Origin of the sequence: Mycolicibacterium parafortuitum (assembly GCF_002086815.1) — a bacterium.
Lineage (GTDB): Bacteria > Actinomycetota > Actinomycetes > Mycobacteriales > Mycobacteriaceae > Mycobacterium > Mycobacterium parafortuitum.
The window spans coordinates 227,751-285,085 of record NZ_MVID01000003.1 but is presented as its reverse complement, the minus strand read 5'-3'; the positions used below and the strand labels follow the sequence as shown (position 1 = coordinate 285,085).

The 57,335-nt window shown below is 68.4% G+C and carries 54 protein-coding genes and 1 tRNA gene (2 of these 55 cut by a window edge); 32 read left to right on the top strand and 23 right to left on the bottom strand.

Annotated elements, in window-relative coordinates; translation table 11 throughout:
- The 3 genes from cysD to BST38_RS06160 form a co-directional block, all read right to left on the bottom strand.
- A protein-coding gene (cysD, locus tag BST38_RS06170; RefSeq protein ID WP_181791988.1) for a sulfate adenylyltransferase subunit CysD crosses the window boundary here: on the bottom strand, positions 1-20 show its 5' portion. The gene continues 913 nt to the left of window position 1, outside the view; only the first 20 of its 933 coding nucleotides appear in the window; the start codon lies at positions 18-20; its stop codon lies beyond the left edge, outside the window.
- On the bottom strand, positions 17-820 hold the full coding sequence (gene stf0 / locus BST38_RS06165; RefSeq protein WP_083142363.1) for a trehalose 2-sulfotransferase: 804 nt from the start codon (positions 818-820) through the stop codon (positions 17-19). Before stf0 ends, cysD begins: the two co-directional genes overlap by 4 nt.
- Positions 821-886: 66 nt before the next feature.
- The gene (locus tag BST38_RS06160) at positions 887-2,260 is read right to left on the bottom strand and encodes a sulfatase family protein (protein ID WP_083142362.1); all 1,374 of its coding nucleotides are present in this window, start codon (positions 2,258-2,260) and stop codon (positions 887-889) included.
- Positions 2,261-2,399: 139 nt separating this feature from the next.
- Here BST38_RS06160 and BST38_RS06155 point away from each other — a divergent pair, with 139 nt between their 5' ends.
- Positions 2,400-3,947 (top strand): HNH endonuclease signature motif containing protein, encoded by a 1,548-nt coding sequence (locus BST38_RS06155; protein WP_083142361.1) that lies wholly within the window; start codon positions 2,400-2,402, stop codon positions 3,945-3,947.
- A gap of 6 nt (positions 3,948-3,953) precedes the next feature.
- On the opposite strand, the gene BST38_RS06150 is transcribed toward BST38_RS06155, so the two are convergent.
- Positions 3,954-4,436, bottom strand: coding sequence for a hypothetical protein (locus BST38_RS06150; protein WP_083142360.1), 483 nt, complete (start codon positions 4,434-4,436; stop codon positions 3,954-3,956).
- A 14-nt stretch (positions 4,437-4,450) separates the two neighbouring features.
- Positions 4,451-4,933, bottom strand: a complete 483-nt coding sequence (locus BST38_RS06145) for a hypothetical protein (protein WP_083142359.1) — start codon at positions 4,931-4,933, stop codon at positions 4,451-4,453.
- Between the two features lie 60 nt (positions 4,934-4,993).
- Between BST38_RS06145 and BST38_RS06140 the strand changes: the two genes are divergently transcribed.
- Positions 4,994-5,665, top strand: a complete 672-nt coding sequence (locus tag BST38_RS06140) for a phosphatase PAP2 family protein (protein WP_083142358.1) — start codon at positions 4,994-4,996, stop codon at positions 5,663-5,665.
- Here BST38_RS06140 and BST38_RS06135 read toward each other — a convergent pair.
- Complete coding sequence (locus BST38_RS06135) at positions 5,619-7,112, bottom strand: bifunctional phosphatase PAP2/diacylglycerol kinase family protein (RefSeq protein WP_083142357.1); 1,494 nt, start codon at positions 7,110-7,112, stop codon at positions 5,619-5,621. The two genes, BST38_RS06140 and BST38_RS06135, sit on opposite strands and share 47 nt — an antisense overlap.
- Positions 7,113-7,168: 56 nt before the next feature.
- Between BST38_RS06135 and BST38_RS06130 the strand changes: the two genes are divergently transcribed.
- Entirely contained in the window at positions 7,169-7,828 is a 660-nt protein-coding gene (locus tag BST38_RS06130) for a L,D-transpeptidase family protein (protein ID WP_110781538.1), read from the top strand.
- A gap of 3 nt (positions 7,829-7,831) precedes the next feature.
- On the opposite strand, the gene BST38_RS06125 is transcribed toward BST38_RS06130, so the two are convergent.
- The gene (locus BST38_RS06125; RefSeq protein WP_083142449.1) at positions 7,832-8,290 is read right to left on the bottom strand and encodes a nuclear transport factor 2 family protein; all 459 of its coding nucleotides are present in this window, start codon (positions 8,288-8,290) and stop codon (positions 7,832-7,834) included.
- Positions 8,291-8,370: 80 nt separating this feature from the next.
- Between BST38_RS06125 and BST38_RS06120 the strand changes: the two genes are divergently transcribed.
- The gene (locus tag BST38_RS06120) at positions 8,371-10,188 is read left to right on the top strand and encodes an Hsp70 family protein (protein WP_083142356.1); all 1,818 of its coding nucleotides are present in this window, start codon (positions 8,371-8,373) and stop codon (positions 10,186-10,188) included.
- 135 nt (positions 10,189-10,323) lie between these two features.
- On the opposite strand, the gene BST38_RS06115 is transcribed toward BST38_RS06120, so the two are convergent.
- Genes BST38_RS06115 through BST38_RS06095 form a run of 5 tightly spaced genes read right to left on the bottom strand, consistent with a single transcriptional unit; the run spans position 10,324 to position 15,945 of the window.
- Positions 10,324-11,304, bottom strand: coding sequence for an ABC transporter ATP-binding protein (locus BST38_RS06115; protein ID WP_083142355.1), 981 nt, complete (start codon positions 11,302-11,304; stop codon positions 10,324-10,326).
- Entirely contained in the window at positions 11,301-12,320 is a 1,020-nt protein-coding gene (locus BST38_RS06110) for an ABC transporter ATP-binding protein (protein ID WP_083142354.1), read from the bottom strand. Before BST38_RS06110 ends, BST38_RS06115 begins: the two co-directional genes overlap by 4 nt.
- Positions 12,317-13,279, bottom strand: a complete 963-nt coding sequence (locus BST38_RS06105; protein WP_083142353.1) for an ABC transporter permease — start codon at positions 13,277-13,279, stop codon at positions 12,317-12,319. Before BST38_RS06105 ends, BST38_RS06110 begins: the two co-directional genes overlap by 4 nt.
- Complete coding sequence (locus tag BST38_RS06100; protein ID WP_083142352.1) at positions 13,280-14,290, bottom strand: ABC transporter permease; 1,011 nt, start codon at positions 14,288-14,290, stop codon at positions 13,280-13,282.
- Positions 14,290-15,945, bottom strand: a complete 1,656-nt coding sequence (locus tag BST38_RS06095) for an ABC transporter substrate-binding protein (RefSeq protein ID WP_083142351.1) — start codon at positions 15,943-15,945, stop codon at positions 14,290-14,292. Before BST38_RS06095 ends, BST38_RS06100 begins: the two co-directional genes overlap by 1 nt.
- 181 nt (positions 15,946-16,126) lie before the next feature.
- Between BST38_RS06095 and BST38_RS06090 the strand changes: the two genes are divergently transcribed.
- A complete protein-coding gene (locus BST38_RS06090; RefSeq protein WP_083142350.1) occupies positions 16,127-17,080 on the top strand; it encodes an L-lactate dehydrogenase in 954 nt (317 codons plus the stop codon).
- On the opposite strand, the gene BST38_RS06085 is transcribed toward BST38_RS06090, so the two are convergent.
- From BST38_RS06085 to BST38_RS06075, 3 genes are read right to left on the bottom strand one after another with little or no spacing between them, the layout of a single operon-like run.
- The gene (locus BST38_RS06085) at positions 17,069-17,791 is read right to left on the bottom strand and encodes a hypothetical protein (protein ID WP_083142448.1); all 723 of its coding nucleotides are present in this window, start codon (positions 17,789-17,791) and stop codon (positions 17,069-17,071) included. The two genes, BST38_RS06090 and BST38_RS06085, sit on opposite strands and share 12 nt — an antisense overlap.
- A gap of 38 nt (positions 17,792-17,829) precedes the next feature.
- Positions 17,830-18,606, bottom strand: coding sequence for an SDR family NAD(P)-dependent oxidoreductase (locus BST38_RS06080; protein ID WP_083142349.1), 777 nt, complete (start codon positions 18,604-18,606; stop codon positions 17,830-17,832).
- Positions 18,607-18,617: 11 nt separating this feature from the next.
- Positions 18,618-19,844: an FAD-dependent oxidoreductase gene (locus tag BST38_RS06075; protein WP_181791989.1), complete on the bottom strand. Its 1,227-nt coding sequence runs from the start codon at positions 19,842-19,844 to the stop codon at positions 18,618-18,620.
- Positions 19,845-19,940: 96 nt separating this feature from the next.
- On the opposite strand from BST38_RS06075, the gene BST38_RS06070 reads away from it, so the two are divergent.
- Genes BST38_RS06070 through BST38_RS06060 form a run of 3 tightly spaced genes read left to right on the top strand, consistent with a single transcriptional unit; the run spans position 19,941 to position 22,307 of the window.
- Entirely contained in the window at positions 19,941-20,438 is a 498-nt protein-coding gene (locus BST38_RS06070; protein ID WP_083142347.1) for a peroxynitrite isomerase, read from the top strand.
- Positions 20,439-20,449: 11 nt separating this feature from the next.
- Positions 20,450-21,910 (top strand): MFS transporter, encoded by a 1,461-nt coding sequence (locus BST38_RS06065; protein WP_181791990.1) that lies wholly within the window; start codon positions 20,450-20,452, stop codon positions 21,908-21,910.
- Between the two features lie 49 nt (positions 21,911-21,959).
- Complete coding sequence (locus BST38_RS06060; protein WP_083142345.1) at positions 21,960-22,307, top strand: hypothetical protein; 348 nt, start codon at positions 21,960-21,962, stop codon at positions 22,305-22,307.
- On the opposite strand, the gene BST38_RS06055 is transcribed toward BST38_RS06060, so the two are convergent.
- A complete protein-coding gene (locus tag BST38_RS06055) occupies positions 22,304-24,172 on the bottom strand; it encodes a lipocalin family protein (RefSeq protein ID WP_083142344.1) in 1,869 nt (622 codons plus the stop codon). The genes BST38_RS06060 and BST38_RS06055 overlap by 4 nt on opposite strands.
- Before the next feature lie 274 nt (positions 24,173-24,446).
- Between BST38_RS06055 and BST38_RS06050 the strand changes: the two genes are divergently transcribed.
- The 4 genes from BST38_RS06050 to BST38_RS06035 all read left to right on the top strand — a co-directional run bounded on the left by BST38_RS06050 (position 24,447) and on the right by BST38_RS06035 (position 29,175).
- Positions 24,447-25,301: a glycoside hydrolase family 16 protein gene (locus BST38_RS06050; RefSeq protein ID WP_083142447.1), complete on the top strand. Its 855-nt coding sequence runs from the start codon at positions 24,447-24,449 to the stop codon at positions 25,299-25,301.
- A 135-nt stretch (positions 25,302-25,436) separates the two neighbouring features.
- Positions 25,437-27,773 (top strand): nitric-oxide reductase large subunit, encoded by a 2,337-nt coding sequence (locus BST38_RS06045; protein ID WP_083142343.1) that lies wholly within the window; start codon positions 25,437-25,439, stop codon positions 27,771-27,773.
- Positions 27,770-28,399, top strand: coding sequence for a hypothetical protein (locus BST38_RS06040; protein ID WP_083142342.1), 630 nt, complete (start codon positions 27,770-27,772; stop codon positions 28,397-28,399). The genes BST38_RS06045 and BST38_RS06040 overlap by 4 nt, the downstream gene beginning before the upstream one ends.
- Entirely contained in the window at positions 28,396-29,175 is a 780-nt protein-coding gene (locus BST38_RS06035) for a slipin family protein (protein WP_083142341.1), read from the top strand. Before BST38_RS06040 ends, BST38_RS06035 begins: the two co-directional genes overlap by 4 nt.
- Before the next feature lie 69 nt (positions 29,176-29,244).
- Here BST38_RS06035 and BST38_RS06030 read toward each other — a convergent pair whose 3' ends face one another.
- Together BST38_RS06030 and BST38_RS06025 are read right to left on the bottom strand one after the other, a co-directional pair.
- Positions 29,245-30,618, bottom strand: a complete 1,374-nt coding sequence (locus tag BST38_RS06030; protein ID WP_083142340.1) for a hypothetical protein — start codon at positions 30,616-30,618, stop codon at positions 29,245-29,247.
- 571 nt (positions 30,619-31,189) lie between these two features.
- Positions 31,190-32,404 (bottom strand): cytochrome P450, encoded by a 1,215-nt coding sequence (locus BST38_RS06025; RefSeq protein WP_083142446.1) that lies wholly within the window; start codon positions 32,402-32,404, stop codon positions 31,190-31,192.
- A 192-nt stretch (positions 32,405-32,596) separates the two neighbouring features.
- Here BST38_RS06025 and BST38_RS06020 point away from each other — a divergent pair, with 192 nt between their 5' ends.
- Positions 32,597-33,142 carry a TetR/AcrR family transcriptional regulator gene (locus BST38_RS06020; protein WP_083142339.1) on the top strand — a complete coding sequence of 182 codons (546 nt, stop codon included), beginning with the start codon at positions 32,597-32,599 and terminating at the stop codon, positions 33,140-33,142.
- On the opposite strand, the gene BST38_RS29615 is transcribed toward BST38_RS06020, so the two are convergent.
- Entirely contained in the window at positions 33,139-34,191 is a 1,053-nt protein-coding gene (locus BST38_RS29615) for an ABC transporter substrate-binding protein (protein WP_237160679.1), read from the bottom strand. The genes BST38_RS06020 and BST38_RS29615 overlap by 4 nt on opposite strands.
- Positions 34,192-34,261: 70 nt before the next feature.
- Positions 34,262-34,335 (bottom strand) — tRNA-Gly (locus BST38_RS06005).
- Between the two features lie 127 nt (positions 34,336-34,462).
- On the opposite strand from BST38_RS06005, the gene dcd reads away from it, so the two are divergent.
- The 9 genes from dcd (at position 34,463) to BST38_RS05960 (ending at position 43,674) form a co-directional block, all read left to right on the top strand.
- Positions 34,463-35,035, top strand: a complete 573-nt coding sequence (gene dcd / locus BST38_RS06000; protein ID WP_083142338.1) for a dCTP deaminase — start codon at positions 34,463-34,465, stop codon at positions 35,033-35,035.
- A 225-nt stretch (positions 35,036-35,260) separates the two neighbouring features.
- Positions 35,261-36,913: a DUF7159 family protein gene (locus BST38_RS29325; RefSeq protein ID WP_165761559.1), complete on the top strand. Its 1,653-nt coding sequence runs from the start codon at positions 35,261-35,263 to the stop codon at positions 36,911-36,913.
- Between the two features lie 77 nt (positions 36,914-36,990).
- Complete coding sequence (locus BST38_RS05990; RefSeq protein WP_083142336.1) at positions 36,991-38,334, top strand: UDP-glucose dehydrogenase family protein; 1,344 nt, start codon at positions 36,991-36,993, stop codon at positions 38,332-38,334.
- A 9-nt stretch (positions 38,335-38,343) separates the two neighbouring features.
- On the top strand, positions 38,344-38,667 hold the full coding sequence (locus BST38_RS05985) for a DUF1330 domain-containing protein (RefSeq protein WP_083142335.1): 324 nt from the start codon (positions 38,344-38,346) through the stop codon (positions 38,665-38,667).
- A complete protein-coding gene (locus BST38_RS05980; protein ID WP_083142334.1) occupies positions 38,667-40,001 on the top strand; it encodes a cytochrome P450 in 1,335 nt (444 codons plus the stop codon). Before BST38_RS05985 ends, BST38_RS05980 begins: the two co-directional genes overlap by 1 nt.
- 2 nt (positions 40,002-40,003) lie before the next feature.
- Positions 40,004-40,750 (top strand): maleylpyruvate isomerase family mycothiol-dependent enzyme, encoded by a 747-nt coding sequence (locus BST38_RS05975; protein WP_083142333.1) that lies wholly within the window; start codon positions 40,004-40,006, stop codon positions 40,748-40,750.
- Positions 40,751-40,775: 25 nt separating this feature from the next.
- The gene (locus tag BST38_RS05970; RefSeq protein ID WP_083142332.1) at positions 40,776-41,144 is read left to right on the top strand and encodes a nuclear transport factor 2 family protein; all 369 of its coding nucleotides are present in this window, start codon (positions 40,776-40,778) and stop codon (positions 41,142-41,144) included.
- Positions 41,144-42,007 (top strand): glucose-1-phosphate thymidylyltransferase RfbA, encoded by an 864-nt coding sequence (gene rfbA / locus BST38_RS05965; protein ID WP_083142331.1) that lies wholly within the window; start codon positions 41,144-41,146, stop codon positions 42,005-42,007. The genes BST38_RS05970 and rfbA overlap by 1 nt, the downstream gene beginning before the upstream one ends.
- Positions 42,008-42,156: 149 nt before the next feature.
- Positions 42,157-43,674 carry an APC family permease gene (locus tag BST38_RS05960; RefSeq protein WP_083142330.1) on the top strand — a complete coding sequence of 506 codons (1,518 nt, stop codon included), beginning with the start codon at positions 42,157-42,159 and terminating at the stop codon, positions 43,672-43,674.
- A gap of 23 nt (positions 43,675-43,697) precedes the next feature.
- On the opposite strand, the gene BST38_RS05955 is transcribed toward BST38_RS05960, so the two are convergent.
- The gene (locus BST38_RS05955; RefSeq protein WP_083142329.1) at positions 43,698-44,435 is read right to left on the bottom strand and encodes a FadR/GntR family transcriptional regulator; all 738 of its coding nucleotides are present in this window, start codon (positions 44,433-44,435) and stop codon (positions 43,698-43,700) included.
- A gap of 210 nt (positions 44,436-44,645) precedes the next feature.
- Here BST38_RS05955 and BST38_RS05950 point away from each other — a divergent pair, with 210 nt between their 5' ends.
- The 10 genes from BST38_RS05950 (at position 44,646) to BST38_RS05905 (ending at position 55,214) form a co-directional block, all read left to right on the top strand.
- Complete coding sequence (locus BST38_RS05950; RefSeq protein WP_083142328.1) at positions 44,646-45,377, top strand: SDR family NAD(P)-dependent oxidoreductase; 732 nt, start codon at positions 44,646-44,648, stop codon at positions 45,375-45,377.
- Complete coding sequence (locus BST38_RS05945; protein ID WP_083142327.1) at positions 45,371-46,657, top strand: YlbE family protein; 1,287 nt, start codon at positions 45,371-45,373, stop codon at positions 46,655-46,657. Before BST38_RS05950 ends, BST38_RS05945 begins: the two co-directional genes overlap by 7 nt.
- Positions 46,654-47,427, top strand: a complete 774-nt coding sequence (locus tag BST38_RS05940; RefSeq protein WP_083142326.1) for an SDR family NAD(P)-dependent oxidoreductase — start codon at positions 46,654-46,656, stop codon at positions 47,425-47,427. The genes BST38_RS05945 and BST38_RS05940 overlap by 4 nt, the downstream gene beginning before the upstream one ends.
- Positions 47,424-48,482 (top strand): hypothetical protein, encoded by a 1,059-nt coding sequence (locus BST38_RS05935; protein ID WP_083142325.1) that lies wholly within the window; start codon positions 47,424-47,426, stop codon positions 48,480-48,482. Before BST38_RS05940 ends, BST38_RS05935 begins: the two co-directional genes overlap by 4 nt.
- On the top strand, positions 48,482-49,753 hold the full coding sequence (locus tag BST38_RS05930) for a glutamine synthetase family protein (RefSeq protein ID WP_083142324.1): 1,272 nt from the start codon (positions 48,482-48,484) through the stop codon (positions 49,751-49,753). Before BST38_RS05935 ends, BST38_RS05930 begins: the two co-directional genes overlap by 1 nt.
- Entirely contained in the window at positions 49,750-51,126 is a 1,377-nt protein-coding gene (locus BST38_RS05925) for a glutamine synthetase family protein (protein ID WP_083142323.1), read from the top strand. The genes BST38_RS05930 and BST38_RS05925 overlap by 4 nt, the downstream gene beginning before the upstream one ends.
- 44 nt (positions 51,127-51,170) lie before the next feature.
- The gene (locus BST38_RS05920) at positions 51,171-52,109 is read left to right on the top strand and encodes an alpha/beta hydrolase (RefSeq protein WP_083142322.1); all 939 of its coding nucleotides are present in this window, start codon (positions 51,171-51,173) and stop codon (positions 52,107-52,109) included.
- A complete protein-coding gene (locus BST38_RS05915) occupies positions 52,106-52,834 on the top strand; it encodes an SDR family NAD(P)-dependent oxidoreductase (RefSeq protein ID WP_083142321.1) in 729 nt (242 codons plus the stop codon). The genes BST38_RS05920 and BST38_RS05915 overlap by 4 nt, the downstream gene beginning before the upstream one ends.
- Positions 52,835-52,946: 112 nt before the next feature.
- On the top strand, positions 52,947-54,413 hold the full coding sequence (locus tag BST38_RS05910; protein ID WP_083142320.1) for a flavin-containing monooxygenase: 1,467 nt from the start codon (positions 52,947-52,949) through the stop codon (positions 54,411-54,413).
- 24 nt (positions 54,414-54,437) lie between these two features.
- Entirely contained in the window at positions 54,438-55,214 is a 777-nt protein-coding gene (locus BST38_RS05905) for a gamma-glutamyl-gamma-aminobutyrate hydrolase family protein (RefSeq protein ID WP_083142319.1), read from the top strand.
- Here the strand turns inward: BST38_RS05905 and BST38_RS05900 are convergent.
- Together BST38_RS05900 and BST38_RS05895 are read right to left on the bottom strand one after the other, a co-directional pair.
- Positions 55,109-57,244 (bottom strand): xanthine dehydrogenase family protein molybdopterin-binding subunit, encoded by a 2,136-nt coding sequence (locus BST38_RS05900; RefSeq protein ID WP_083142318.1) that lies wholly within the window; start codon positions 57,242-57,244, stop codon positions 55,109-55,111. The two genes, BST38_RS05905 and BST38_RS05900, sit on opposite strands and share 106 nt — an antisense overlap.
- Positions 57,241-57,335 carry the end of an FAD binding domain-containing protein gene (locus tag BST38_RS05895; RefSeq protein WP_083142317.1) on the bottom strand. 898 nt of this gene lie beyond the right edge of the window, so 95 of the gene's 993 nt are visible here — the last part of the coding sequence; its start codon lies off the right edge, out of view — the gene reads right to left on this strand; its stop codon occupies positions 57,241-57,243. Before BST38_RS05895 ends, BST38_RS05900 begins: the two co-directional genes overlap by 4 nt.

Genomic DNA, 57,335 nt, shown 5'->3' with positions numbered 1-57,335 from the left:
TCACGCACTTCGGTGCTCACGTCGGCAGCCCCTCCCGCTCGGCGTCGGCCCGGTAGCGGTCTACCCATGCGTCGGACCGATGATCGGCCTGGCGCTCCAGCACCGGCGCGGGAGCCAGCCGCGGATCCTGACCGATCTGCTCGAGCACGGATGCGACGACGTCGGTCAGGTTGCGCCACAACACCGGATACGGGACGTCCATCGGTTCGACGTCCTCCTCGGCGAACCAGTTCCGCCAGCCCTCTTCCTGAGCGCGCAGCATCGAGACCACATGGGCGATCGCACCGGCGTGGTACTCGGCGCGGGCGTCGCGCACCGGGTCGGGCCGGCCGCGCCACACCCGGGTCTGCACCGCGCGCCAGAACGAAACCGCCTGCGACACAACGTCAGGACGGTAGACGTGGATCAGCAATGGATCGCTGCCCACGACATCGCGGATCGCCGACAGCAGCCCGGTGCCCGAGCGGTCGGGTAGCCCCTCGGCCCGCTGCAGCAGCAGCGGGGTCTGGTTCCACATCAGCTTGCCGCCCCAGATGCCGTTCGGGGTACGCCCGACGGTGCGGATGTAGTCCCGCCAGATCTCCGGAGGCGCCAGATCGGGCTTGCCCTCGTCAAGCGGGTCGAGCAGCCGCAGGATGGATTCGTCGTCGACGCCCTCGAACCACTGCCTAGGCTGCGGCGACTGGCTGGTGCTCGGCAGGTACTGGAAGAACTCTCCGGGCTCGCCGGCGACGCCGGTGGCCCGCAGGGATTCCACCAGCAACGTGCTGCCGCTTCGCTGGGAAGCGATCACCAGATACGCCGTCGGAGTGGCAGACATGCGCGAGAGCTTAACCGCAAGTTCCCGGGCCGGCACCCCTTGGAATTACGATCAGGGTGAGCAGAACTATTGTGTTCCGCCACGCTCCTCGGTGATGCCGCGGCGAGTGGCTTTCGCTGAGCGACTTGGCAACTCGATTCCGAGGATGCGTCGGTAGGTCTCGGTGTAGCGGTCCGCGATCCGGGTTCCGGCGAACTCCGACGGGATCACGTCGTTGGTCTTCTGACGCCACTCGTCGAGCAGCAGCGACAGCTCCGTGGCGACCTTCTCGGCGGTATCGGAGATGCTGTCGGTCAGCAAATTGTGCGACTCGGTCGGGTCGGCGACGAGGTCGTACAACTCGCGCTCCGGCCTCGGCCCGGCCGCCAGCGGCGCGACGATACGTCCGGGGGCGCTGTCGGCGATGTCCCACGGCAGGTCGAGCACCGGGCGATGGGCATAGTTCTCGATGTAGCTGTACTGCTTGGTCCGCACGGCGCGGATCGGGTCGAACGAATCGTGGTACGTCTTCATCGTGTAGACCGCGTCGCGCACCGCGGCGGTCTCGGCGACCACCAATTGTGTTGCGTGGGAGAGTCCTTCGATGTCAGCGGGGATGTCGACGCCGAGCAGTCCGAGCAGGGTCGGGACCAGGTCGACGCCGCTGAACAGCTCGTCGTAGCGCTTCGGGGCGATGCCGCGGCTCTTCGGCGGGCGGATGATCAGCGCGATTCCGGTGCCCGCGTCGTACAGGGTGGATTTCGCACGGGGCAGCGCAGGCCCATGGTCGGTGGCGAAGACCACCCAGGTGTTCTCGTCGAGGCCGGTGGATTCGAGGGTGTCGAGCAGTTGCCCGACGGCGGCGTCGGCGACGGCGATGGAACCGTAGAAGTCGGCGAGATCCTGCCGGACGTCACCGGTGTCGGGTAGGTAATCCGGGAGCGTGACGGCGTCGGCGTCGGCGGGCTCGTACCGGTCGTGCGGGTAGGGCCGGTGCGTCTCGAAGAATCCGGCGGTCAGGAAGAACGGGGTCTCGGGCGCGTCGGTGAGCCATCGCGTGGTCTGTTCGACGACGTACTCGCAGTAGGAGTTGGACACGTCGAACTCGTCGAAGCCGAGCTTGGCCGGGTACGAGGTCTCGTGCTGCATACCGAAAAGCGCGGTGTACCAGCCATTCTCGGACAGCAGTTGGGGGAGGGTGCGCACACCGGCGTGGTACTCCCAGCCGTGGTGGGCCAACCCGACCAGACCGTTGCTCTGCGGGTAGCGTCCGGTGAACAGTGACCCGCGCGACGGTGAGCACAGCGGTGCGGTGGCATGCGCGGCGGTCAGCAGGATGCCTTCGGAAGCCAGTTGATCCATCCGAGGGCTGTGTACATCGGCGTGGCCGTAGGCCCCGAGATAGCGGCCGAGATCGTGCCAGTGCACGAACAAGACGTTGTCCCGGTGCGGTGTGCTCACAGTGGTCCCTTCTTCCTGACAGGCAACCTATCGCCCGCCGTGCGCTCTGTTCGTCGGAGGTTATCCCCAGATCCGAATTCATCCACAGCTGAGGGATTTCCACTGGTCGCCGCGTCGGGCCGAAACTAGTGTCGTATGTATGTTCGATGAGTTGGTGGAGGCGGCGAACCGGGCCCGGGGCTCGGCGACGATCGGCGGGTGGGCGCGCGTGGAGAACGCCGCGGCGTCGCGCCGGCTGTCGGCCATGGCCGATCTTCTCGCGAGCAAGCTCGGCGACAAGGACAGTGCCGAGCGCGACCAGTGGTGCCTGGACAACTGGGACGCGGTGTCGGCGGAGGTGGCCGCATGGCAACGGGTCTCGATCGGCGCGGCATCGAACGAACTCCTCGACGCGTGGATGCTGCGAGAGCGGTTGCCGCGGGTCGCCGAGGTGTTCGCCTCGGGCGCGGTCAACTATCGCCTGGTCCGATCGGTGGTGAAGCGCACCCGGCTGGTGTCCGATCGCGAGGCGATGGCGAAGATCGACATCGAGATCGCGGCGCAGCTCACGGACTGGGGTCCGCTGGCCAAGGCCAAGCAGGACGTAGCGATCGACTATTGGGTCGATCGCTACGATCCCGCTGCCGTCGTGAACACCGAGGCCGCTGCCCGCTCCCGGCACGTCGACGTGACGCCGGCCGCCGACGGGTCGGGGACGTGCTTCGTGGAGGCGGTCCTGCACGGGCATGACGGCGAGGTGTTGGACCGGCGGCTCGACGAGATCGCCCAGAGTGTGTGCGAGGCGGATCCGCGCACGCTCGATCAGCGGCGCGCGGACGCGATGCGGGCGATGGCCGAGAAGTGGGATCGACTGCCATGCCTGTGCGGTGCCGACGAGTGCGCGGCGAGACCGCGGCCGAAGAGTTCGATCGTCGTGCATGTGATCGCCGAGGAGGCGAGCCTGACCGACCAGACGCCGGTGGCACTGCACGGTGAGCGACCCGCGCCCGCGGGTGAGCGTGAGCCCGGCAAGCCCGGCGCCACGGCGCTGCTCGCACCGCCGCCGGCGACGGGTCCGGCGCTGACGAAGCCTGCGATGATCCTCGGCGGGGGCTTGGTGCCGGGGCCGGTGGTGGCCGCGACGCTCGCGCAGACCGCGACGATCAGGCCGCTGATTCACCCCGGGGAGTCACCGCCGGAGCCGCGGTACGTGCCGTCGGCGAAACTGGCGGACTTTGTGCGATGCCGGGACATGACCTGCCGGTTCCCGGGCTGTGACGTGCCGGCCTACGCCTGCGACCTCGACCATACGATCCCGTATCCGGTGGGTCCGACGCAGGCCTCGAACCTGGCATGTCTGTGTCGAAAACACCACTTGCTCAAGACTTTTTGGGGCTGGCGAGACGTCCAGTCACCGGACGGCACCGTGGTGTGGACGGCGCCGGGCGGGCAGACGTTCACGACCCATCCCGGCAGCCGGATCCTGTTCCCGGCGCTGTGCCGGCCCACCGCGCCGGTCGTGGTCCCGCCGAGCCGGCGGGTGGCGGCGACGGACACGCCGCGAGGGCTGGGGCCGTCGGGACTGGGCATGCCCCGCCGCACGGAAACCCGGGCGCAGGGGCGGGCCCGGCGAATCGCCGAGCAGCGGGCCGAGAACGAGGTCCTGTTGGAGGGTCGCGAGGATGCGGGGCGGCCGGCGAGCTGGTGATCGGGCCTAGGGGTGGTACGGCACGCCGACGGCGCGGAACACGAACTCCGGCGGCACGTCGAACGCGAGCGTGGTGCGGGGGAGTCGGGCCAGCACGTCGCGCGGGATGTCCTCCTTGTAGTGCAGGGACAGCTCACCCGAGCAGCGCGGGTCGACGGCGGAAACGTCGACGTCCATCGTCAGGCCCGTCTCGGACAGTTCGGCCGTGACCGCCCCGCCCTGCGGTGCGTCCCAGCGCTGATCGATGGTGCGGCCCGCGAGCTTGGGCACCGACGACAACGTGCCCAGCACCCGTTCGTTGGTCAGTACGAGTGCGCCGACATAGCTTGCGATGCTGCCCCCGGACCGCAACCCGGGGACGGTGCCGCGGAAACGCCGCGTCACCGCGACGTACTCCGAGAAGAACAGCACCCCCTCGGCTTCCACCTCGGACCGCAAGGCGCTCGGCAGCTTGCCGATGCGGAACAGCTTCCGAAGAAAGACAGCCATGTCCGAACGGTAGCTCAGCCCTGCGGCCCCCCGAGAACGCTGTAGACGAACAGGGGTGACACGTCGAACGCGATGTCGCGTGTCGGCACCTGCCACAACACCTCGGCGGACAGCGTGGTCTGGAACGTCAGCGACAACGCACCCGAGAACAACGGGTCGACGCGCGACAGATCCTCGATCCGCAACACCAGGCCGGACTTGGACAGCGTGCCCGCGACCGCCGCGGGCCCTTGCGCCGTCCACGGCTGATCGACCGCCCGGCCCGCCCTCCACGGCATCGACGACACCGTCGCCAGCACCCGCTCCTGGGTCAGCACCAGGGCACCGCCGTAGCCGCGCACCAACTCGGTCGACCTGTGCCCCGGGACTCGGCCCGCGAACCTCAGCCACACCGAGAGGAATTCGGACCGGTGTAGGACACCTTCGGTGGCGACCTCGGCGAGCATTCCGGCGGGAAGTTTGCCGATATGGAAAATCTTGCGAGTTATTGCTGCCACATGGCGATGATAGCGAGATCTGTAAAATTTGCTCGCTGAAATCGTGGTACTGCTTGTCGGGTGCGTGCGAACGGAAAGGGGCTGGTGGCCTCCGCGGTGGCGGCCGTCGCCCTCTACGCGCTGATCTGGGTGGGCTGGTCGCGGGGCTGGACCTGGATTGAGCGCCTGGACGCCGCGGCGCTGGAACCCGCCCACCGCTACGGCATCGACCACCCCGGCTGGGTGACCGGCTGGGACCTGTTCTGCACCGTGCTCAGCCCCGGCGCGTTCCGCATCGTCGCGCTGGCCCTCATCGTCGTGGCCCTGCTGCGCCGGCGCGTCCGCATCGCGATGTTCCTGGTCGTCACCATCGAACTGAGCGCTCTGCTCACCGAGATCGCTAAATCCCTCGCCGACCGGGCCCGGCCCGACACCGCGTTCGTCGACGCCTGGGGGACGGCCTTCCCGTCCGGACACGCCCTCGGCGTGCTGGTCGCAGTGACCGCGCTGCTCATCATCGCGCTTCCGGCCGTCGACCCCGCCAAGCGCGGGTGGCTGATAGCCCTCGCCGTCGCGGTGGTGCTGCTGATCGGCGCCGGCCGCGTCGTACTCAACGTGCACCACCCGTCCGACGTCGTCGCCGGCTGGGCGCTGGGCTACGCGTACGTCGTCGCGTGCTGGCTGCTCCTGCCGCCCAGACCGCCCGTCACGCGACCGGACGGAACACCGGCAGCGCTCGATACCGCACGCTGAACCTGGCCTGGTCGAGCTCCATGCCGACCTCACCGTCAAGCGCGAGCACCGTCGGTCCGTCCGGCGAGCGGAAGGTGAACTCCGGCACCCGCAACTCGTGATACAGCGGGCTGCGGGTCAGCCGGCCCAGCGCCAACGCGGCCAGGATCCGCAGCCTGCTGAACCGCTTCCCGGTCTCCAGGATCCGCACGTCGAGCAGGCCATCGTCCATCCGGGTGCGCCGCGACGGTGCGAACCCCGTCGGCAGATAGACCGAGTTGCCCAGAAAGAACAGCGAGGTCTGCAACGTCTTGTTGTCGTACTCGATGCGCACCGGCACACCCCGGCGCAGCGTGTGGAACATCGCGTACACACCCGCCAGCGGCTTGCCGATCTTGTGTTCCAGCTTCTCGCGGGTCTGCACGAACAGCGGATACGCACCGATGCTGGCGGTGTTGACCACCACCTGCTCGTCGTTGAGGCACACCAGGTCCACGCACGACACCGACCCCTCCCGGACCGCCCGGATCGTCCTGGCCGCCGCGTCGCAGCCGATGTCCTTGGCGAAATGGTTGAACGTGCCGGCCGGGAACACCGCCAGCGGCACCCCGGTGTCGACCGCGATCGCGGCCGCGGCGGCCACCGTGCCGTCCCCGCCGCCCACCCCGAGCACCTCCGCGCGCTCCGCCGCCGACCGCATCACCGCCTTCACGTCGTCGCCCTCGCCGAGTTCGACGATCTCGGCCAGCGGCAACGCCTCACGTACCTCGTCGGCCACCCAGGCGCCGGTCCCGCTGCCCGAGGCCGAGTTGATCACCAGCGTCAGCCCCTTGCCCTCCGGGCGCGGCGGGGTATCCACCCGCAGCGGTTCCGACGCCGGCAGCTGCGTCTCGACGATCGGCGGAACGATGCGTGCCCCCAGCACCGCGATCCCGGCTCCGATGCCGAAACCGGCCAGCACGTCACCCGGATAGTGCGCACCGGTGGCCACCCGCGACATCCCGACCAGCCCCGCGAGCAGCGTCAGCCCGAGTCCGACCGGCGGGCTCTCCAATCCGACCCCGACCGCGAACGCCGCCGCGCTCGCCGAGTGCCCCGAGGGCAGCGAGTTCGACGTCGGATGTCGCCGCGCCTGCCGCGCCAACGGCACGAATGACCGGTTCGGCCGCTCCCGCTTCCAGATCCGCTTGGCACCCTGGTTCGTCACGATGCTCGTCACCGCCAGTGTCGCGACACCACGCGCCGCCCCGCGCCGCATCGACGGGTTGCCGAACGCCGTGAGCCCCGCCGCGATCGCGAACCACAGTTTCGAATGGTCTGCGGCGCGGGTCAGCCGGGGCATCACCGTATCCAGCAGCGGGCTCGGAGACCCCGCGATCGCCTCGAAGACCTCCCGGTCCAGCGTGCCGAGACCCTCCCCGATCTGACGGATGCCACGACCACGACGCCCCAAAGGCAGAAACCCCATGACGCCAACTTACGCAGATACGCGGAATCGGCCCTCCCCGGTGGCACAGTGAGCACATGCTGCGCCGCGTGCCGATCCTGCTGTGGGCCGTCGCGACAACCGCATTCCTGGCGGCCCCGCAGGCCGCGGCCTTCGCCCCGTGGTTCGCGACGTCGGTCGGCGCGGCCACCCAGGTCCTCGCGGTGACGGGCGCCGGCGGCTCCGACGCCAAGCTCGACGTCTGGGAGCGCACACCGGCGGGCTGGAAGCCCGTCGCGGGCGGCGTCGCGATACCGGCCAAGATCGGGTCGAAAGGCATGTCGGCCAACCACTTCGAGGGGTCGATGATGACCCCGAAGGGCGTCTACACCCTCGACTTCGCGTTCGGCACCCAACCGGATCCCGGCAGCGGGCTGAAGTACGTCCAGGTCGGCCGCAACCACTGGTGGGACGGCGACGTGGCCAGCCCCACCTACAACACCATGCAGGTGTGCGACCGGGAGAACTGCCGCTTCGCGACCACCGGGACCGGAACCGAGAACCTCGCCATCCCGCAGTACGCCCACGCGGTGGTGATGGGGGTGAACAAGGAACGCATTCCGGGCAAGGGCAGCGCGTTCTTCCTGCACACCTCGACGGGCAGTGCGACCGCCGGGTGCGTCGCCATCGACGACGCGACGCTGGTCAAGATCATGCGCTGGCTGCGGCCGGGCGCGATGATCGCGATCACCGAGTGAGGGTCAGATGTTCAGCGCACGACCCGGTTTGACCTTGAACTCCAGCGCGTCCAGCTTCATCGACGCGTCGTAGGTGCGGTCGTAACCGGTCTCGGAGATCTTCCAGCCGTCGGCGGTCCTGCGGTAGCGGTCATGGTAGAAACCCGCCCCGATCAACATGAAGTTGAAGTCCGGCGCGATCACCCGGTCCTGCAGGTACCACGTCGCCGATGCCTCGTCGCCGTCGACGGTGATCTCCGGATGGGTGACGCGGTGCTCGGTGAGCACCTCCGGGCCGAGCGAGTTGCGCATGAAGCTGACGAGGTCGTCGCGGTTGGTGAAGTGGTGTTCCTCGCCGATCGACTCGCCGTAACGACCGACGACGTCTTCGGTCAGGGTCGCGGCGAAGTCGTCCCAGTGCTTGGTGTCCAGGGCGCGAAGATAGCGATACTTCACCTGTTTGATGTCGTCGATGTCACTCATGGCCGCCATTTGAGCACACGCGGGAGCCTTTGCGTGTCAGATGCGAAGGACCGTAGCGCCGGTCTAGGGTGTGCTGAATCATGAGCGATGCGTTGGGGTTGTCCGTCGGCACCACCAACCTCGTCGCGGCAACCGTCGGGATGGCACCGGTCACCCGCCGTTCTGTGCTGACCGTGTACGGCCATGCCGCACCCGAGGTCGGTGACGCACCGCCGGCCCCCGGCGGCGTCACGCTGTCCGGCTTCGTCGAACGCGTCGGGGACCCGGTTCCGCTGGTCGCGTCCGACGGCACCACCTACCCGGCCGCACAGCTGCTCGTCGAGGCGCTGGAGTCGATGGCCGGGCTGGCGGCGGCCCGGCGCGGCGGCGCCGTGACGGTCGCGATCCCGTCCTACTGGACCCCGGAGGCGACGGCCGCACTCGCACAGACGTTGACGGCCAGCGACGTGCTGTCCCCGGGCGGTGTCGTGCCCCGGCTGATCTCCGACGCCGAGGCGACACTGACCGCGCTGAACGCCAATCCCGGTCTCGACCGCCGCGGGGTCACGGTGCTGCTGGACTTCGGCGGCGGCGGCACCAGCATCACCGTCGTCGACGCCGCGACCACGTTCACCGTGATCGGCGGCACCGAACGGCACGCCGAGTTCGCCGGCGACCAGATCGACCAGGCCCTGCTCGGCCACGTGCTGGCCGGCGCGGGTGGGCAGGCCGATCCCGCCCAGACCGCCGCGGTGGGCTCCCTCGCTGTGCTGCGCGACGCGTGCCGCGCCGCAAAGGAACGGCTGTCCGCGCAGACCGCCACCGAGCTCGCAGTCGACGTCCCCGGCTTCCGCGGCGACGTCCGGGTCACCCGCGCCGAGCTCGAGGAACTCATCGCGGTGCCGCTCGACGGTGTGTTCACCGCGCTCGACGAGCTGCTGGCCCGCAACGGCATCAGCCGCGATGCGCTGACCTCCGTCGTGCTCGCAGGCGGCGGTGCGGCGATACCGCTTGTCACTCAACAGGTTTCGCAGCGGCTACAGATTCCGGTGGTGACCACGCCGCGGCCGTCGCTCGACGCCGCCGTCGGTGCGGCGCTGTTCGCCGCGTACGGGCGTGGCGCCGATACCTCGACGATGGCCGCGCCCGGTCTCGCCGCGCCGGAGGAGACGGTGCAACAACCCGTCGCCGCCGACAGCACCTACGCGCTGGCGTGGTCGCAGGACTCCCCGGTCGACGACGTGGTGCCCTACACCGGCGGCGAGATACCCGAGCGGCCGAACCCGTACGTGCTCGACGAGTCGTTCGGGGTCACCGAAGTCCTCGACCGTGACGATCCGGTGCCCGCCGGGCCCGGCGCCCGCTTTCCGTTGGTGCTCACCGGCGTGATCGCGGTCGTCGCACTGCTCGCCGTCGGTGGCGCCGCGATCGCCCTGACCAGTGTGGACAGCAGCGAGCCCGAGACCCCGAAACCCGGCAACGCGCCGCTGAGCAGTCCATTGGTGCCCGCGGAGGCGCCGCCGCCCGCGGAGACCGTCATCCAGCAGCCCGTCGAGCCGCCGCCGGCGCCGGAGCCCGTCGAACCGCCGCCCCCGCCCGTGGTCACCACGCCGCCGGCGCCGACCACCACCGTGCCGACGACGACCACCACGACAACGGCAGCGACGACCACGACCACCACGACGACGACCACCACCACGACGACCACGACGCCGCCGACGACCACGACCACGGTGCCGACGACGACTCCGCCGACCACCACACCGGTGCCGACGACGACCCCGCCGCCCACCACACCGGTGCCGACGACCGCGCCGCCCACCACCACCCGCCCCGAACTGCCCGGCATAACGACGACTCTCGTGACCGTGCCGTTCCTGCCGGAGCCGATCCCGATCCTGGTGCCCGACCAACCCTGACCCGATCGGTGCAGGTCCGGTCATTGCCCGGGCAAGAAATAGGGTTTTCCCCGATTCCTCCGCCGCGCCCCCACACATAGGGTTTCCGTGTCGGGTCGATCGGCTGCGGAGGGGACAGCCGATCGCCCGACTTTTTCAGTTGCGCGGGTGATGACAGGCCGCGACGTGCCCGGGATGGTGGCTGACCAGCGCGGGTTCGTCGGACGCGCAGACCTCGGTGTTCCACGGGCAGCGGGTGTGGAACCGGCACCCGGCGGGCGGATCCGTCGGGCTGGGGACGTCGCCCTCGAGCACCACCCGCTCCCGCGTCCGGTTCAGGCGCGGGTCCGGGATCGGCACGGCCGACAACAGAGCGTTCGAGTACGGGTGGACCGGACGGTCGTAGAGGTCGTCGGTGCCGGAGTTCTCGACGACCTTGCCGAGATACATCACCGCGACCCGGTCCGACATGTGCCGCACCACCCCGAGATCGTGGGCGACGAACAGATAGGACAACCCGAACTCGTCCTGCAGGTCCTTGAGCAGGTTCACGATCTGCGCCTGCACGGACACGTCGAGGGCCGAGACCGGTTCGTCGGCGATGATCAGCTTCGGGCGCAACGCCAGTGCCCGGGCGATCCCGATGCGCTGGCGCTGACCGCCGGAGAACTCGTGCGGATAGCGGTTGTAGTGCTCGGGGCGCAGGCCCACCCGGTCGAGCAGTTCCTGTACCCGCCGCGTGACCCCGGCACCGTCGGCCAGACCGTGCAACTCCATCGGGTCGCCGATGATCTGCCCGACCCGCTTGCGCGGGTTCAGCGACGCGAACGGGTCCTGGAAGATCATCTGGATCTGGCGCCGCAGCGGCCGCAGCTCCCGCCGCGACATCCCGACCAGCTCCCGGCCCAGGAACCGGACCGAGCCAGACGTCGGCGGCGTCAGCTGCAGGATCGCCCGGCACAGCGTCGACTTGCCGCAGCCGGATTCCCCGACCAGGCCCAGCGTCTCGCCCTCCGCGAGGGTCAGGCTCACCCCGTCGACCGCGTGCACGCGGCCCACCTCGCGCTCGACCACCACCCCCGACCTGATCGGGAAGTACTTGACCAGGTCGGTGACCTCAAGCAGCGGAGTCGTCATGACAGCACCCGGGCCTTGTCCTCGAGCGGCAACCAGCAGCGGTCCAGATGGCCGCTGCCGTTGCTCGGATCCAGCGGCGGAGCCTCGCCGCAACGGTCGAACTCGAACGCACACCGCGCCGCGAAGCGGCACCCCGCCGGCGGGTGCAGCAGCGACGGCGGTGCACCGGCGATCTGGGCCAACCGCCCGGTGCGCGGACGGTCCAGGCGCGCAAGCGAACCCAGCAGCCCCCAGGTGTACGGGTGATGCGGTGCGTAGAAGATGTCGTCGAGGCTGCCGTCCTCGACGATCTGCCCCGCGTACATCACCAGCACCCGGTCGGCCACCTCGGCCACCACCCCGAGGTCATGGGTGATCAGCACGACGGCCAGCCCCCGATCCCGGTTCAGATCGGCCAGCAGCCGCAGGATCTGCGCCTGCACCGTCACATCCAGCGCGGTCGTCGGTTCGTCGGCGATCAGCACAGTCGGTTCCAGTGACAGCGCCATTGCGATCATCACCCGCTGCCGCATACCGCCGGAGAACTCGTGCGGGTAACTGCGCACCCGCGCTTGAGCATTCGGGATGCCCACCGAGGTCAACAGCTCCACCGCACGCGCGAGGGCCTCCTTCTTCGACACGTCGCGGTGCGCGCGGATCATCTCCGCGATCTGGTCGCCGACACGGTACACCGGGTTCAGCGATGACATCGGATCCTGGAACACCATGGCGATCTCCTCGCCCCGGATGCCCCGCAGGCCCGCGTCGTCGAGCCCCGTCAGCTCGCGCCCGCGGTAGGTGACAGACCCGGTGATCCGGGTGTTGGGGGCGCGGGTCAGCCCGGTCAGGGTCTGGGCGGTGACGCTCTTGCCGCTGCCGGATTCCCCGACGATGGCCAGGATCTCGCCTGCGGCAAGGTCGAACGACACCCCGTCGACAGCCCGCACCACGCCGTCCTCGGTGGCGAAGCTGACGTGCAGGTCCTCGACCCGGAGAAGATCAGCGGGTTGTTGATTCGCTCCGCAAGCTCCGCTCATACCGGCGCCGCCTCTCCCAGGCGGATCCTCGGATCCAGCACCGCATAGGCGATGTCGACGACCGTGTTGAACAGCACGATGAAGAACGCGCCGAACATCGTGATCGCCATCAGCGGCGGCAGGTCCAGGCTGCGGATCGCCTCCCCGGCGTACAGCCCGACACCGGGCAGGTTGTACACGGTCTCGGTCAGGATCGCGCCACCGCCGACCACCATGCCGAAGTCCAGCCCGAACAGCGTCACGATCGGAATCATCGAGTTACGCAACACATGCCGGATGCGGACCTGCCGGTCGGACAGTCCCTTCGCTTTCGCGGTGCGCACGTAGTCCTCGTTCATCGCGTCGAGCATGTTGGAGCGCAGCACCCGGCTGTAGAAGCCGATGAACAGCACCGCCAGCGTGAACCACGGCAGCACAAGGTGATACGCCCAATCCAGTGGATCCTTGGTCAGCGGCACATAGCTTCCGGTCGGGAACAGCTGCACCTTGAAGGTCAGGAAGTACAGCAGGATCGCGGCCAGCCAAAACACCGGCATCGAGATGCCGACCAACGCCAGCACCGTCAGCGCGCGGTCGGCGAACCGGCCCGCGTGCACGGCACTGAGGTAGCCGAACAGCACCGCCAGCGACATCCAGATCACCGCCGCGCCGATACACAGCGAGAACGTGGCGGGCAGCCCGTCCCAGATCTGTTCCATCACATTGCGATTGCTCGCATACGAGGTGAGCTGACCGGTGAAGATCTGCTTCATCATCGCGACGTACTGCACCGGAAGCGGGCGGTCCAGGCCGAGGTCGGCGTTGACACGGGCGATCAGATCCGGATCGGCGTTCTTGCCCGCGATGCGCGCCGCGGGATCGGAGTTCGGGATCACGTTGAAGATCAGGAACACGATCACCGAGATCGCGAACAGCACCGCGATCATGCCCAGCAGCCGCCGGGCGACAAAACGTGCCATCTAGTGCTCCAGCCTGATCCGGGCCCGGGGATCCAGCGCATCCCGCAGCCCGTCCCCGAACACATTGAGCGACAACACGGTGACCACGATCATCAGGCCCGGGACGATCGTCAGATGCGGTGCGGTGTAGATCATCTGGTACCCGTCGGCGATCATGGTGCCCCACGACGCGTTCGGCGGGCGCACCCCGGCACCGAGGAACGACAGCGCCGATTCCAGCAGCATGTTGTTGGCGATGTTGAGGGTGAAGAACACGATGACCGTCGAGACGATGTTCGGCAGCAGTTCACGGTGCATGATCCGCAGCGGCCCCATGCCCTGGGCTACCGCGGCCTCCACGAACTCCTTCTCCCGCAGCGCCAGGATCTCGCCGCGCAACGGCCGGGCCATGTACGGCACGTACACCAGACCGATGATCAGGATCGGTATCCAGATCGAATCCCCGGCGATCGCAATGACTCCCAGCTTCAGCCCGCCGATCGCCAGTGCGGTACCCAGCGCGATGCCGAGCAGCAGCACCGGGAACGCCCAGATCACGTCGAGCACCCGCGACAGCGCCGCATCGATCCAGCCGCGGTAGTAGCCGGCCAGCAGGGCGACGGTCACCGCGAGCACCGTGGTGACCGCCGCCGCCGCGACACCGATGTAGATCGACGTGCGGCCCCCGTAGAGCAACCGCACCATCACGTCGCGGCCGTTCTGATCGGCGCCCAGCAGGTACCGGCCGCGCAGGCCCGGGCCGATCGGTGTGCCGTCCGGGGAGACGATGTCGGTCTCGGTGCCGCCGATGAGCACGGTATCGGTGATGTGGTTGTCGTTCGGGCCGGTGTGGGCGACGTGCTCGGCCCACAGCGGGGCGGCCAGGCAGCAGACCACGATCAGCAGGAACAGCACACCACAGCCCAGCGCAACCTTGTTGCGGCGCAACCGGAGCCACGCCAGATACCACGGGTTGCGACCCTGGACCTGTGTCTTGGGGACCCCTGGCGGGGCCTCGGGGACGGCGACCACTACTTGATCGCGAACGAGGTGAAGTCCTGTTTGAACAACAGATGGTGATAGGACCGGTCGAAGTCCATCCGCTCCGACAGGAACGTGGTGAACTGCTCGTTGCCGTACGGCGCCCACACCGCCTGCTCCATGTACGCCCGGTCGAGATCGGCGTACTGCTGTTCGACTCCGTCGTCGGAGAGTTGCTTCTGCAGCAGCTCGTCCATCTTGGCGTTGTTGGCCGGGATGTTGGCCCGCGACAGGTTGTTGCCGTTGGTCGGCAGAATGCTGTCGCCGTGCAGCAACGGCCGGAAGAAGTCGTCGGGATGCGGGAAGTCCTGGAACCAGTCCGCGAACCCGGTGTCCAGATCCGGGGTGGACTGGTTGCCGACCGTCGTCCAGTACACGTCGCCGGCGATCACCTTCAGGGTCGCGTTGAAGCCCAGCTGGGTCAACAGATCGTGGTAGTACTCGCCGATCCGCTTGCGGTCCGGTTCGTCGTCGGTCCACACGGTGATGTCGCGATCAGCCGGATTCGCCTCGGCGATCAGCTGTTTCGCCTTCTCCATATCCGGGCCCGGGTAGAGCTTGTACTCCTGGTAGCCGGGCATCCCGGGCGGCAGGATCTGCTGAGTCGGGTGCAGCCGCCCGCCGAAGATCCGGTTCAGGGCCTCGGGATCGATCGCGTAGTTGATCGCCTGGCGCACCTTGAGGTCGTTGAACGGCGCCCGCTCGGTGTTCATGAACATGTAGTAGGTGTTGATCGAATCCTCCATGCGGAACCGGTCCGTGTAACGGGTCTTGAGTTCCTGCAACCGGTCCGAGGGCGCCGGGTCCATCATGAAATCGACTTTGTTCTGGATGATGTCGGTGACCTGGGCGCTCTGGTTCTTGTTCTCGATAAGGGTGATCTTGTCGACACCCGCGTCGGCCACCTCGTCGGCCCCGGCGTCCTTGACGGTCTGGAACTGTGGATTGCGTTCCATCGTCAACGTGCGTGGCGCATCGACCTTGGTGAACATGAACGGCCCACTCGACGGCGGGGGATTGTTCGTCGCATCGGAGTCGAGCGGGGTGCTCGGCGGGATCGGGGCGGCGAACATCAACGCGAGAAGATTGTCGAAAGTGCCGTTGGGCTGGGTCAACTGGATGGTGATGTCACCGGTCGCGTCGTCGGTGGTGATGCCGGTGATGGTGTCGGCGGCACCGTCGGCGTACTCCTTGGCCCCGACGATCACGTTGTAGAACACCGAGCCCCCGGAGTCGACCTTGAACAGACGCTGGATCGCGTAGGTGAAGTCCGACGCCTTGATCGGCGTGCCGTCGGAGTACTTCATGTCCGGGCGCAGCTTCAGCTTGTAGGTCAATCCGTCCGGGGAGACCTCCGGCAGCGCCTCGGCCAGCCCGGGCACCACCTCGGTGCCCTCCTCGCCCTTGGCGTGCTTGTAGGTCAGCAGCGGGGTGTAGGCGTTCCACAGCACCTCCCAGCCCTCCACGGTGTAGGACAGCTGCGGGTCGACGTAGTCGGGGAACGACGTCGCGTTGATCGTGATGTCGCCGGTGCCGTCACCTCCTGAACCGCTGTCGTCACTGCCGCAGGACACCACGCCGAACGCGGCGAACGCGACGACGCAGGCGGCTACCAGTGCTTTGCGCGTGGTGCGCAGTCGATGCATTGCGATTCCTTCGCTGTCGGCGATGGCGCCAGGCTCTGCGCCGTTGTACGGATCGCTAAGCATTTTTAAGGAATTTTTCCGTTTGGCAACCCGAGCTTCACAGGATCTTTCCAGCCAACTGGTTTCAGCTAACTCGGCGCAATCGCTGTGATCGGCGGCCCGGATGGACGACAATGGGGGTATGCCGGTCGTGCAGAACACCAAGGTCTCTGTCATCGGAATGGGCAGTGTGGGCACCGCCATCGCCTATGCCTGCCTGATCCGCGGATCGGCGGGAGCGTTGGCCCTCTACGACGTCAACGCCCCCAAGGTGCGCGCCGAGGTGCTCGATCTCAACCACGGCAGCCAGTTCGTGCCGCACTGCCGCATCACCGGCTCCGACGACATGGCGGTGACCGACGGTTCAGCCGTCATCGTCGTGACCGCGGGCGCCAAACAGAAGCCGGGTCAGAGCCGGCTGGATCTCGCCGCCGCCAACGTCGCGATCGCGCAGACGCTGACACCCCAACTGCTGCAACGCTCCCCGGACGCCGTGGTGTTGTTCGTGACCAACCCTGTCGACGTGGTGACCTTCGCCGCGGCACAGTCGGTCGACGCCGCGCCAGGGCATGTGTTCGGGTCCGGAACGGTGTTGGATTCCAGCCGCTTTCGCTACCTCATCGCCGAGAAGGCCGATCTGGCCGTCGGCAATGTGCACGGAATCATCATCGGCGAACACGGCGATTCGGAGATCTCGCTGTGGTCGAGTGTGTCCGTCGGCGGCGTCCCCGCCGCGGAGTTCCGTCGCGACGGGGAGCTGCTGTTCGACGAGGAGGCGCAGCGGCGGATCTCGTCGGAGGTGGTGAACGCGGCCTACGAGATCATCGAAGGCAAAGGTGCGACGAATCTGGCGATCGGGCTGTCCACCGCGCGGATCGTCGAGGCATTGCTCGGCGACGAGCACCGCGTGCTGCCCGTCTGCACGGTGCAGACCGGCGCGTGCGGGGTCTCGGGAGTGGCGCTCTCGCTGCCGACGGTGGTGTCCGCGAACGGCGCGGGCCGGGTGCTGGAGGTGCCGCTGTCTGAGGCGGAACGGACCGGACTGCTCGCGTCGGCTGAGACGCTGCACGGCGTACAGCAGACGTTAGGCCTCTGAACGGGCGGGTTTCTCCAGCCAGCGGCGACCCTGCCCGGCCGCGCGGGCCAGTGCGCCGCACTCGCCGATGTAGGACGCGACCGCGCCGACCCCGGGAAGCAGGCCGAGGTACTTGAGCGGTCCGCGGGGATGCGGGCGCTTGGCCAGCTCGTCGGCGATCGCGTCGAAGAGCCCGATGAGGTTCCACACGGCCTTCACGACGCCCACCGGGCTGCGCGGGATCGCGGCCAGCGGCCGGCGGGAGTCGCCGTCGTACACCACGACCGACAGATCCCGGTCACACAGCACCGCGGCGAGCATCCGCACCTGCGTGCGCTGATCGGTGACGCCGAGTTCGCGCGCGACCGCGCACAGCACGGTGGCCTGGCTGACGAACCCGAGCAGGTCCTGGATGGGCAGCTGGCGCCCGATCACGCCGAACATGCCCGGGAGGGCGACCGGGATGGTGTTCAGCGCCCCGACGCGCCGCACCCACCAGTGGATCCGCGCGTCGGTGTCCATGCCGTCCCACGACGGGGTCCCGGGCACGTCGGCGGCGTTGAGCAGCCACCCGACCGCGTCGTCGCGGCGTTTGAGGTCGAACGGGTCGGTGTCCCACAGCACGTCGAGCAGCGGGTTGATGATCCGCACCGCCGCGCTCAACGTGGCCTCGACCCCGGCATCCGTGATGTGGACGGCGGGCGCGGGCAGCGGCGACAGCAGCAGGTTCACCGTCACATCATGTCCCACACCGGGGGTGGCTCAAACGTTCAGAACTTCAGATAGCCGCCGTCGACACGCAGCACGTCGCCGGTGTGGTACGCGCTCGCCGGGCTGGCCAGATACACCGCGGCCCCGGCGAGATCGTCGCCGGCACCCCATCGGCGCACCGGTACCCGCGGCAACACCCGGTCGCGGAACCGCTCGTCGGCGAGCCCCTCGGAGGTCATCTCGGTGTCGAACCAGCCCGGTGCGATGGTGTTCGCCCGGATCCCGTGCTTGGCGAGCTCGACGGCGAGGCTGTCCATCATCGAGGTGACCCCGGCCTTGGACGCCGCGTAGGCGGGCTGGCGAGGCATGCCCTGGTAGGCGCCCAGGCTCGACACCCCGACCAGGCTGCCGCCGCGGCCCGCGGCGATCATCTGGCGCGCCGCCTCGCGCACGGTCAGGAAGACGCCGTCGAGGTCGACGCGGGTGACCGAGCGGAACTCCTCCAGCGAGGTCTCCAGCACCGGGGTGAACCTGCCGCGCACCCCCGCATTGGCGAAACACGAATCCAGCCAACCGAGTTCGCCGCGCACCCGCGCCATCGCCGCGGTGACCGCGTCCTCGTCGGTGACGTCGCACACCACCGGCAGCACCGGGTTTCCGTGGGCGCGCAGCGCAGCCGCGGCCTCGTCCAACCGGTGCGCGCTGCGTCCCATGATCGCGACGGAGGCCCCGGCGCGGGCCAGCCCGTGGGCCATCCCGAGGCCGATGCCGGAACCGCCGCCGGTCACCACGGCGACGTGGCCGGTCAGATCGAACGGATTGGAGTCTGAGGTCACGGCCCGTGACCTTACTGGGGTGTCCGCTTCGCCCACTCGGGTGCACGCTCCGGCCGCACTCCGACACCGACCAGATACGCCGGGACGACGGTCAGCCACGGATTGCGCTCGACCCGGCGGACCAGGGCGGGGGACGGCCCGGCGAGCCGGCCGTTCACGATCGGGCCGAGCACCCTGCGGTCGATGAACAGCTGCAGCGCCTGGGTGAGCGCGGTCGGTGCCAGCCGGCGGCGGCGCACCTTGGCGAGGTCGCCGGAATCGAGGGTGCCGGCGCGCAGCGGTTCGGCCAGCAGGCGGGCGGTGGCCACCGCGTCCTGGATCGCGAGGTTGATCCCGACCCCGCCGGCCGGGGACATCGCATGGGCGGCGTCGCCGATGCACAGCAGGCCGTCGGTGTGCCAGCGGCGCAACCGGTTCAGCTTGACGTCGAGGGTCTTGACCTCGTCGAGGCTGGTGACGTTGCGGACCACTTCGGCGGCCTCGGGCAGCAGCTCGACGACGTCGGCGCGGAACGCGTCGAGACCGCGCGCCCGCAGCGCGGCGTCACTGCCCTTGGCGATCAGCATCGCGATCTGCAGGTAACCCTCGCGCGGGATCACGATCATCGCGCGCCCGGCGGCCAGCCGCGGGAACAGCGTGTAGACCTCGTCGTCGTCGGGGCGGGGGAGGCGGAACCACCAGACGTCGAAACCGACCGGGAACTCCCGCACCGGCAGACCTGCCTCGCGGCGCAGCAGCGATCCCCTGCCGTCACACGCGATGGTCAGGTCGGCACGCAATTCGCCTGCGCCGTCGGTGTTTCGGTAGGTCACCCCGGTCACGCCGCCGCGCTCACGCAGCACGCCGGTGGCCTCGGTGCTCATCCGCAGCGTGAACGTCGGCTCGGCCTCACCGGCCTCGGCGAGCAGGTTGAGCAGATCCCACTGCGGGACCATCGCGATATAGGGGTGGGGCTGACGCAGCCGCCGGAAATCCACCATCGTGACCTTGCGGTCGTCGACGTCGAGAGTGGCGTGGTCGAGCCGGCTGTGCACGATCGTGCGGAACCGCGGCCACAACCCGAGCTCGTCGAGCAGCCGCAAGGTGGTCGGATGCACGGTGTCGCCGCGGAAGTCGCGCAGGAAGTCGGCGTGCTTCTCCAGCACCGTGACGTTCACTCCGGCGCGTGCGAGCAGCAGGCCGAGCACCATGCCCGCCGGTCCGCCGCCCACGATCGCGCATGTCGTCTTCTCGCTCACCCCGACATGGTCGCGCACCCGGCAGGGAATTCGCGGCGGATGCACGGTTCTCCCGCGCGTTGCTCCCAGGCCTGTTGCGCGACGTACGCTGGCCCGGTGGCCGCCCCCGCCCCGGAACCGCACCCCGACATCGCCGTGCTCGCGCCGCTTCTGGGCGTGTGGACCGGTCAAGGAACCGGTGAGTACCCGACGATCCCGTCGTTCGGCTATACCGAGCAGGTCACCTTCGGCCACGTCGGCAAGCCGTTCCTGGCCTACGCGCAGCGCACCCGCGCCACCGACGACGGACGGGCCCTGCACAGCGAGACCGGCTATCTCCGCGCGCCCGCACCGGGCCGGGCCGAATGGATCCTCGCGCACCCGACCGGGATCGCGGAGATCCAGGAGGGGGTCGTCACCGGCAACGCTGACGAGATGCGAATCGATCTTGAATCGGCGGTGGTCGCTCGCAGCGCGTCGGCGAAAGAGGTTCTGGCGGTCACCCGGAGCTTGCACGTCACCGGTGACACGCTGACCTACCAGGTGTGGATGGCAGCCGTCGGGCAGCCGCTGCAACACCACCTGTCGGCGGTGCTGCACCGGACGCCTTCGTGACCGGTGTCCGCATGGGCACGGCGGCCGGCCGGTGGGTGCTGGTCGCGACGGTTCTCGGTTCGGGACTGGTCATGGTCGACGGCACGGTGGTCAACGTCGCGCTGCCGCACATCGGCGCCGACCTCGGCGGTGGATTCGGCGATCTGCAATGGGTGGTCAACGCATACACGCTGACCCTGGCGTCGCTGATCCTGCTCGGCGGTTCGCTCGGCGACCACTTCGGGCGACGGCGGGTGTTCCTGATCGGGGTGGTGTGGTTCGCGTTGGCCTCGGTCGCGTGCGGGCTCGCCCCCAACATCGAGGTGCTGATCGCCGCACGCGCCCTGCAGGGGGTCGGCGGGGCGCTGCTGACGCCCGGTTCTCTCGCGTTGATCTCGGCCGCGTTCGACGGCTCCGACCGTGCCGCGGCGGTCGGCGCGTGGTCCGGGCTGGGCGGTATCGCCGGTGCGATCGGGCCCTTCCTGGGCGGATTTCTGGTCGAATTTGACTGGCGGGCAGTGTTTCTCATCAACGTTCCGCTGGCGGCGGTGGTCCTCGCGGTGACGGTGCTGCGCGTCCCGGAGAGCCGCGACCCGGCGTCGCCGCGACGGCTGGACCTGGCCGGGGCCGCGCTGACCGTCGCCGGGCTCGGTGCCCTGACGTTCGGCCTGACCGAGGCGGGCAACCAGGGCATCAGCGCGATCCCGTTGGTGTGCATCGGTGCCGGGGTCGTGGCACTGGCGATGTTCGTGGTGGTCCAGCGGCGCAGCGCACACCCGATGATCTCGTTGACGCTGTTCTCCGACAACAACTTCCGGGTGGCCAACCTGATGACGCTGCTGATCTACGGGGCGCTGGGCGCGGTCTTCCTGCTGCTGGTGCTGCAGCTGCAGACGGTGTCCGGGTTCAGTCCGGTCGCGGCAGGCACCGCACTGCTGCCGTTCACGGCGGTGATGCTGCTGTTCTCGTCGCGGGCGGGGGCATTGTCGAGCCGCATCGGGCCGCGGCTGCCGATGACGGTGGGTCCGCTGCTCGCCGCGGCGGGTCTGCTGCTGATGCTGCGTATCGGCGAGGACGCGTCCTGGCTGCTCGACGTCGCCCCGGCCGCGTTGGTGTTTGGCGCCGGGATGGTGCTGGTCGTGGCCCCGCTGACCGCGACCGTACTGGACTCCGCACCGCAGACGATGGCCGGCGCCGCGTCCGGGGTGAACAACGCCGTCGCCCGCGCTGGGGGACTGCTGGCCGTGGCGGTGCTGCCCGGGCTCGCGGGGCTGCGTGGAGCCGACTACGCGGACCCCGCCGCGTTCTCGTCGGGATTCCACACCGCGGTCGTGATCGGCGCGGTGCTGATGGTCGTGGCCGCTGGGCTGGCCGCCGCGGGGATCCGTCCGGTGACGGACCGGGCCGGGTCGCGGATCGCGGTGGAGGAGTGCCCGAACTGCGCGATCTGTGCGCTCCCGGCGCATCCGGACGGCGAGCCGGAACGGCGGTGATTTGACAAGCTTGGGTTTTGCCTTTACCCGGGCGGGTTACTCGCCTGTCATGTCGCAGAAACTCTGGTCATTCGGTCCGCTCGTGCTCGCTTGCACCGCCGCAACCGCGTTCGCCGTCGCGCCGCTCGCCGCCGCGGGCGGCCCGCCCGGATGTGTCGATCCGTACGGAACCGGTTGCGGGGCTCCGCCGCCGCCCGGCTGGGCACCGGCACCGATGCCGGGTGGGGTTGCCGGGCCGGGTGGCGCCGCGGGCGCGATTCCGGGTGGTCCCGGTGGGGTGGCCGGGCCGGGTGGCGCCGCGGGCGCGATCCCGGGCGGACCCAGCGGTGTGGCCGGGCCGGGCGGTGCCGCGGGCTGCATCCCGGGTGTGGGCTGCGGCAGCGTTCCCGCGCCCTAGACAGCACCTGACGTCGCGTCGGCAGCCGCCGCGGGTTGACGGGTCGGGGTGATCCGGCCCTTCACCCCGTTGACCGACGCGCGGGCCAGCAGTTCCCGGTAGAAGTCAGGCGAGACGATCGGGTCCCGGGTGAGCAGGAAACCGCTCAGCCCGGTGGAGTCGGTCACGACGGCCCAGCGGTAGTCCGGGTCGAGGTCGACGATCCAGTAGTTGCCCGGCGGGGTGGCCGACGGGGGACCGAAGAACCGCACGTTGAGTTTGTTGTCGGCGGGGTCGACCGGCAGTGCGGCACCGACGATCGAGGACTGCGGCCCGTTGTTGAAGAAATAGTTGCCGGAGTTCTCCACCTTGATGGAACCGTCGGTGTTGAGGCTGTAGACGGCCTTGGTGTTGACCAGGCCGATGGAGAAGAACTGCTTGACGCTGCCGACCTCGAACCAGGTGCCCAGGTACCGGGCGAGGTCGACCGCCGGGGGCGGTGCGAGCACGACGGCCGAGGCGTCGCCCATCACGATGTACTGGTCCGGCGCCCCGTAGATGCCGGCGCCGTCGGCCGGTCCGGGCCCCCGGTACATGTCGTTGATCCAGCCGGTGGCGAGGGTGTACGCGGCGGCGGTGTTGCCCGCCGGGGAGAACCCCGTGACCAGCTGCAGGAGGAGGTCGGTGAGGGGACCGCTGCCGATCAGCGAGTCCGAATGCGACCCGCCCGCGAGCGTGACCCCGACGAAGCGCCCCGGCCGTGCCGCCACCAGTTCTGCGGTGGACGCGCCGTTGCCGTTCCACGACTGGGCCGGCGCCGCGATCTGATAGACGGGGACGAACGGATCGTCGAGTTTCTTCAGCCCGGCGGCCAGGACACCGTTGAACGCGAAGCCGTCGAACATGACCACCCCGCGCAGACTGTCGTCGCTGGTCGGGTCTGTCGCGTAATAGCCGCCGACGGCGGTGGCGAATCCTCCGCCGGCCGACTGACCGGAGAGCACGAAGTCGTCGGGCAGCGCGCCCAGATACCCGGCGGCCAGCGCACTGGCGGTCAGCGACGCCCGGTTGTCGAGGAACATGCTCGCCACCGCCTCCTGCAGCGGTGCCCCGTTGATCCAGCACGCGGAGCAGGCGAGGGGGAACGACGACAGGTTGGGCGCCACGACGATGCTGTTGGTCTGCTGTGAGATGTTCTTGGCCAGCGCGGACACGAAGGCCTTGTTGCCGAGGAAACCGTGCTGCAGCCAGATCACCCCGGTGGCGGCGACCGTGCCGTCAGCCTGGGTCGGCAGGTACCAGTCCGCCCGTGTCCGGTAACCGTTGTCGCCCAACGGAATATCGAGTCGGGAATGCCCCGTCTTGACGCCGGTGACCGGGGCTGCCTGATCCGGGGTCCGTACCGCGGCGGTTTCGGCGGGCGCCGCCTCGGCGGTGTCGTCGTCGCGCACCGCGGCCGGCTTGGCGTGCGTATCGCGTTCTGCGGCAGGGGGATCCGCTGTCTCCTCCGCGACGCCCTCGGCGGTGGCGGAATCCAGGTCGGAGTCGGCGCCGGTATCGGGGTCGGAATCGGTATCGGCGTCGTGTCGGCGTGTGCCGTGCCGGGGTTTCACCGCGATATCGGACGAGCTGCCGGCCTCTTCGGATTCGGCGGCCGGCGTGTCTTGGTCGGCTTGGTCGTCTCGGCCGGTCGGGGCGGACGTGCCGGCCGCCGCGGGTTTCGTGGCGATGGCCGCGGCCGTATCGGAGCGGGTCGTCTGACTCGACGTGTCGGCGCTGTCCCCGGTATCGGTGTCGGCGGCCGCCGCACCCTGCCCGGCACCGAGTGCGATGCACGCGCCTGCGCCGAAGGCCCCGAGCCAAATCGCCCATCGTTGCGACGTCATCGGCGAACTGTAGCCCCGCTGAGCAGGCAACTCGGGTGAATCCCGTGCGGCGTCAGTATCCGGTCATTTTCTGCCGTGGCCCGTAGCGGCAGCTCGGGCATCCGTCCATCGCCCGCATCCGGCCAATGTCGTTGCGGCGCGGCCTGTCCCGCACTCTTGGTGGTGAGCGGGCGGTGGTGCGCGCATCATCGCAGACCAGGACACGCGGCGGGTGCGGATCTGCGATTGCCGGTCAGCGACCGGTGCGGTCGTTTAGGGTGCTGCTGTGCCTGAGATCGATCGTCGTCACGCCATGCTCATGATGGGGCTGGGTGTGGCCGCAGTGGCGAGTCCGCTCGGCTCCGCACACGCCCAACCGCCGGTAGCGCCCGTGGATCCACCTCCGGTGGCCGAGGAAGCTGGGCCGCTGATGCTGTTCGAGGACGAATTCAACGGGCCCGCAGGGTCGCCCCCGGACCCGGCGCGGTGGTTCATCGTTCCGGCGCGTGAGACGATCCGCAACCCCGTCGAGTGGGACAAACCGTTCAACATGGGCCGCTACGTCACCGACCAGGAGCACGTCTTCCAGGACGGCAACGGCAACCTCGTCATCCGCGCCACCCGCGGCGAAGGCACCACCATCCAGGAGAAGTACGCCAGCGCCAAGATCATGGGGCTGTGGCGCGGCGGCATCGGCACCACTTGGGAAGCGCGCCTGAAGCTGGACTGTCTCACCGACGGGGCCTGGCCGGCCTTCTGGCTCGTCAACGAAAACCCGGTCCGTGGCGGCGAGGTCGACCTCGTCGAGTGGTACGGCAACAACGACTGGCCCTCGGGAACCACGGTGCACGCACGTCTGGACGGCACCTCCTTCGCGACCGACCGGCACCCCGTCGACAACGCGTGGCACACCTGGCGGATGACGTGGCTGCCGTCGGGCATGTACTTCTGGAAGGACTATCAGCCGGGCATGGAGCCGTTCTTCACGGTGCCGGCCAACTCGATCCCGGACTGGCCGTTCAACGATCCGGGATTCACCATGGTGCCGGTCTTCAACATCGCCGTCGGGGGCTCCGGCGGACGTGAGCCCGCCGGCGGAACCTACCCCGCCGAGATGCGCGTCGACTGGATCCGCGTCTTCGCCAGCTGATCGCGACACCGGCGGTCGCGCCGGACACCGCGACGATGTCGTCGTAAAGGGACGAAAACGTACAGCGGCACCTATGCTGTGACCTGGCTCACGTTTTCGCCTGCTTGAAACGCGACAATCCCTGGGGGGCCAGCGATGGCGATCGATTTCTCGGCGGCGCGCAGCCCGCAGGACGAAAGTCAGTCGCCCATCGGCAAGGGGTGGGTGCAGGGCGTCGCGCTGGTCCTGGTCTTCGGGTTCTTCGTGATGGGAATCCTGGCCTACCGCACCTACACGGCGTCGATGCCGTTGCCGGAACGGGTGGTCGACACCTCCGGCGACACGGTGTTCACCGGGGCAGACATCACTCGCGGACAAGAGTTGTTCCAGGCCCGCGGCCTGATGCAGTACGGCTCGATCAACGGGCACGGCGGTTACCTGGGTCCCGACTACACCGCCGATTATCTACGCCGGTCGGCCGACTTCATGGCCGCCGAGTTCGCCGCCGCGGGCGCCCCGGAAGTCCACGACCGCGTCGTCGACGAGTTGCGGACCAACCGCTACGACGAGGCCACCGGAACGCTGGTCTTCACACCCGCCCAGGTGCGCGCGTTCGATTTCATGATCCGGCACTACACCACCTACTTCGGGCCCGAGGCGAAGCAGAACGGGCTGCTCGCCGACGTCATCACCGACCCACGCGACGTGCGGGACCTGACCGCCTTCTTCGCGTGGAGTGCGTGGGCCGCGGCCGCCGAACGGCCCGGTCACGACTACAGCTACACCAACAACTGGCCCGCCGAACCCCGCGTCGACAACGGGCCGACCGCCGACATCCTGGTGTGGTCGGCGCTGTCGCTGATCGCGCTGCTCGGCGGCACGGGCATCCTGTTCGCGATCTACGGACGGTGGAGCCAGCGCATCGGGTGGCACGCCGCGTCGTCGCCCGCGCTGTCCTACCGCCAGCCCGGCGAGGTCGTGCTGACCAAATCGCAACGCGCGACGGTGTGGTTCTTCGCCGTGGTCTCGGTGCTGTTCTTCGCCCAGACCATGCTCGGCGGGCTCGTCGAGCACTACTACGCCGATCTGACCTCGTTCTACGGCATCGACATGGGCGAGATCCTGCCGTTCAGTCTGGCGCGGACCTGGCACGTGCAACTGTCCCTGCTGTGGACGGCGACCTCGCTGCTGGCGGCCGGAATCTTCTTGGCGCCGTTCATCACCCGCCGGGAGCCGCGGCGCCAGCACTGGCTGGCCTACGGACTGCTCGGGGCGCTGGCGCTCGTCGTGGTGGGATCGCTGACCAGCGAGGCACTCTCGGTGTTCGGGGTGATTCCCGAGGGCACCCTGTTCTCCCAGCAGTGGGAGTACCTCGACCTGCCGCGGGTGTGGCAGGTGCTGCTGATCATCGGGATGTTCCTGTGGATCGCGATCATCTGGCGTGGGCTGCGCTCCCGGCTCAAGACGGACTCGATGCGCAGCATGCCGTGGTTGTTCTTCTTTGCCGGCCTGGCGATTCCCGCCTTCTACGCCGTCGGCCTGCTCGCCGGTAGTGACACGCACTTCTCGGTGGCCGACTTCTGGCGGTTCTGGGTGGTGCATCTGTGGGTGGAGGATTTCCTCGAGCTGTTCACCACGGTGATGGTCGCCTACATCTTCGTGCTGCTGGGCGTGGTACGGCAACGCATCGCGCTCGGCATCATCTTTCTCGACATCATCCTGTACTCCGTCGGCGGTGTCCTGGGCACGATGCACCACCTGTACTTCTCGGGGACGCCGGTGGAGCACATGGCGCTCGGGGCGTTCTTCTCGGCCGCCGAGGTGATCCCGCTGACGTTCCTCACCGTGGAGGCTTGGACGTTCCTGCAACTGGGGTCGCGGCAGCAGACCGGTGACTCCAAACCCTTCCCGCACCGCTGGGCGGTGATGTTCCTTGTCGCCGTGGGCTTCTGGAACTTCCTGGGGGCGGGCATCTTCGGCTTCCTGATCAACCTGCCGATCGTGTCCTACTACCAGATCGGCACCGCGCTGACGGCCAATCACGCGCACGCGGCGATGATGGGTGTGTACGGGATGATGGCCGTCGGGTTGGCGATGTTCGCGCTGCGCTACGCCATCCCCGCCGACAAGTGGCCGGAAAAGGCTGCGCGACTGTCGTTCTGGTGCCTGAACATCGGCCTGGCCTGGATGGTGTTCGCGGCGCTGTTGCCGTTGGGGGTGATCCAGCTCTACCACTCGGTCAACGTCGGCTATTTCGAGGCGCGTTCGCTGGCCTTCCTCACCGATCCCGGTAACAGGCTGCTGGACTGGATGCGGATGCCCGGGGACGTGATCTTCATCGTCGGCGGGGTGCTGCCGTTCGTATGGATCGCGTGGATCGGCGTGCGCAGCTTCTGGCAACACCGGGAATCAGCCGACGAACTCCCCGAGAACCCGCTCTACACCGAGCTTCCCGCGACGCCAGCCCCGACATCGGGCCAGGAGAACCCGTGACCGGGCCTGCCGCCGCGACCTGGCTGGTGTCGGGCTATGCGGTGTTCCTCCTCGCGGTGGCGTGGGGATTCGACCTGATGGCCCGGAGGGCCTCGCACCGGGCGCAGCGCTGGCGCACCGGGCGGTTCGTCTACCACCCGGACCACGACGCGTGGCAGTGCCCGACCGAGCAGTGGCTGTGGCCGACGTCCTTCGACCCGACCCACCGGGTGATGCGCTACCGCGCGAAACCCGTCGTGTGCAACACCTGTCCGGTGAAGGCCGACTGCACCACCTCCGACCACGGACGCGAGATCAGCCGCCAGGTCGATCCGTGGCCGTTCTCCGAGGCGGGCCGGTTCCACCGCGGAATAGCCTGTGTGGTGGCGGTTCTGGCGATCGTGCTGCCGATCGGGCAGGCGGTGGCCACCCACTCGGCCGCCGACCTGCTGGTGCTGGGCACCGTGGTCGCCGCGGTCGCGGCGTGTTCGGCCCCGCTGTTCGGCCACCTGTGGCGCACGCCTGTGGACAGCCCCGAGCACGTGCCGCACCGCACCGCGCACGAGGACGCGGTGGCGGCCACGATCGACAGGTACTCGACGCGGTGGGGCATGGGTACGACCGCCACGCAGGACGACGGCCGGTGACCGCGGCGATCATCGCCGCCGCGGTGGCGGTCGTTGTCGTTGTGGTGCTGGTGTTCTCGGTGACGGTGCTGCGGGAGTACGAGCGCGGCGTGGTGTTCCGGGCCGGTCGCGTGCGACCGCTCTACGGTCCCGGGATCCGGTTGCTGGTCCCGTTGCTGGACCGCCTGGTGCGGGTTGACCAGCGGGTGGTGACCCTGACGATCCCGCCGCAAGAGGTGATCACCAAGGACAACGTGCCCGCCCGGGTCAACGCCGTGGTGATGTTCCGGATCGTCGAACCGGTCAAAGCGATTGTCGCGGTGGAGAACTACTCGGTGGCGACCTCGCAGATCGCCCAGACCACGCTGCGCTCGCTGCTGGGGCGCGCCGATCTCGACACGCTGCTGGCACACCGGGAGGACTTGAACCAGGATCTGCGCACGATCATCGAGAAGCAGACCAAGGACTGGGGCGTCGAGGTGCAGGTGGTCGAGATCAAGGACGTCGAGATCCCGGAGTCGATGCAGCGGGCGATGGCGCGCGAGGCCGAGGCCGAGCGGGAGCGCCGGGCAAAAGTCATCAACGCCCACGGCGAGCTGCAGGCGTCCGAGGAACTCCGTCAGGCCGCCGACACGCTGTCGCGGAGCCCGGCCTCGCTGCAGCTGAGGTATCTGCAGACGCTGCTCGAACTCGGCGCCGACCAGAACTCGACGGTGGTCTTCCCGTTGCCTGTCGACATCATCACCCCGTTCCTGCGCTCGGCGTTCGACCGGGGCCGGCCCGACGGCGCCGGATAGGCCGACGGCCCCCTCGTCGCCGAGGGGGCCGTGGCTTCTGCGGGTACTGCTTGTGCGGGTACTGCGGAACTAGTCGTCGCTGCCGGAGTCGCTGTCCGAGCCGGATGAACCGGAATCCGATGCGCCGGAGTCGGACTTGTCGGCGGAGTCAGACGTGTCGGCGGCCGCGCTGGCGCGGGTCGACTGGCTGGGCTTGCCGGACTTGCGGGTCCCCTCGGCGGCGTCGTCGTCCTTCGAGCCGGCGTCGGCGTCAGCCTCGGCCTTGTCGTCGGCCGGGACGGTGGTCTCGGTGCCGTCCTCTTCGGTGCCGGCATCCTCGGTGACCGGTGCCTCCTCGGTGACCGGCGCCTCCTCGGCTTCCTCCTCGACCACCGGGGCGACCTCGTCGACGACCGGGGTGACCTCGGCGGTCTGCTCGCCCTCGACGGTCGCGGTGGCGGGCGCGACCTCCAGGGTCACGGTCCGGGCCAGTGTGGCGACCGAGTCGTCCGCCGCCAGGGTGGCGGTGGCCGGCGGGGTCCACGGCGCACCCGGCACCGGATCAGGCTGCAGGGCTTCGGCGATCGCCTTCGGGATGCCCGACAGGACGTTGACGATGGCGCTGGTGGCGTTGATCAGGCCGGGGAACTGCTCGCAGGCGTTGCCCGTGCACTCGGGGTTGACGTAGCCGTTGAGGAACGTGTTGAGCATGACGCCGGGGGCGTTGACCAGAGCACGGACCAGGCCCGCACCGTCGCCTTCCTTGACCGCGGCCGAGACCGCGTCGGCGAGCAGCGCGAACTCGAACGCGACGCCCATGAAGGGGCCGAGCACCGACTTGGTGATCTCGTTGACGATCGAGTTGCGGTCGAAGATGACCTTGACGACCTGCTGGAAGTTCAGCGCCATCTGGTCCGGGATGCCCATGTTGCCCTGCGGGTTGCGCTGGCTGGGGGCCTGCGACCAGAAGGCGTTGTACAGGGGCGCGCCGATGTTCAGCGAGTAGACGAACGACCGGTTGATGCGATCCCACGCGTCGGCGTACTCACCGTTGCGCAGGTGCTCGGCAGCCTGCTCGAACAGGGCCTTGCCGTTGGCGCCGGTCCACCACGAATTCATCGCGGCCGGGATGCCGGCCAAGCCGCTGAGGATCTTCTGGCCGTAGGCCAGCTGGTTGGCGGCGACCTGGTTGATGATCGGGAACGGATCCGAGGCGAAGACCTGGAACAGGTTGGCGATGTTGGCGCCGGACTCGCTCAGCAGGTTCCCGTACACGGCGGAGGTGTCGCTCGAGTAGGTCGGGTACGCGGAGGCCGTCAGTTCCACCATGTGGTTGGCGACGTAGTTGGCGGCCTTGACGTCGGCCACCGGCGACACCGGGGTGATGGCGATCGCGCTGGCTCCGACGACGGCGACACCGGCGGCGAGGAACTTGCTGACGCGAGGCTTCGAAGGGGCGGTCATCGTGCCCGATGCGAGGGCGGGAGCTGGGAGCACTTGTTCTCCTGGTCTAAGTAACTGAAGGCTTGCCTTACTTGGCAGCGAGACCGTAACTGAAGAGAACATGAGTAACAATGCCTACGTCTCACCTGCGGTGATGTGCGTGAGGCGCCGAGAGGCCACGAGAAACCTGAGAATTCACTCAGAATCGGCCACGTAGCTGAGGGTGATTTCTCGAATTCGTGATTGGCGTCAAAATGGCGAGAAATTCTGGTGGGCGAATAGGTAGCTCCCCACCGTCGGCGAATTTCTGGGAAAGTCAGCAAACGCGTCCAGGGGGCTGACGTTCGCTCTACCTCTATGGTTAGGCTTGGCTTACCTAATTAGGTTAACCTAAATCTGAGGCGGAGCGTGGTTCGAAATTGGGCCGTGGACGTTTGCGGGTGCGGCGCACTCAACCTTCCGACGACTTCGTTTCAATGCTCTTGACTTTGCGAATATCAGGGGTGAGGCAGAATTGCGCCGCGGCAACGTGCCCCGCTGGATGTGATGTATGCCACAGCCATGTTGTTGCTCGGAGGGCAGAGGATTCCGGCTAGGTGCAGGCGAGTTCGAGCCGTTCGAGACGGCGGACGAGCAGGCTCGGCAGCCAGCGGCCGGTGTCGACCGCTTCGACGTGTGAGGTGTGATCGAGGAGGTGGTCGAGCACGACGGTGGCTTCCAGTCGGGCGAGTGCCGCGCCGACGCAGAAGTGGGCGCCCTTACCGAAAGTGATGTGTCCCTTCGCGCCGGTGCGGTCCAGGCGGAACTCGTCGGGGTCGTCGAAATGTGCCGGATCGCGGTTGGCAGCGCCCCACAGAAGCAGGAGACGCGAGCCCGCGGGAAGGTCCACGCCGCCCAGCGTGACGTCGTCGACGACGTGCCGGTAGTGGCCGCGAAACGGTGGCTCGAAGCGCAGGGCCTCTTCGAGGAACGCGCCCCGTAATTCGGCGTGGGCGCGGACCTGTTCCTGAATGTCGGGTCGCGTGGCCAAAAGCCAAGCTGCCGAACCGATCAGCGAGGCTGTGGATTCCCCGCCGGCGCTGAACAGGATGATCATCATCATCTGGGCGGTGATGTCCTCCACATCGCCGCGCGCACATGCCATCGCGAGATCACCGAGCAGGTCGTCGCGCGGATCGGCGGCGGCCCGCTGGAAGTGGTCGGCGATGTACTGCGCGAGTTCCATCACCGAGATGCCTGCTGTCGCAAGCTGATCCTGGCTGACCAGACCCTCGACCATCTGGGTGGCCGCATAGCCCCACCGCACGAGCTGGTCGGTGTCGGAGTCGGGGACGCCGATGATGCGCGCGACGATCATCATCGGCAGGCGGTTGGCCATCGCGCCCATCCACTCCAGGCGCCCCTGGTCCGCCGACGCACGCCACAGCTGGTCGGCGGTGTCGGCGATGAACGGTTCGAAGGCGCGAATCCGCTTGGCGGCCAACTGGGGAAGCAGCGCCTTGCGGTGCACGGCATGCGCGGGCTCGTCCGCGGTGGCGAGTACGTGGCTCGGGCCGCCCAGACCGTCCATCTCGAAGGTGCCGACGCCAACGCCGGGCTCGTAGGTCATGGTCCCGGTCAGGTTCGACGAGAAGTCGTCGGGCCGCGCGATCACGTCGTTGACCGCATCCCAGCCGCACACCGCGTAGAAACCCGACTGGCCGATCTGATGCACCGGTCCGGTGTCCAGCATCCGGCGGTAGAGCGGATAGGGGTCCTGGATGAACGCGTCGTCGAACAACTGGATGCCGAGATCGTCCTTGGCCATCGTCACGTGTCCACGCTGGGCGACGGTGCCGCACCGCGTCAATGAGGCGACGGGAAGTCGACACTGAGATGTCCTCCTGCGGCCCCGGCCTGTCTCACGGCAAGGTCTCCACCTGCGGGTTCGGTGAGATGTGCAGCGCGCTTTGTCTCAGGCCTGCGACGATAGAGTTCGTCCGTCTGAAGGGGGAGAGGCATGGCCCACAGCGACTGGCTCATCGGGGGAGAGCGGCGCACCGCCGCCGCGGACCGGATCTATGCCGCTGCGACCGAACTCGTCGTGCGCGACGGCCTCGACGCCCTCGACATCGACACGTTGGCCGAGCGAGTGCACTGCTCGCGGGCGACGGTCTACCGCTACGCGGGCGGCAAGGCGCAGATCCGCGATGCGGTGTTGCTCCGCATGGCCGCGCGGATCGTGGAGTCGGTCCGCGACGCGGTCAGCGAACTGAGCGGAACAGAGCGGGTCGTCGAGGCGATCGTGGTTGCGCTGCAACACATCAGGTCGGACCCGATGCGGCAGATGATGATGGGGCTCAGCGCCGGGCGCGATCTGACCGAACTGGTGTCATCGCCGGTCTTGGGGGCTCTCGCGGCCGAACTCACCGGCATCACCGACGACGATGCGGAAGCCGCGCAGTGGATCGTCCGGGTCGTGCTGTCGCTGGCGTACTGGCCGATGGGGGACGGTGCCGCCGAACGTCAGGCGGTCCAGAGGTTCATCGCGCCGGCGTTTGGTTAAACGGGCGAGTTCGCGAGTTCGACGGCCCTACGCAATGTTTCACGATCGACGACGTCGGCGGCATTCATGGGCTGGGTGAGGACGCCCGACTCATTCGCGATGTCGATCATGAACCGCACGCTGTCTTCAGAGAGCCCGCCGTCCTCCGTCCAGAACGGATACCGCTGAATGAGGTCGAACAGCTCTCGGAGCGATTTCTCGGACGGCGGTTCGGCGATGTACTCGTCGACCGCGGCGCGGAACAGGGTGAAGTCGCTCTTCAGTGTCTTCATCGCGCGCAGAGTGGTGGCGCAGTACCTGGCGGCGAGTTCGCGGTTCTGTACGAGCCAATCGGCTCGGGCGGCCTGAGCCACCTTGATGAAGCCGGGAGCGTTGTCGTAGAGGGTGGCGATCAGCACGGGCCGGTCCACGGTGGCATGCGCGCTGTCGTACTGCGTGTCGTGGATGACCGTGGCATCCAGCTGTCCCGAAGCCCACGCGGCTGTTCGGCCCCTTGAGCTTTCGATGATCTGCGGATTAGGGATCTCGTGGACATCGCGATGCTCACCGACGCCGCTCAACAACGCGTTGAGGACGATGGCTCCGGCGCCGCCCGGGCTGTCGATACCCACCCGGGTCGACGGTTCGAACAACTGGCCGGCGGAGTTCACACCGTTGGCGCCGGCCAGGACGAAATCGTCCATGCTGACGTACGGGCAGAACATCTTGACGTCATGGCCGTGCTCGCGGGTATCCAGGATCGCGGAGGTCGACGTCGCCAAGACCTGCGCGTTGTCATCGAGCAGGGTCTGGACCGCGTCGGTATGGGTGTCGAATTTCGTGATGTTCTGCTCGGCGCTGAGTGCCAGCCCGAAGTCGTGCCCGTTGCGATCGACGCCGTAGACCAGGGGGAGCTGCGACGCGTGTGGTTGCGAGCCGAGCACGATGCGCAGCGATTCGCCGGTGCTCGGCGCGGGCGGTTGGGCAGACGCGATACCGCCACCGGCGAGTGTCAGCGTGCCAACTGCGAGCAGGCTTGTGGCGCGCAGCCGACGACTCTTCATGGACATGGATCCCCCTCGTAATCCGCGGATCCATACGTCCGGGTCGAGCTGACCGTACGCGGACGAGGGTGGTTCGTGGAGCCGATGACGGGAATCGAACCCGCGTATTCAGCTTGGGAAGCTGATGTTCTGCCATTGAACTACATCGGCCTGTTCGAACAGGAAGGCTAGCACTTGGCGGGCTGCCGGCGCGGAGGTGGCCGCAACGCCGCCGCGATCCGCGACGGCGCACCCGCCGACTGCCCATGACCGGGCCCGGTGCGGATACTCTCGACCGGTGCTGCTCTCCGACCGCGACATCCGGGCCGAGATCGATGCCGGAAGGCTCGGCATCGAACCGTTCGACGACAGCCTGATCCAGCCTTCCAGCGTCGACGTCCGCCTCGACAGCCTCTTCCGTGTCTTCAACAACACCCGTTACACCCACATCGATCCCGCGCAGCGTCAGGACGACCTGACCAGCCTGGTCGAGCCCAAGGAGGGTGAGCCGTTCGTGCTGCACCCGGGCGAGTTCGTGCTCGGCGCGACGCTGGAGCGCTGCACGCTGCCCGACGACCTCGCGGGTCGCCTGGAGGGTAAGTCCTCACTGGGCCGGCTCGGGCTGCTCACCCATTCGACGGCCGGCTTCATCGACCCCGGGTTCACCGGCCACATCACCCTCGAGCTGTCCAACGTCGCGAACCTGCCGATCACCTTGTGGCCGGGCATGAAGATCGGCCAGCTGTGCCTGCTGCGCCTGACCAGCCCGGCGCAACACCCCTACGGCAGCAGCCAGGTCGGGTCGAAGTATCAGGGCCAGCGCGGCCCCACCCCGTCGAAGTCGTATCAGAACTTCGTCAAGACGAACTGAGCAATTTCGTCACAGACGGATGACGATCGGCGCGGGTAGTGTTTCCCTCACCGGCGTCTCCGGTTTCGTGCCGCGCGTTCCGGCCCAAGCTTCAACCGCTGTCAGCTAACAGCGCGAGGTGTAACACCGCAGCTGGCGGCGCCGATGAAGTATCTAGTTGCCGGCTCGCCGTGCGTATTTCGGGGTGGTCGGCCACCAGGCAGCAGCAAAGTTTTGGAGGGGTCAGTGGACATCGTATTAGGTGTGTCGATGACACCTACCACGGTGCGCATGGTGCTGGTCGAAGGCGAAAAAGCCGACGGGGTCACCGTCGACCACGACACCTTCGAGGTCGGCACTGACGACGGTTCGGCAAACGCCGCACAGCACGTCGTCTCGGCGGTGCTCGGCACCAAGGAGAGCGCGGAGACCGGCGGGCACCACCTCAAATCCATCGGTGTCGCGTGGAGCGACCACAACGAGGCCACCGCACTGCGCGACGCGCTGGCCACCCACGGCATCGACGACGTCATGCTGGTCGCCGAAAGCCACGCCGCGTCCTCGCTGGCGCAGGCCGTCGGCCGCGCGGTCGGGTACGACACCACCGCGCTGCTGTTCGTCGACCGTGACACCGCGACGCTCTCGGTGGTGCAGACCGACGACGGTTCCGTGGTCAAGGTGCTCAGCCGCACCCTGCACAGCGCCGACGCGATGGCGGTGTTCACCGAGATGGCCGCGGCCGCCGCTGCGCAGGACTCCCCGCCGCAGGGCATCTTCATCGTCGGCTCCGGCGTGGACGTCAGCTCGGTCAAGGCCCATCTCGACCACCACGTCGAACTTCCGGTCCACGCCCCCGATGACGCCGACCTGGCGCTGGCCCGCGGGGCCGCCCTCGCGTCGGCGTCCGCACCGGCGTTCGAAGCCACCACCGTCGGGCTGGCGTACTCCCAGGATCCCGACGGCCCGACGGCCGGCTCGCTGGTCGCCGGGCTCACCGGCGTGGACACCCAGTTGGCGCTGGCGGGTGCCGACGCCCCGCTGGGCGTCGAGGTGGTCGACGAGTTCGCCCCGACCGAGATGCGGCCCGTCGACGACGAACGCAAACCGTTCCTGCTCGTCGGCAGCGCGCTGACGTCGCTGTTCGTCGTCGGTGTGGTGGCCCTTGTGATCTCGCTGGCCATCACGATCCGCCCGACCGCCGACCAGCGGCCCAGCCCGGCGCAGGCCGCGATCGTGCCCAGCACCCAGGCCCCCGCACCGGAGCCGGCCCCGGCCGAGCAGCAGGCCGCCACCGTGCCGCCTCCGCCGTCGACCGCGGAGACGATCAAGCCGCCGGTGCCGGTCGCGCAGGAGGCGCCGCAGCAGGCGCCGCGCACCGTCTACGTCGAACAGGCGCCCGCACCCGCGCCCGCCGCGGCCCCGGCTCCGGCACCCGCCCCGGCGGCACCCGCGCCGGCTCCGGCACCCGCGGCTCCTCCGGTGGTCGCGCCGGTGGTCCTGCCGCCTCCGGTGGTGGTGCTTCCCCGGCCGCAGTGGAACCAGCCGCGGTGGACCTGGCCCAACCAGCGTCCCGACGAACCGGACGACTCCGACTACCAGAACCCGTGGCAGCCGCAGAAACCGCCCACCACCAGGCCTCCGGTGACGCAGATTCCGCAGGTTCCCCAGATGCCGCAGGTGCCTGAGGTTCCGAAGACGCCGCAGTGGCCGTCGGGCCCGCAGTGGCCCGGCGCCGGTTCCGGGTCGGGCAGCGGTTCCGGGTCGGGCAGCAGTGGCCGCGGCGACAGCGGCAGCGGCCGTGGCGACAGCGGCAGGGGCGGCAGCAGCCGGGGTAGCGGTGTTCCCGGCGACATCAACGGCGACGGCTGCTTCCTGGTGTTCTGCGCACCCGGGCGCTAGCGATCGACACCTGACGTTGGCCTGACGCTCAACGACGCGTCGGCTTCAGCTCACCCCGACCGGGTACTGATGGCGGTATGCGTTGCACCGTGTTCGGAACCGGCTACCTCGGCGCCACCCACGCCGCCGGGATGGCCGAACTCGGCCACCAGGTCATCGGGGTCGACACCGACGCGGGCAAGGTGGCCAAACTGGCCGCCGGGGAGGTCCCGTTCTACGAGCCCGGGCTCCCGGACATGTTGCGGCGCAACATCGAAGCGGGCCGGTTGCGCTTCACCACCGACTACGCCGAGGCGGCCGAATTCGCCGACGTGCATTTCCTCGGCGTCGGAACGCCGCAGAAGAAGGGCGACTTCGGCGCCGATCTGCGGCACGTCCACGAAGCCGTCGACACCCTGGTCCCGCTGCTGCGCAGACCCGCGGTGATCGTCGGCAAGTCGACCGTGCCGGTGGGCACGGCGGCAGACCTGGTCGAGCGGGCCGCGGGCCTCGCTCCGGACGGCGTCACCGTCGAGGTGGCGTGGAATCCGGAGTTCCTGCGCGAAGGACTCGCCGTCCAGGACACCCTGCACCCCGACCGCATTGTGCTTGGGGTGCAGAAGGGTTCCCGCGTCGCCGAGCAGGTGCTTCGCGAGCTCTACGCGCCGCTGCTGGCCGACGGTGTCCCGTTCCTGGTCGCCGACCTGCAGACCGCCGAGCTGGTCAAGGTCGCGGCGAACGCGTTCCTGGCCACCAAGATCTCGTTCATCAACGCGATCGCGGAGGTGTGCGAGGCCGCCGACGCCGACGTCACGCTGCTGGCCGACGCACTGGGCTACGACGACCGCATCGGCCGCCGATTCCTCACCGCGGGACTGGGATTCGGCGGTGGCTGCCTTCCCAAGGACATCCGGGCGTTCATGGCCCGCGCCGGCGAGCTCGGCGCCAACCAGGCGCTGACCTTCCTGCGCGAGGTCGACAGCATCAACATGCGCCGCCGCACCCGGATGGTCGAACTGGCCACCACCGCGTGCGGCGGATCGCTGCTCGGCGCCAACATCGCGGTCCTGGGCGCGGCGTTCAAACCCGAATCCGACGACGTGCGCGACTCACCCGCGCTCAACGTCGCCGGCCTGCTGCAGTTACACGGCGCGACCGTCAACGTCTACGACCCCAAGGCGATGGAGAACTCGCGCCGGCTGTTCCCGACGCTGAACTACTCCACCACGGCCTCAGAGGCGTGCGAACGCGCCGACGCGGTGCTGGTGCTCACCGAATGGAGCGAGTTCGTCGGGATGGACCCCGGCGAGCTCGCCGCCACCGTACGGGCCAAAGTGATTGTCGACGGCCGCAATTGCCTCGACATCGACCGATGGCGCGACGCGGGCTGGCGGGTGCACGCACTCGGCCGCAGCCTCGGGCCCGCGGAGGTGGGCGGGTAGCGTCGCGGCATGTCCGTCTACGCGCTGAACCTGTTCGACGTCGCCGACCGCGACGAGTACCTCGCCTACTCCAAACGCTCACCCGCCGAAGTCGCCAAGCACGGCGGGCGGGTCGTCGCGCTGGGGCGGTTCCGCGAATCGGTCACCGGCGACATCGCGCCGCGCACCGTGCTGATCCTGGTCGAGTGGGAATCCAAGGACGCCTTCGACGGGTACTGTAACGACCCCGAACTGGCCGAACTGCACGCGCACCGGGAGAACGGCTCGTCGTCCTACGTCTGGCACCTGTTCGACCGGTTGGACGACCTGCGGCCCCTGCTTAAGGTGAACTGATGGCGGCCAATGCTCTGCGGCAACGTATCCGGTGGGTCGCGCTGCACGGCGTCATCCGCGGGCTGGCGAAGTTCACGGCGAGGCGCAGCGGCGATCCACAGGCCCGGCTGATCGCCGACCCGGCCGTGCGTGCCGACCCTGGCGCGTTCGCCGACGAGGTCCGCAGCCTCGGCCGCGTGGTGCGGTGCCGTGTGGTGCTGGTGACCGTCGACCACCAGGCGGCCAACGAGATCCTGCGCTCGGACGACTTCCGGGTGTCCTCACTCGGCGGTGGTCTGCCCAAACCGCTGCAGTGGGTCAACCGAAAGACCCATCCCGGCCTGCTGCACCCGATCGAACCGCCGTCGCTGCTGTCGATCGAACCGCCCGACCACACCCGCTGTCGCAAGCTGGTGTCGTCGGTGTTCACCACCCGCGCGGTCAACGGGCTGCGCGACCGGGTGCAGCTGACCGCCGACCGACTCCTCGACGACCTCGAACGCGAATCCGGTGTGGTCGACATCGTCGAGCGCTACTGCTCGCAACTGCCCGTCGCGGTGATCAGCGACATCCTCGGCGTCCCCGAACGCGACCGCGAACACATCCTGCGGTTCGGTGAACTCGGTGCGCCCAGCCTCGACATCGGGCTGTCCTGGCGGCAGTTCCAGCAGGTGGAGAAGGGCCTCGTCGGTTTCAACGCATGGCTCGGCGACCACATGGAGGAGCTGCGCCGCAACCCCGGCGACGACCTGATGAGCCAGCTGATCCAGGCCAGCGCCGCCGCCGACGACACCGGCCGGCTGTCCGAGCGGGAACTGCAGGCCACCGCCGGGCTGGTGCTGGCCGCCGGCTTCGAAACCACTGTGAACTTGCTGGGCAACGGGATTCGGATGCTGCTCGACGACCCCGGGCATCTGGATACGCTCGCCGAGCGGCCCGAGCTGTGGCCGAACGCCGTCGAGGAGATCCTGCGGCTGGACTCGCCGGTGCAGATGAGCGCGCGCTACGCCCGCCGCCCCGTCGAGGTCGCCGGCACGCCCATCGAACGCGGTGAACTGGTGATCGTGCACCTCGCCGGCGCCAACCGGGACCCGCAGGTGTTCACCGATCCACACCGGTTCGACATCGAACGCGACAACGCCGGCAGGCATCTGTCTTTCTCCGGCGGCAGGCACTTCTGTCTGGGCGCCGCGCTGGCCAGGGCCGAGGGCGAGGTCGGGTTACGGACGTTCTTCGAACGCTATCCCGGCGCCCGGCTCGCCGGATCCGGGCAGCGCCGCGACACCAGAGTCTTACGGGGATGGTCAACCTTGCCGATCACACTCGGTACCGCCCGCGCCGCGCTAGGTTCGTAGGGGTGGACTTCCGAGCAGCACTGCTCGAGCAGACTCGAGCCTTCGGTGACCTGATCCGATCGGCAGACCCGGCCACGCCGGTGCCCACCTGCGGGGACTGGACCCTCAAACAGTTGTTCCGGCACGTCGGCCGCGGAAACCGTTGGGCCGCACAGATCGTCAGCGAGCGGCGGACCGATCCGCTGGACCCCCGCGACGTGCGCGACGGCAGACCGACCGAGGATCCCGACGCGGCGATCGACTGGTTCGTCGGCGGTGCGCAGGCGATGATCGACGCCGTGGACCGGGCCCGCCCCGACACCAAGGTGTGGACGTTCGTCGGCCCGCGCCCGGGCGGGTGGTGGCTGCGCAGGCGACTGCACGAGGTCCTGGTGCACCACGCCGACGCCGCGATGGCCCTGGGCGCGGACTTCGAGCTGGCGCCCGACCTGGCCGCCGACAGCATCAGCGAATGGATCGAACTGGCCGCCAGCAGCCGGCACGCGACGCCCCCGCTGGACCGGCACAACTCCATCCACCTGCACGCCACCGACGAGAAGCTCGGCCCGACCGGCGAGTGGACCATCGTGCACGACGAGGACGGCATCTGGTGGTCCCACAACCACGGCAAGGGCAGCGTCGCGCTGCGGGGACCCGCGACCGGGCTGCTGCTGGCCTTGACCCGCCGCAAGCCCGCCGACGCGGCCGGGCTGGAGGTGTTCGGCGACTCCGCGGTGTGGGACGCGTGGCTGGAGCGCACCCCGTTCTAGCGGGCGCGCCGCCTAAGCTCGACTCATGACCACATCGGAGTTGGCCACCGTCCTCGCCTGGCACGACGCGCTCAACGACCGCGACATCGACACGCTGCTGTCGCTGTCCAGCGAGGACATCGAGATCGGCGACGCCCACGGCGCCGCGCAGGGACATGACGCACTGCGCCAGTGGGCGCAGTCGCTCGACGAGAAGGTCGAACCCGGCCGCATCTACGTCCACGACGGCGTCGTCGTGGCCGAACAGCAGATCGTCTCCGTCACCGGCGAGACCGGCGCCGCGGCATCGGCGTTCCGGGTGGTGCACGACCACGTCACCTCGGTGTTCCGGCACCCCGACCTGGCTGCCGCGCTGGCCGCCACCGACCTCGACGAAGCGGATCTGTCCGGCTGATGCGCGGCATCGTGCTGGCCGGCGGATCGGGCACCAGGCTGTACCCGATCACGCTGGGCGTCAGCAAGCAGTTGATGCCGGTGTACGACAAGCCGATGATCTACTACCCGCTCTGCACGTTGATGATGGCGGGAATCCGCGACATCCTGGTGATCACCACCCCACAGGACGCGCCGGACTTCCGCCGGCTGCTCGGCGACGGCTCGGCGTTCGGGATCGACCTGACCTACGCGGTGCAGGACGAGCCGGACGGGCTCGCGCAGGCGTTCGTGATCGGAGCGTCGCACATCGGTTCCGAATCCGTCGCACTGGTGTTGGGTGACAACATCTTCTACGGCCCCGGCCTGGGTACCAGCCTGCAGCGCTTCCGCGACGTCCGCGGCGGAGCGATCTTCGCGTACTGGGTGGCGAACCCGTCGGACTACGGTGTCGTCGACTTCGCACCCGACGGCACCGCGCTGTCGCTACAGGAGAAACCCGCCACCCCGACATCGCACTACGCGGTGCCCGGGCTGTACTTCTACGACCACGACGTCGTCGAGATCGCCCGCGGGCTAAGGAAATCCGCACGCGGCGAGTACGAGATCACCGAGATCAACCAGACCTACCTGCAGCAGGGCCGGCTCAGCGTCGAGGTGCTGGCGCGCGGCACCGCGTGGCTGGACACCGGCACCTTCGACTCTCTGCTCGACGCCGCCGATTTCGTGCGCACCATCGAGCGGCGGCAGGGGCTGAAGATCAGCGTGCCCGAAGAGGTGGCGTGGCGGCTCGGCTACATCGACGATGACGCGCTCGAAGAGCGGGCGCACACTCTGCTCAAGTCGGGCTACGGGGCTTATCTGCTCGAGTTGCTTCAGCGCTGAGTCCCGCCGAACCCGGGCTCTCCCGCGGTTTTGTGCTGCGCGCCACAATTGTAAACATTGGTCTATAGGTCTTGTTTTTAGTTCTTTAGGCCCTTACGCTCCTGTCAGTTCAGTGACTCACGTCACCATCGACGAAAGGCAGGCTCTGTATGGCGCTCCGTTCAGACCCCCCGGCGCAGGTCGCCGCCACCCAATCCGGCGAGGGTCACACCCTCAAGCGGGGCGCCATCGGACTGGCCGGCGTGGTGTTCATGGTGGTGGCGTTCTCGGCGCCGATCACCGCGATGACGGGCAACCTGCCGGTGGCGGTCGGATTCGGTAACGGCTTGGGCGCCCCGGCCGGCTTCATCATCGCCACCGTCGTGCTGAGCATCTTCAGCGTCGGATTCATCGCTCTGGCAAGGCATATCACCGCTGCCGGGGCGTTCTACACGTTCGTCTCCCGCGGCTGGTCGAAGATTCCCGGCTTGCCCGCCGGGGTGATGTCGATGTTCACCTACATGACGATGGAAGCCGGTCTCATCGGCATCTTCTCCGTCTTCGCCGACCAGGCGATGTCCGCGCAGTTCGGAATCGACCTGCCGTGGCTGGTCTATGCGGCGATCGGCGTGATCGTCATCGCCACCCTGTCGCATTGGGACATCTCGGTGGCCGCCAAGGTGCTGGGTGCGGTGCTGGTCGCCGAGATCGTGATGCTGAGTCTGACCGCCACGGCGTCACTGGTGCATCATCCGGAGGGGATGAGCTGGGAGTCGCTGAACCCGGTGAGCGCGCTGAGCACCAACGGAGTCGCCGGCGGCGTGGTGGGTCTGGGCCTGCTGATGGCGTTCTGGTCGTGGGTGGGGTTCGAGTCCACCGCGATCTACGGCGAGGAGTCGAAGAACCCGAAGAAGATCGTCCCGCAGGCCACCATGATCGCCGTCATCGGGATCGGCGTGTTCTACACCTTTATCGCGTGGGGCATGATCGTGGGCAATGGTCCCGCCAAGGCGGTCGAACTATCCTCCGGCGCAACGCCGTTCGACCTGATCTACGCGCCGACTCAGCAGTACCTGGGCCAGTGGGCGATCGTCGTCTTCGAATGGCTGATGGTCGGCGGTTCGTTCGCCTGCGCGCTGGCGATCCACAATTCCGCCGCGCGTTACCTGTTCGCCTTCGGGCGCGACGGGCTGCTGCCCCGTCGTCTCGGGGAGGCGCACCCCAAACACGCCTCACCGTATGTCGCGTCGCTGGCCCAGAGCGCTTTTGCCGCCATCGTCCTGATCGTGTGCGCGGCCAGCGGCTCGGACCCCTACGCCGTGTTGTTCGTGCTGGTGGCGATCCTGGCCACGCTGTGCCTGTTGACGGTGCAGACGATGTCGTCGATCGCCACGGTGGTGTACTTCCACGTCAAGAAGCAACATCCGGAGACCGCCAGCTGGTGGCGCACCCTGGCCGCTCCGATCATCGGCGGTGCCGGCATGGTCTACGTCATCTACCTGATGGCCTCGAACATGTCCGCGGCCGCGGGAACCGCCTCGGAAACGCTGTTCTTCAAGCTGATCCCGTACATCCTGCTGACGCTGCTGTTCGGGTCGATCGCGGTGGCCCTGTACTGGCGCAAGGCCAAGCCGGAGCTCTACGCCCGCATCGGGTCCACCGTGTTCGACGACAAGCCCACCGACTGATGTTCCGCGCCTCCGCCGCCGGCTCAGCGCTTGAGCCAGCTCTCCAGGGTGTTCCGGGTGTCGTTGATGTGAGCTTCCATCCGCGACGCGGCCAGCTCGGGCTCGCGTTCCTCGATCGCCTCGAGGATCGATTCGTGAAAGTCGTTGGCGTTGGGCTCCAACCGACCGAAGATGGCGCCCACCGGAAGCCACATGCGGCGGCGGGCATCGCCGACGGCATCGAGCAGGCGGTCGTTCTGGGCCGCCTGCGCGATGCCCATGTGGAAGGCGGTGTCCAGGGTCTGGAACTCGATGGTGCGCTGGGCGGACTGCTCCTGCAGGGCGATGTTCAAGGCGGATTCCATGCCGCCGAGCAGTTTGCGCAGATCGGCCAGGTCGATCGCACGACGACGGGCGGCTGCCAGCCGGGTGGCGCCGGTTTCGACCACGATGCGGTAGTCGAAGGCGTCGCGGATCGCCCGCTTGTTGCGGCGCAGCTCGCGGCGCATCTCGGCGGGGTCGACGTGCGGGGCCTGCACGGTGAACCCGCCCCCGCGGCCGCGGCGCACCGCGATCAGGCCTTCGCGTTCCAGGACCGCAACCGCGGTGCGGACCGTGGTCCTGGACACGTCGAGCATTTCGGAGAGTTCACGTTCGGTCGGTAGCCGGTCGCCGGGCCGGAACTGACCCAGTTCCAGCGCCCGGCGCATCTGGTCGACCACGAGCTCGTGGGCCGGGATCTGCCGGACCGGGCTCAGCGCCGACGGGCGTTCCGCACTCATGTGGAGCCCCCCTTTCGTTTGCCAGCACGGTACCGCATCGGCCCTCGTAAGGGGGTTTTGTCCAGCCCTTTAGACCAAAGGCCGCACCGGTTCGGGAGATGCTCCGGGCATCGCCAAATAAAAGAACTAAAAACTTGACCAATAGGTCTTTATGCACGAAACTAACGTTCAGTTCGTGATTCGAGTCACCAGCCGAGAAGGGTTGAGGCGTTGGGAAACAAAGTCATCGTGACCGGCGGTGCCGGGGTCATCGGGCAGGCGATCTGCCGCAGATTGCTGCAGAGCGGGTACGTGCCGGTGGCGGCCGACCTCAAGGGCGCCGTCGATGCCGTGGACTTCGGCCGGGACGGGCTGGAGGGCACCCTGCCCCTGGTCATGGACGTGACGGATCGCGCCGACGTCGATTCGGCGGTGGCGTCGACGGTTGCCGACGGTGAGACGCTCTACGGCCTGGTCAATTGCGCTGGCATCCTGCGGGATTCGTTCCTCGGAGAGATCGACGAGGCCAAGCTCGAGCTGATGTTCCAGGTCAACATCGCCGGGATGGCCCGGGTCACCGACGCCGTAGCGCCTCTGCTGACCGCGGGTAGCGCCATCGTCAACGTCGGCAGCCTGACCGGACACTTCGGCCGATTCCGCGGAGCGTCGGTCTACGGAGCCACCAAGGCCGGCATCGCCGCCTACACGCGCTACATCGCCGAAGAGCTTGCACCGCGGTCCATCCGGGTCAACAACGTCGCCCCGGGGGTGATCCGCGCCCCGATGAGCCCGTCGATGGCGAGGGTGTCCGGAGGCGAAGAAGTCAGTGCGTCGTACGCGATGCTCAAGCGCATCGGCGAGCCCTCGGAGGTGGCCGAGGCCGTCGAGTTCCTGCTCTCCCCGCGGGCCTCGTTCATCACGGCGCAGACCCTGCTGGTGGACGGCGGTGTCGTCGCATGGTGAGCGCCACGGATCTGAGCACCGATCCCGCTCTCGGCTTCACGTCGGTCGAGCACGCCAACGCGCTGGCATTCGAGCGGCTCGACGCCGCCGACCCGTGGGTGGTCGACGTGGCCGCGGCGCGCGATGTGCTGCCGGGATACCGCGACAATCTGGTGCTCACCTCCGGGGCGCCGATGGAGTGGTCGCAGTACACCGGCGGTCAGCGTGAGGCGCTGATCGGTGGGGCGCTGTTCGAGGGGCTCGCGGACAGCCGGGAGGACGCGATCGCGGGATTCGACTCGGGCCGCATCGAGGTCGGCGCCTGCCAGGACTACGCGGCCGTCGGATCGCTGGCCGGCATCTACACCGCATCCATGCCGGTGTTCGTGGTGGAGAACCGCACCCATGGGAACAGGGGCTTCTGCAACTTCTACGAAGGCAAGGAGCCCCGCCGGCTGAACTACGGCTGCTACGACGAGGGCGTCCACCAACGCCTGCTGCACGTCAACACCGTGCTCGCGCCCGTGGTCGGGGAGGCGATCCGCCGCCGCGGCGGGATCGCGCTCAAGCCGTTGATCGCCCGTGCGCTGCGGATGGGCGACGAGGTGCACAGCCGCAACGCGGCGGCCTCCATCCTGTTCAACCGGGAAATCATGCCCGCTATCCTCGACATGTGCGACGATCGAGTGCCCGGCGTCCGCGAGACGATGCTTCACCTCGCTGAGAACGACTACTTCTTCCTCCGGCTCTCGATGGCAGCGGCCAAGGCCTCTGCCGACGCGATGGTGGTGCCCGGGTCGACGCTCGTTTCGGCGATGGCGTTCAGCTGCCGGGGCTTCGCGGTGAAGCTCGCCGGGCTCGGCGACACCTGGTTCGAGGGGCCACCGCCCATCCACCAGGGAAAGCTGTTCGCGGGGCACACCGAAGACGAGATCACCTGGATGGGCGGCGAGTCTCCCATCACCGAGACGGTGGGCCTCGGCGGATTCGCCCAGGCGTGCGCGTTGTCGCTGCAGGAGTATCAGGGCGGGTCGCCCCAGGTGATGATCGAGCGCAACCTGGAGATGTACTCGATCACCCACGGCGAGAACAGCACCTATCGCATCCCGCAGTTCGCCTTCCGGGGCACCCCGACCGGCATCGATGCGCGCAAAGTCCTCGAGACCGGGGTGCTGCCGGTGATGGACGTGGGTCTGGCCGGCCGCGACGGGGGACAGATCGGTGCGGGCGTGATCCGCGCGCCGCGGGAGTGCTTCGCCGATGCGCTCGCCGAACACCAGCGTCGTTTCGGCGCGCGATGAGTGCAGGCCGTCCCGTTCCCGCCCTGCCCCTCACCTTCAGCGGAGGCGACGCGTTGGTGACCGGCGCCGCGTCGGGGATCGGCGCCGCGATCGCCCGGACGCTGATGACGGCGGGCGTGCGCACGATCCGGATGGATCTTAAAGCGCCGCAACCAGATCCCGATTTCCCGGACCATCTGCAGGCGGGGGTGGCGCTCGACGTGCGGGAACCGGACCTGCTGGACAAGTTGTCCGGTGCCGCACCCGAGAACGTGGCCTATCTGGTCAACTGTGCAGGCGTGATCGACGATACGGGCTTCTCCGGCGTGGACCGCGCGCTGTGGCTGCGCTGCCTGGAGATCAACCTGATGGGTGCCTACAACACCATCGACGCGCTCACCCCGGTGTTACGCCGCGCGTCGCCGGCCGCCGTGGTGAACATCAGCTCGATCGAAGCGGGGCGCGTGGTCGCGTTGTCCAATCCCGATCCGTCCCCGCAGTACGCGGCGTCCAAGGCGGGGCTACAGATGCTGACACAGAGCGCGGCGCGTGCGCTCGCCGCCGACGGGGTGCGGGTCAACAGCGTCTCACCGGGATTCGTCGCCACGCCGATGGCTGCCGCCCACGGCGACACCACCGAACTCCCGCCGGCACTCGCCCCTCGGGTGCCGGCGGGGCGCTTCGCGGCGCCCGCCGACATCGCGCACGCCGTCGCCTTCCTGCTCAGCGACCAGGCCGCCTACATCACCGGCAGCGACCTGCGCGTCGACGGAGGTTTCCAGCTCACATGACCGAAACCGAGACCGCCACCGTGGTGGCCTACGAACCGGCGCTGGGGCGCCCGGCACGCGTCGGCACCTGGGATGAACTGGCCAAGGGGACATTTCGCGTCGCCACCGAGCACTTGGAGCGCGGCGACTGGCGGGCCGCGGCGGAACTGGTCGAGATCTCGGTCACCGAAGCCGAGGAACTGCGCGATGTGTACGAACGGTGGCCGATGTCGATCCGAGCATGGATCGAATCACACGGTGTGGCACCAGATCTCGTCGACGAGGCGGCGTCCCGTCTTACCGCACTGATCGGCCGGCGGGCCATGGACGGTATCGAAGCGCAGTGGCCGGAGTTCGTGGCCGCGGTCGGCGCGGCCGCCGCCGCCTGTCGCGAGCGGCGACCGGACGCGGCGGCGGCGATCGAGGCGGCCCGCTCGGTCTGGCAGGGCGTACACGATCGCGCGGTGGACCGGGTCAGCGGACTCATCGACATCGCCGTGCGGACCGTCGGCGAACACGCCCTGGGCGCTCTGTGGGATGCGTTGATGGCCGACTGGTACGACGTGCACGAGCGACGCTATGCGCTGAGCAATCAACCGTGGGAGACCTCCGCCCACCAGCTCATGATTGCGATCGTCGACGGCTTCCACGCCCATCTGGCCGGTACCGGCCGGCAGGGCGACATCGAGATCATCACCGAGCCCACCCGGGTCGGATTCCGGTTCGCCCCATGCGGATCGGGAGGGCGCAGCCTGGACACACGCATCACCGACGGCGCCCCGAGAGCCGCCGGCCCGTACGGATTCGCCGTGACCACCGAGCGCCACGACTGGGCGTGGAACACCGTCGGCATCTGCAGCTACTGCGTGCACTGCTGCCTGCTCAACGAGGTGATGCCGATCGACCGGCTGGGTTTCCCCACCCGGGTGATCGACGCGCCGACCTGGAACCCAGACAACCCGGTCACCGAGTGCACCTGGTGGGTGTACCGCGACCCCGCCGATGTTCCCGACCACGTATACGAGCGGGTCGGACGTAGTCCCTCCCGTAGACCGACCCGACGAGGAGACGTGTGATGCCGGTGGCGATGACACAACTCGAGGTGCCCGACTACGACCTCGGAATCCGGGGAAAGCTGGTCCGCAGCGAGAAGACCGTGAACCCGACCAGCCTGTCGTTCTGCACCATCCTCTACGGCCTCTCCGTCGCCGACGAGGTGACCGACACACCGGTCAGCAACGCCGCCAACGGATATCCCGACGCGCTGCTCGTTCCCGACGAATCGACCCGGGTCGAATTGCCTTGGCGCCCGGGCACCGACGCCGTGATCGCCGACATGGTCGCCGCCGACGGGACACCGATCGAGATGTCGCCACGCCACTGCCTGCGCGCGCTCGTCGACCGCTACGCCGAACACGGCCTGGAACCGGTGCTGGGCTTCGAGTACGAGTTCTGGCTGTTCCAGGACGGCCCGGCAGCCGACGCACGCCGGCCGCTGGGCTCCACCGAGAGCGCCTACTCACTCAGCAGGGTCGCCCAGTCCCACAGCCTGGCAGCAGAATTCATTGACCGCATGCATGCCGTCGGTGTCGAGATCGAGATGTTCCACACCGAGCTGGGGCCGGGGTTCTTCGAGTTCACGATGGCGCCGGCTCCGGCGTGCCAGGCCGCTGACTCCGCGGTCCGGGCCCGTCAATATCTGCGCGACCTGTGCGCCGAACGCGGTCTGCACGCCAGCTTCATGGCAAAACCCTACGGCGACAAGTCCGGCGCGGGTGGTCACGTGCACTCCAGCTTGAACCGAGACGGTGTGAACGTGTTCTCCGACGGCCACGGCGCGCTGTCCGGCGACGCCACCCGATACCTGGCCGGCCTGCTCGCAGGCATGGCCGACACCACCGCACTGTTCAACCCGTACGTCAACTCCTACAAGCGCATCGATCCGGAGATGTTCACCCCGACCGCGGCCACCTACGGCTACGACGATCGCGGTGCGGCCTGCAGAGTGATCCTCAACGACACGAAATCCGCTCGGGTGGAGCATCGCAGGCCGGGCGCCGACACCAGCCCCTATCTGGCGGCATCGGCGCTGCTGGCCGCGGGTCTGCACGGCCTGGAGAACGATCTCGGGTTACCACCCGGCGATGAGGAGCCGGTGTCACTGCCCGGCGACCTGACGACCGCACTGGAGGCCTTCGAGCATTCGCCGTGGCTACCCGATCTGCTCGGCAAGGCGTTCTGCACGTCGTTCGCCGCCACCCGCCGTGCCGAAGCCGACCGCTATGCGCAGTGGCTGCGCACCAACATCACGTCCTGGGAACTCACCCGCCACCTGGAGCATCAATGACCGACGAATCAACCCTGCTCGACCTCGACCAGTTCGAGAAGCTCGCCGCGACCGGAGAGATCAACACGGTCGTCTGTGCCACACCCGACCCCTACGGTCGCCTCGTCGGCAAACGGCTGACGATCCCGGCGTTCCGGTCGCTGGGCCTCAGCGGCACCGGGATCAACGCCAGCAGCTTCATCTTCGCGGTCGACCTGGAGATGAACCCGCTGGATCTGCCCGTGTCCAATGCGGACAACGGGTGGGCCGACATCCGTCTGGTTCCCGATGTGACCACGCTGCGGCGGGTTCCCTGGGAGCCGCACGCCGCACTGGTCATCTGCGATGCCTACGAAGCGGATTCGGACACCATGCTGGCGGTCGCCCCCCGCACCATCCTGCGACAGCAGATCGAGCGGGCGCGCGAGCAGGGCCTGGCGTTCAAGTTCGCGTCGGAGCTGGAGTTCTTCCTTGCCGCCACCCCACCCCGGCAGGCCTGGGAGCTGGGCTATCAGAACTTGAAGATGTTGTCGGACTACCGCTCTGACTATCAGATGGTCCAAGCCGGCCGCGACGACTGGTTCATCGAGCGGATCCGCAACCAGATGCCCGGCTTCGGTGTCTCCATCGAGTCGTCGAAGCCGGAGTGGGGGCTCGGACAGCAGGAAGTCACCCTCGACTACTGCGACACGCTGGAGATGGCCGACCGGCACGTGCTGTTCAAGTACGGGGTCAAGCAACTCGCCCACGCCGCGGACCTGACGGTGACGTTCATGGCGAAACCGAAGATCGACGACGTCGGTTCCTCCTGCCATCTGCACGTCAGTATGTGGTCCTCGGACGGCAGCCCGTTGAGCTGGTCGGAGGAGAGCGGCGGCATGTCCGGGAAGTTCGGCTCGTTCGTCGCAGGCCAGTTGACCCACGCCGCCGACATGACGCTGCTGCTGGCCCCGACGGTCAACTCCTACAAGCGGTTCCAGCCCGACCAGTTCGCCGGCACCGCGATCGCGCTCGGCGCCGACAACCGATCGTGTGCGTTCCGATTGGTGGGTACGGGTCCGTCCTTCCGGGTCGAGAACCGCATCCCCGGTGGTGACGTCAACCCCTATTACGCGTACTCGGCCACCATCGCCGCCGGGCTCGACGGGATCGCGCGCGAACTACCCGCACCCGACATCTTCGACGGCAATGCCTGGACCGGTACCGGCGTGCCGATCGTCCCGACCTCGTTGCATCAGGCGCTGCGCCTGTTCGAAGAGTGCAAGATGGCCCGCGCCGCGCTCGGAGACGACGTGTTCGACCACCTGCTGTCGTCGTCCCGAAGCGAACTGGTCGCATTCGATTCGCACACCGTCACCGACTGGGAGATGCGCCGCTACTACGAACGCGTGTGACCCGAACCGACGATTCTTTCCCCGCAACACTTTCAGGAGTACCGATGCCGATCGACCCCATCGCCCAGAAGATGCTCGACGATGCCAAGAAGTCCGGGCGCCCGAACGCCCACCTGCTGCCTGTGCCCACGGCCCGGCAGAACTTCGAGGACACCTTCGGGGCGCTGGCGAAGCCGCCGATCCACCGCGTCAGCGACGTGGAGATCCCGACCCGGGACGGACAGACCATTCCCGGTCGGCTGTACCTGCCGTCGGAGGACGCCGCCGCGCTGCCGCTGACGGTGTACTACCACGGTGGCGGATGGCTGCTGGGCAGCATCGACTCCCACGACGTCGCGACGCGTCTGCTGGCCAACGCGTCGGGCAGCGCGGTGCTCTCCGTCGGCTACCGCCGCGGACCGGAATCGCGATTCCCGACCGCGGTCGAGGATGCGATCGACGCGCTGAACTGGGCCGCCGATCCGGCCTCCGGCCTGGGCGTGGACACCACCCGGTTGGCCGTCGCAGGCGACAGCGCGGGCGGGAACCTCGCCGGCGCCGTCGCACTGCACGTCCGTGACACCGGTGCGCCGGCACTGCGGCATCAGCTGCTGGTGTACCCGGTGACCACGACGGACCTCACGCGCGGTTTCGACGACGAGTACCAGGGCGTGATGCTCGAACGCGACGAGATGCAGTGGCACCAGGACAATTACCTCCCGAGCAGCGATGCCGCCGCCGATCCCCGGGTGAGCATCCTCGACGCCGACCTGAAAGGTCTGCCCCCGGCCACGGTGATCCTCGCCGAATGCGATCCGATCCGGCCTCAGGGCGAGCTCTACGCCGCCGCTCTCGCCGAGGCCGGCGTGCCGACGCGGACCCATCAGACCCCCGGCATGGTGCACGGGTTCTTCGGTCTCGACGAGGTGTTCCCGACGGCCACCGACGCGATGGCGTTCGCCGGGCGGCGGCTGGCCGATGCGCTTGCGGTGCAACAGCGATGACCCGCACCGCGCTGGTGACCGGCGCCGGTGGCGGGATCGGTGCCGCGACGGTGGCCCGCCTGGCAGCAGACGGCGTCCACGTCATCGCGACCGACGTGTCCGAGGCCATCCCGGTGCTGCCGCCGGGAGTCGACTACGTGTCATTCAACCTGCTGACCGGTGAGCCGGAGGAGCTGTTGTCGCTGATACCGGGCGGTGCCCTCGACTATCTGGTCAACGCCGCCGGGGTCGCGCTGTTCGACCGGGACGGATCGAGCCTCGACGTCGAGGAGTCCGTCTGGGACCTCACGCTGGGGGTCAACCTGCACGGGACACGGCGGCTCATCGTCTCCGCCGTCCCGTATCTCCGCGCGGGCCAGGGCAGGAGCATCGTCAACGTCGCGAGCATCGCCGGCCTGCGCAACATGGACTCACCGTTGGACGCGTATCAGGTGAGCAAGGCGGCGTTGGTCTCATTGACCCGCAGCCTCGCGCTGCAACTTGCGCCGGAGGGCATCCGCGCCAACACAGTGTGTCCGGGCGCGATCCTGACCCCGATGATCGAGCCGCTCTACCGCGAGAGCCCGGCGCGCAGGACCAATATGGAGGAGCGAACTCCATTGGGCCGATTGGGCTTCCCGACCGACATCGCCAACGCCATCCGCTTCCTGCTCTCGGAGGAGGCCTCGTTCATCACCGCCACAGACCTGGTGGTGGACGGCGGCTGGATCGCCCAGACGAAGTAGCGACAGACCAGCCGACCGGGGTATTGACACCCGTATTAATGGTCTAAATACTAAACCTATAGAACTTTTGAGATGTTTCGCCCAGCTGGGCACGAGCGAGGAGACAACACCGATGACCGCAACCGTTCCCGCCCCCCGTGTGGCGATCATCGGTGCCGGGTTCAGCGGCCTGGCAGCTGCGATCGCGCTGCGGCAGAAAGGGATCGAGAACTTCGTCATCTTCGAGCAGAGTGACGGGATCGGCGGCACCTGGTGGTTCAACCGCTATCCGGGTGCAGAGGTGGACCTGGAGTCGCACGTCTACTCGTTCTCCTATGCGCGCAGCGACTGGACCCGTACCCACGTGGGATGGCAGGAACTGCAGGAGTACCTGGAGCGGGTCGCCCACGACTGGGACCTGGCCCGCCGGATCCAGTTCAACGAGAAGGTCGTCGACGTCCGCTGGTCCGACGAGGACCAGACCCATACGGTGACGACGTCTTCGGGTGCCGACCACGGAACGTTCACCGCGGTCATCAGCGCTGTCGGGTTCCTCAACATCCCGATCGTCCCGCCGTTCGCCCGCGAGGACCACGAGTTCGAGGGTGCGATGTGCCACACCTCGGCGTGGATCGACGGACTGGACCTCACCGGCAAATCCGTCGGCATCGTCGGCACCGGATCCTCGGCGGTCCAGGTGGTCACCGAGGCCGAGAAGGTGGCCAAGGACGTGACCATCTTCCAGCTCGAGCCCAACTGGTTGGTGCCCAAGAACAGTCGCGACTTCACGCCGCTGGAACGCCGGCTCAACAAGCTGCGCGCGGTCTACGCGTGGCGCCGCTGGGCGCTGTACTTCGACTACGACCGCAGGCAGTTGCGATCGAGTCACGCCCGCAGCACCGGGCGGTTCAACAGGCGGCGGCACCAGGCCTCGCTGGAGTTCATGCGGCGAGAACTCGCCGGGCGTCCGGACCTTCTCGAAAAGGTGACGCCGGCCTTCGCCTTCGAAGGTAAGCGGACCGTGTGCAGCGACACCTACTATGCGTCGCTGCGCAGCCCCAAGGTGACGCTCGTGCCGCACGCGCTGAAAGGCCTCACCCGAACCGGCGCCATCGATGCCAACGGCGACGAACACAATCTCGACGTGATCGTTCTGGCCACCGGCTTCGACGCCGCGAACTACCTTGGCAACTACCAGGTCTACGGGCAGGGCGGCCAGGAACTGCACAGCGCCTGGAACGGAGAGCCCGAAGCCTTCCTCGGCATGATGGTTCCCGGCTTCCCCAACTTCTTCATCATGTACGGACCCAACACCAACTCCGTGCCGCTGGTGCACTTCTACGAAGCACAGGCCGACTTCGCGGCATCCCTGATCCGCCGTGCCGCGAAGACCGGCAACCGCATCATCGACGTGCGCCGATCGGCGTTCGTCATCTACAACGACTGGCTGCAGGCCCAGCTCGCCAAGACGGTGTGGGCGAAAACCCACAACTACTTCCGTGCCGGAACCGGCAAGGTCGTCTCGCAGTGGCCTTTCGGTGCGACGCCCTACATCCTGGCGACGAAGCTGCTGCGCAGGATCGCCGTCCGGTTGAGCTGAGTGGCACCGCGACAAGGAAACACCATGACCGCGAAACCCCTCATAGCCGTCACCCTCAACGCCGCCGAACTCGACCGGATGGTGCACTGGCGCAAAATGTTCGACGGCCTGCAAACCGTCGGAGCGATACCGATGGCGGTCGAGTGCGCGAGCGCGATCGCCGACCTCGAGCACACCGTCGGGACCGTCGACGGGCTGATCATCAGCGGCGGTGGAGACGTGGACCCGCGGCGATGGGGCGGAGACCCCGATGATCCGACCCTGAGCTGGGTGAACCCCGTCCGCGACGAGAACGAGATCGCGGCGTTCGAGGCCGCCTGGAACCGGGGTCTCCCGACCCTGGCGATCTGCCGTGGCGCCCAGCTCGTCACCGCTGCCCGCGGCGGTGAACTCTACGCGGACCTGCCCCGCGATTTCCCGTCGGCGATCGCACACCGACTAGGGGAGGAGGCCCTCCTCGAGACCGCGCACGACGTCGATCTCGTCGAAGGCAGCCGCATCGCCCGGTGGACGCAGGCCGGCACCAGGATGAAGGTCAACAGCCAACACCACCAAGGGGTGCGCCGCCTGGCCGACGGCTTCACCGCGTCCGCGTACGCCCCCGACGGTCTGGTGGAAGCCTTCGAGTCCCCTGATCACCCGGTCACCGCGGTTCAGTGGCATCCCGAAGTCAACTGGGGCAGTTGCGAATTCTCCTACCGCATCCTCGACGGCTTCGTCGAATCGTGCAGGGAAAGGCGGGCCAGCACCTTGTCCAAGGTGACCGGAAGGTCCCGCACCCGCACCCCGGTGGCGTTGTAGACCGCGTTCACCACGGCCGCGGCCGAACCGACGATGCCGATCTCGCCGGCGCCGCGCGAGCCCATCGGGTTGGTGTGCTCGTCGACCTCGTCGAGCCAGATCGCGTCGACGTCCTCGACGTCGGCGTGCGAACTGAAGTGATAGGTCGCGAGATCCTGCGTGACGACGTGCCCGAAGCGGGCGTCGCGCACACTCTCCTCGTGCAGCGCCATCGACAGCCCCATGGTCATGCCGCCGATCAGCTGTGAGCGCAGCGTGCGCGGGTTGATCGCCCGGCCGACCGAGAACACGCCGAGCATCCGCGGCACCCGGATCTCACCGGTGTCGCGGTTCACCTTCGCCTCGACGAAGTGCGCGCCGAAGGACTGCATGGTGAACTTATCCGCTTCCGGGTTCTCCGGTGCCTCGGCCTCACTCGTGGCACCGATCGCCGGCGGATCCCCGTGCTCACTGCGGAACCTCTGTGCCGCAGCCACTATCGCGCGCCCCCAGGAGTTGATCCCCGACGATCCGCCCGCCACCGACGCATCCGGCAGCGCCGAATCACCGATCTGCAGCTCCACCGCCGCGAGATCGCAACCCAGCGCGTCCGCTGCGATCTGCGTCAGCGTGGTCCACGTTCCGGTGCCGATGTCGGCGGCACCGATCTGCACCAGATAGCGCTCCCGCGCCGGGTACGTGATCCGCGCGGTGTTGCCCGGCATCTGCATCGCCGGATACGTCGCCGACGCGACCCCGACACCGTGGAGCCAGTCGCCGTGGAGCCGCTGCGCCGGCCGGCGGTCCCAGTCCGACCAGCCGAACCGCTGCGCGCCGAGGCGCAGGCATTCCACCAGATGCCGCCCGGACCACGGGTTTCCGGTCTCCGGGTCGACCTCGGGGTCGTTGCGGATCCGTAGCTCGATCGGGTCGATCCCGGTGGCGACGGCCAGTTCGTCCATCGCGACCTCGGCGGCGAAGGTGCCCGGGCATTCGCCTGGCGCGCGCATCCAGAACGGCACCGCGACATCGAGCGCCGCGAGGCGGTGCGTGGTCCTGCGGTTCGGCGTGGCGTACATCTTGCGGGAGGTGACGGCCGTCTGCTCGGCGAATTCCTTGACCGCGGAGGTCTGCCCGATGGCATCGTGCACCAGCGCGGTGAGTTTGCCGTCCTTGTCGGCGGCCAGCCGGACCCGCTGGATGGTCGGGGTGCGGTAGCCGACGAGGGAGAACATCTGCTGGCGGGTCAACGCGAGCTTGACCGGCCGCCCGTTCGCCCGTTGCGCGGCCAGCAGGGTGAGCACGTTGTGGGCGTGCGGAGATCCCTTCGACCCGAACCCGCCGCCGACGTACGGTGCGACGACACGTAACTGGTCGGCCTCAAGCCCGAGGATCGGCGCGAGCGCCTTACGCGCCGCGTGTGGACCCTGGGTCGAGTCGTACAGCAGCACATCGGGATTGCCGTCGCGAACCTGCCACTGTGCGATGCACGCGTGCGGCTCCATCGGGTTGTTGTGCTCCAGCGGCGTGGTGTAGGTCTGGTCGACGACGACCTCGGCGGCGGCCAGCGCGGCGTCGACGTCGCCGTCGGCGGTGTCGCTGGGATAGGACGGGTTCACCGAATCCGGCGTGTAGAGGCCGGGATGGTCGGCGCGCAGCTGCGCGTCGTGCGGTTCCGCGATGTACTCCGCCCGCACCAGTGCGGCTGCCTGCCTGGCGATCTCGGCGGTCTCGGCGACCACGCCGCCGATGATCTGACCGCGGAAGTGCACCCGGTCGTCCTGCAGGATGGCCAGCTCACCGTCGGAGCTGTCGGCCAGCTCCGGGGCGTCGAAGACCGTCAGTACGTCGAGCACCCCGTCGACGGCACGGGCGGCGTCCGTGTCCATCGTGATCACCCGTCCCCGCGCGATGGTGGCCTGCACCGGATGCAGGTACGCAGGGGACCCGACCAGGTGCTCGTAGGCGTAGGTCGCGGTGCCGGTCACCTTGGCCGCCCCGTCGCGGCGGGCCACCGGTGTGCCGATGGCGCGCGGTTCGAGCAGCGTCATCGCCGGCCCCTCTCGGTCAGCATCCGCAGCTGCGCGATCAGTGTGCGCCTGGTCAGTTCGACCTTGAACTCGTTTCCCGGCAACGGTTCCG

Coding starts and splice junctions, on each gene's coding strand:
- stf0 (WP_083142363.1), bottom strand. CDS start 820: ATGTCTGCCACTCCGACGGCGTATCTGGTGATCGCTTCCCAGCGAAGC.
- BST38_RS06155 (WP_083142361.1), top strand. CDS start 2,400: ATGTTCGATGAGTTGGTGGAGGCGGCGAACCGGGCCCGGGGCTCGGCG.
- BST38_RS06150 (WP_083142360.1), bottom strand. CDS start 4,436: ATGGCTGTCTTTCTTCGGAAGCTGTTCCGCATCGGCAAGCTGCCGAGC.
- BST38_RS06135 (WP_083142357.1), bottom strand. CDS start 7,112: ATGGGGTTTCTGCCTTTGGGGCGTCGTGGTCGTGGCATCCGTCAGATC.
- BST38_RS06130 (WP_110781538.1), top strand. CDS start 7,169: ATGCTGCGCCGCGTGCCGATCCTGCTGTGGGCCGTCGCGACAACCGCA.
- BST38_RS06125 (WP_083142449.1), bottom strand. CDS start 8,290: ATGAGTGACATCGACGACATCAAACAGGTGAAGTATCGCTATCTTCGC.
- BST38_RS06120 (WP_083142356.1), top strand. CDS start 8,371: ATGAGCGATGCGTTGGGGTTGTCCGTCGGCACCACCAACCTCGTCGCG.
- BST38_RS06115 (WP_083142355.1), bottom strand. CDS start 11,304: ATGACGACTCCGCTGCTTGAGGTCACCGACCTGGTCAAGTACTTCCCG.
- BST38_RS06110 (WP_083142354.1), bottom strand. CDS start 12,320: ATGAGCGGAGCTTGCGGAGCGAATCAACAACCCGCTGATCTTCTCCGG.
- BST38_RS06105 (WP_083142353.1), bottom strand. CDS start 13,279: ATGGCACGTTTTGTCGCCCGGCGGCTGCTGGGCATGATCGCGGTGCTG.
- BST38_RS06095 (WP_083142351.1), bottom strand. CDS start 15,945: ATGCATCGACTGCGCACCACGCGCAAAGCACTGGTAGCCGCCTGCGTC.
- BST38_RS06090 (WP_083142350.1), top strand. CDS start 16,127: ATGCCGGTCGTGCAGAACACCAAGGTCTCTGTCATCGGAATGGGCAGT.
- BST38_RS06065 (WP_181791990.1), top strand. CDS start 20,450: ATGGGCACGGCGGCCGGCCGGTGGGTGCTGGTCGCGACGGTTCTCGGT.
- BST38_RS06060 (WP_083142345.1), top strand. CDS start 21,960: ATGTCGCAGAAACTCTGGTCATTCGGTCCGCTCGTGCTCGCTTGCACC.
- BST38_RS06055 (WP_083142344.1), bottom strand. CDS start 24,172: ATGACGTCGCAACGATGGGCGATTTGGCTCGGGGCCTTCGGCGCAGGC.
- BST38_RS06045 (WP_083142343.1), top strand. CDS start 25,437: ATGGCGATCGATTTCTCGGCGGCGCGCAGCCCGCAGGACGAAAGTCAG.
- BST38_RS06030 (WP_083142340.1), bottom strand. CDS start 30,618: ATGACCGCCCCTTCGAAGCCTCGCGTCAGCAAGTTCCTCGCCGCCGGT.
- BST38_RS06025 (WP_083142446.1), bottom strand. CDS start 32,404: ATGGCCAAGGACGATCTCGGCATCCAGTTGTTCGACGACGCGTTCATC.
- BST38_RS06020 (WP_083142339.1), top strand. CDS start 32,597: ATGGCCCACAGCGACTGGCTCATCGGGGGAGAGCGGCGCACCGCCGCC.
- BST38_RS29615 (WP_237160679.1), bottom strand. CDS start 34,191: ATGTCCATGAAGAGTCGTCGGCTGCGCGCCACAAGCCTGCTCGCAGTT.
- BST38_RS05990 (WP_083142336.1), top strand. CDS start 36,991: ATGCGTTGCACCGTGTTCGGAACCGGCTACCTCGGCGCCACCCACGCC.
- BST38_RS05985 (WP_083142335.1), top strand. CDS start 38,344: ATGTCCGTCTACGCGCTGAACCTGTTCGACGTCGCCGACCGCGACGAG.
- BST38_RS05980 (WP_083142334.1), top strand. CDS start 38,667: ATGGCGGCCAATGCTCTGCGGCAACGTATCCGGTGGGTCGCGCTGCAC.
- BST38_RS05970 (WP_083142332.1), top strand. CDS start 40,776: ATGACCACATCGGAGTTGGCCACCGTCCTCGCCTGGCACGACGCGCTC.
- rfbA (WP_083142331.1), top strand. CDS start 41,144: ATGCGCGGCATCGTGCTGGCCGGCGGATCGGGCACCAGGCTGTACCCG.
- BST38_RS05960 (WP_083142330.1), top strand. CDS start 42,157: ATGGCGCTCCGTTCAGACCCCCCGGCGCAGGTCGCCGCCACCCAATCC.
- BST38_RS05955 (WP_083142329.1), bottom strand. CDS start 44,435: ATGAGTGCGGAACGCCCGTCGGCGCTGAGCCCGGTCCGGCAGATCCCG.
- BST38_RS05945 (WP_083142327.1), top strand. CDS start 45,371: ATGGTGAGCGCCACGGATCTGAGCACCGATCCCGCTCTCGGCTTCACG.
- BST38_RS05940 (WP_083142326.1), top strand. CDS start 46,654: ATGAGTGCAGGCCGTCCCGTTCCCGCCCTGCCCCTCACCTTCAGCGGA.
- BST38_RS05935 (WP_083142325.1), top strand. CDS start 47,424: ATGACCGAAACCGAGACCGCCACCGTGGTGGCCTACGAACCGGCGCTG.
- BST38_RS05930 (WP_083142324.1), top strand. CDS start 48,482: ATGCCGGTGGCGATGACACAACTCGAGGTGCCCGACTACGACCTCGGA.
- BST38_RS05925 (WP_083142323.1), top strand. CDS start 49,750: ATGACCGACGAATCAACCCTGCTCGACCTCGACCAGTTCGAGAAGCTC.
- BST38_RS05920 (WP_083142322.1), top strand. CDS start 51,171: ATGCCGATCGACCCCATCGCCCAGAAGATGCTCGACGATGCCAAGAAG.
- BST38_RS05915 (WP_083142321.1), top strand. CDS start 52,106: ATGACCCGCACCGCGCTGGTGACCGGCGCCGGTGGCGGGATCGGTGCC.
- BST38_RS05910 (WP_083142320.1), top strand. CDS start 52,947: ATGACCGCAACCGTTCCCGCCCCCCGTGTGGCGATCATCGGTGCCGGG.
- BST38_RS05905 (WP_083142319.1), top strand. CDS start 54,438: ATGACCGCGAAACCCCTCATAGCCGTCACCCTCAACGCCGCCGAACTC.
- BST38_RS05900 (WP_083142318.1), bottom strand. CDS start 57,244: ATGACGCTGCTCGAACCGCGCGCCATCGGCACACCGGTGGCCCGCCGC.